This window comes from Reyranella sp. (assembly GCF_965279625.1).
In the GTDB taxonomy this organism is placed as follows: Bacteria; Pseudomonadota; Alphaproteobacteria; order Reyranellales; family Reyranellaceae; genus Reyranella.
In genome coordinates, this window is record NZ_OZ257251.1 from 2,133,161 (window position 1) to 2,187,512 (window position 54,352).

Below are 54,352 nucleotides of genomic sequence, written 5' to 3' on the forward strand. Positions count from 1 at the left end.
CGGTCTTGCGATCCCGCAGCCCGCGCGAGCAGCTGTCCTTGCCCTGGTTGTGGCACCAGATGCAGTAATTGGCGTGGTCGAGCGCGCGCACGAGGTCGAAGCCCTGGTCGGTCAGGGCAAAACCCTCGCGATGGCGCAGCAGCGGCCGCGGCAGCTTCATGCGCGTGACGCCGTCGACGATCTCGGTCTCGATCGGAACGAGATGCTCGAAATCGAGCTTGTGTGGCACCTTGAACAGCGGCCCGTCCTGATGCCGCTTCTTGCCCTCGGGATGGTGCAGCGCCCAGGCGGCGTAGCGCGTCAGGGCCTCGACCTCGGGCGTCGGCGTCTCGACCTTGAACTCGGCCCCGATCAGATCCCGAACCGCGAGCGCGAAAGCCAGTTCCCAGGCTTCGAGCCCGGCGTCGAACGAGACGGGAAGGTTCACCGCGGCCGTGACGGCGGCTCCGTCCAGGGCCTGCGCGGCCTCGGGCTTGAGGGTGCGGGTGACGTAGCGCTGAACGAACAGGCGCTTGCAATCGTAGAGCGGCGCGAGGCGCCTGTGGCGGGCGCGCAGTTCGCCCGCTTCGAGGGCGACCCCGAACAGCGCCGCGACGAAATCCTCGAGCGGGCGGGCCAGTTCGATCAGCAGATTGGACTCGTCCTTGGCGGCCATCGCGTCCGGCGCGGCGCGCGCCGCCATCAGGCGGGCATGGACGTCGACGTTCGCATCCTTCAGCCACTCGACGAAGGCGGCGTCCAATCCGACCAGCCCTTCGCGATCGTAGAAGTCACTGAAGCTCGACCCGAAGGTGACCGGCGGGGCCAGCGGGGACGCATGCATTGCGATGTTCCGGAACGATGGATGAAAATTGTTCGTATGCGAACCGTTAAACAAGCCGGACGGCGAGCGCAAGACACCCTGACGACGCCGTCCTTCGCGACATTTATGCCTGATGACGGCGGCCCCCGCTTCCCCCATGTTCCGGCGGCCATGCAGCAAGTTCCCGCCTCCGTGCGCCAGTGGCTGATCGTCGTCGCCGGCATGATTTTCTTCATGATCGTGATCGGCGCGCTGACGCGGCTCACCGAATCGGGCCTGTCGATGGTTGAATGGCGGCCGGTCACCGGCTGGCTGCCGCCGCTCTCCGATGCCGGTTGGCTGGCGGAGCTGCAGAAGTACCTGTCCTCGCCGCAGGGCCGCCTGGTGAACCGCGACTTCACGGTGCCCGAGTTTCGCGAGATCTTCTGGCTGGAGTACATCCACCGCCTGTGGGGCCGGCTCATCGGGCTCGTCTTCGCCCTGCCGCTGGCCTGGTTCTGGTGGCGCGGCGCCCTCACCCCGTATCTGAAGCCGCGCCTGTTCTCGCTGCTCGTGCTGGGCGGCCTGCAGGGTGCGCTGGGCTGGGCAATGGTGGCCTCGGGTCTCGTCGACCGGCCTTCGGTCAGCCACTACCGCCTCGCCGCGCACCTCCTGCTCGCGATCGTCCTCTACGCCTACACGGTCTGGCTGATCCTCGAACTCAGTCCGCGGCCGGTCCGCCGCGACGACCGCAAGACCGCGCGCAAGTCGACGGCGCTGATCGCCTTCCTGCTGATCGTGCTGGTCTGGGGCGCCTTCATGGCCGGCCTGCGCGCCGGCACCGCGCACAGCACCTTCCCCGACATGTCGGGCTACTGGATCCCGCCCGGACTGTTCGACCTCTCACCGTGGTGGATCAACTCCTTCGAGAACGGCACGACTATCCAGTTCGTCCACCGTTGGCTGGCGAAGCTGCTGGTGCTGGGCGTGCTGGTCATGGCCTGGCGGGCGCCGCGCTCCGAGACGCTGGCGGCGGCAGGCATGGCCTTCGTGCAGCTCGGCCTCGGGATCGCCACCATCCTGAGCGGCGTCAGCATCCCCATCGCGACGATGCATCAGGCCGGCGCCGTGCTTCTCCTGACGACGCTGCTCGTCGTGCGCCACCGCGCCCGGGCGTAGCTCAGGCCAGGCGGCCGACGTGCCGCCACCAGGCAGCGGGAAGCAGCGAAGCCGCGCGCTGAGCCTCCTCGTCGGATCCGTACAGGGCAAAGCAGGTGGCCCCGCTCCCGCTCATCGCGACATGGGCCGCGCCGTCGCTGTGCCGCAGCCGATCCAGGACGGCGGCCACCTCCGGCCGCAGCGAAATCGCCGCGTCCGTCAGGTCGTTGCCGCGCCGCGCGAGTTCCTGAGCGAAGTCCGAAAGATTGCGCCACCCATCGTCGATCGGCCTCGGCGGGGAGAAACCTCCCTGTCTGGCACGGAAGACGGCGGGCGTGGGCAGTGCGACGCCGGGATTGACCAGCAGGATGGCGCAGGCCGGCAAGGCAGGCACGCGGGCGAGGCGCTCGCCAATGCCCGTGGCCAGGGCCGGCCGTCCGGCAAGGCACATCAGCACGTCGGCACCGAGCGTGGCGGCCAGGTCGAAAAGCTCCTCCGGGGGCATGGCCACGCGCCACAGGTCGACCAGTGCGAGGAGGGTCGCGGCGGCATCGGCCGAGCCGCCCCCCAGTCCGGCCGCCACGGGAATGCGCTTGGTGAGACGCAGCGCAGCGCGCGGCGCCAGTCCGGCGCGTCCCGCCAGCAGGCGCGCCGCCTTCAGCACGAGATTGTCCGAATCCCCGTCGAGCGCGGACGCTTCAGGCCCCACCACCTCCAGCGACAAATCCGACGCGGGCGTGACTTCGATATCGTCGGCGAGATCGGTGAAGGCCACCAGCGAATCGAGCAGGTGAAAGCCGTCGGCGCGGCGTCCGACGACGTTCAGCCAGAGATTGACCTTGGCCCGCGCGAGCGACACCCCGCGATCAGCCGCCCTGCTTGCTGTCGGCCGCCTTCTCGTAGACGGTCGGCTTGTCGTTCGACGAGTTCAGGCCGTTGGCGATCTTGTCCTGGATGATCGGCAGACGGTCCTTGTCGGGCTTCTGATGCAGCGCGCGCTCCCACTGGAAGCGTGCCTCGCGACGGCGGCCGACATGCCAGTAGGCGTCGGCCAGATGATCGGTGATCGTCGAGTCGTCGCCCTTCTGCTCGGTCGCACGCTCCAGCCATTCCACGGCCTTCTCGAACTGGCCGAGCCGGTAATAGGCCCAGCCCACACTGTCGGTGATGGAGCCGTCGTCCGGCCGCAGCTCGGTCGCGCGCTCCAGCATCTTCATGCCTTCCTGCAGGTGCAGGCCTTGGTCGATCCAGCTGTAGCCGAGATAGTTCAGCACGTAGGGCTGCTCGGGCGACAGTTCGAGCGCCTTCTTCATGTCGGCTTCGGCCTTGGGCCAGTTCTTGACGCGCTCAAGGACGATGCCGCGGCCGAAATAGACCTGCCAGTGGCGTTCGTCGGGCTTGCCGAGGCGGGAGATCGCTGTGTCGTAGGCGGCCACCGCCTCGGGAAAGCGATCCTTGCCGCGCAGCAGGTCGGCCAGGGTCAGAGCCGCGTCGATACGGTCGGGCTTCTCGGCCACCAGCGTCCTGAGACGCGCGACGGCCTGGTCGAACTTGTCTTCCTGGGCATCGAGTGCCGCCGTCCGCAGCCTTGCCTGCCAGTAGAGCGGCGAGTTCGCGCCGATCTTGCCGAGGGCGGCGATCGCCTTGGGGACCTGCCCGAACTGCTCGTAGACGCCGGCGATCATCAGCCAGGCGAAATCCTGCTCGGGCTTCAGCGCAGTGGCGAGCTGATAGAAGATCAGAGCAAGGTCGGTGCGCTGATTGCGCGGGTCGGCCGCGAGGATGCCGCCGATGTCGAACAGGATGTCGGCGATCCCCGAGGCCGGCGACGGCGGCTTGGGCATCGGGGCGTTGGGGCCCATCAGGCCATCCATGACGACGGAGTCGCTATAACGCGCGCCGTAAGTCTTCAGGATCTCGCGCGCTTCGTCGCCCTTGCCAAGCCGCCGCAGTCCTTCGGCCACCGCGATCGTGGTGCGCAGACCGTTGCGGTCGAGCGATATGGCGCGCCGATACTTCGCCTCGGCGGCTTCCTTGTCGCCCGCCATCTCGTCGATCTGGGCCTCGATCACCAGCGCCGGCGCTTCGGCGCGCTCGCCTGCCGCGGGCTTCAGGCGCGACAGGAACGAACGAGCCGCCGCGAAGTCCTTGTCGCCGGCCTTCAGCCACGCCATCACATATTCGCGCAGCGCCCCCAGCTGGTTCTCGGCGCCGATCTGCGTGAGCTGGCGCTCCGCCGCCTTGTAGTCCGCCTTCTTGACCGACTCGATCGCCATCACGAGGTTGGCGAAACCGTCCCCTGGGCGGGTTGCCAGCACCGCGGGCGCAAGCTCGGCGGCGGAATCGATGCGGCCCGCATACATGCGCAGGCGGAACACGGCATAGATCAGTTCCGGATCGAGCGGCGTCAGCGCCAGGGCCTGATCCATCTGCTCGGCCGCTGCTTCATAATCGTGATCCTGCTCGCCCACACGGGCAGCGAGGTAGCGACCCTGCAGCGAGATCGGAGCCAGGCGCTGCCCCGGCTGGACGGCCGGCGGCCGGGTCGTCGGCGCGCGGGCGCCGCCTTGCGGGGCCGAGCCCTGCTGGGCCTGGCCGGGGAGAGGAAGAGCGAACAGCAGCGCTGCCGAAAGCAGCGCAAAGGGGGTGCGGTTCATACGGCTCACATGTTGGGGTAATTCGGACCGCCGCCACCTTCGGGCACGGTCCAATCGATGTTCTGCGCGGGATCCTTGATGTCGCACGTCTTGCAGTGCACGCAGTTCTGCGCGTTGATCTGGAAGCGCGGCTGGCCGTTGTCGGCGGTCACGACCTCGTAGACTCCGGCCGGGCAGTAGCGCTGCGCGGGCTCGGCATAGAGCGGCAGGTTCACGGCGATCGGGATCGACGGATCGCGCAGCTTCAGATGAACCGGCTGGTCCTCCTCATGGTTGGTGTTCGACAGGAACACCGAGGACAGCTTGTCGAACGAGATCACGCCGTCGGGCTTGGGATACTGGATCGGCTGGAACTCGCTGGCCGGCCGCAGCGTCTCATGGTCGGCCTTGTGGTGGCGCAAGGTCCACGGCACGCGCAGCCCGAGATCGTGCAGCCACATGTCCATGCCGCCATAGAGGGTGCCGAGCGTGGTGCCCCACTTCAGCGCGGGCTTCACGTTGCGCACCTTGTCGAGGTCCTTCCAGACCCATGACGCCTTCAGCTTCACCGGATAGGCGATCAGCTCGTCGCCGCCGGTCTTGCCGCCGGCCAGCGCCTCGAAGGCCGCTTCGGCGGCGAGCATGCCGCTCTTGACCGCATTATGGCTGCCCTTGATGCGCGGCACGTTGACGAAGCCGGCCGAGCAGCCGATCAGCGCACCGCCCGGGAAGGTGAGCTTCGGAATCGACTGCAGCCCGCCTTCGTTGATGGCGCGCGAGCCGTAGACCAGCCGCTTGCCGCCCTTGAGATACTTGGCGACGTCGGGATGGGTCTTGAAGCGCTGGAACTCGTCGAACGGCGAGAGATACGGGTTCTCGTAGCTGAGATGCACCACGAGGCCGATGGCGACCAGATTGTCGCCGAAATGGTACATGAACGAACCGCCCGAGCTGTTCGTCTCCGACAGCGGCCAGCCCTGCGAGTGGACCACGAGGCCCTTGCGGAAATTGGCGGGATCGACCTGCCACAGTTCCTTGATGCCGATGCCGAACTTCTGCGGATCGACGCCGTCGCGCAGGTCGAACTTCGCCATCAGCTGCTTGGCGAGCGAGCCGCGGACGCCTTCGCCGATCAGCGTGTACTTGGCGTGCAGCTCCATGCCGGGCGTGTAGCTGTCCTTGTGCTTGCCGTCCTTGCCGACGCCCATGTCGCCGGTCGCGACACCCTTCACCGAACCGTCCTCGTGGTAGAGCACCTCGGCGGCGGCGAAGCCCGGATAGATCTCGACGCCCAGCTCCTCGGCCTGCTGGCCGAGCCAGCGGCAGACCTCGCCCAGGCTGACGATGTAGTTGCCGTGGTTGTTCATCAGCCGCGGCAGCAGGAAATTGGGGAAGCGGTAGGAGCCGCTCTTGGTCAGGAACAGGAACTGGTCGTCGGTGACCTGGGTCTCGAGCGGTGCGCCCTTTTCCTTCCAGTCGGGAATGAGCTCGTTGAGGCCGATCGGGTCGACCACGGCGCCCGACAGGATGTGGGCGCCCAGCTCGGAGCCCTTTTCCAGCACGCAGACGGAGACTTCGTGATTGCGCTGGGCGGCGAGCTGCTTCAGGCGAATCGCCGCCGACAGTCCGGCCGGACCGCCGCCCACGATCACCACGTCGTATTCCATCGCCTCGCGCGTCATGCTGTATCGCCCTGCAATTCCATTTTCCCGGTGGACGCGCGCCTGTCGGACGGCAATCCTTTGATTTAGATAGCGTGTCGGGGGCAGGATCGCCACCCGCTGAAAAGGGGAATTCCTGTGCCTGAGTTGATCGAAATCGAGAGCAAGACCTTCTCTGCACGCGATTTCAGGCTGGAAAGTGGCAAGACGCTACCCGTCCTCGAACTTGCCTACGAAACCTATGGCACGCTGTCGCCGGCCAAGGACAACGCCATCCTGGTCGTGCACGGCTATACCTCGTCCCATCACGCTGCAGGCAAGAATGCCTCCGGCAAACACGGCCGCGGCGTGACGGAAGGGGCGGCCGGCTGGTTCGACGGGCTGATCGGGCCGGGCAAGGCCATCGACACCGACCGCCACTTCGTCGTTTCGGTGAACGCGCTGGGCTCGGCGCACGGCAGCTCCGGTCCCAACTCGATCGATCCCGGCACCGGCAAGCCCTACGGCCCGACCTTCCCGGAAATCACCCTGCGCGACATGGTCGCCAGCCAGAAGTTGCTGGTCGATTCTCTCGGACTGAAGAGCCTCGTGGCCGTGGTCGGTCCGTCGATGGGCGGCTTCCAGTCGTTCCAGTGGGCCGCATCCTACCCGGGCTTCATGAAGGGCATCGCCGCCTCGGTCACCTCGCCGCGCGCGCCCGGCCGCCTGGGCGGGCTGGAGGCGCTTCAGAAGCGCCTCGCCAGCGACCCGAACTGGAACGGCGGCTGGTACTACGAGAACGGCGGCATCCCGGCCGCGCTGGAGCAGATCCGCTACGAGACGCTCTTGAACTACGGGCAGGGCGAAGCCGAGGCCAAGGTCGCCGCCAAGAGCTGGGCGCAGATCTACGACGGCCATTCGCTGGTCACCCTGCGCCGCGCGATCGACGGGTTCGACATCACCAAGCAGTACGACCAGCTCAAGCAGACCAAGGTCCTCTACGTCATCTCCAAGACCGACAAGCTGTTCGACCTCACCGACTGCGCCGCCCATGCGCTCGACATGCGCAAGGCCGGCGTCGATCTCACCTATGTCGAGATGCCGTCGGACAAGGGTCATATGGCGAGCCATGCCGACGCCGCGATGTGGGCCCCGATCCTCGGCGCCTTCATCAAGAGCCTGGCATGACCGAGGCGGCGTTCGCTCCGCAGGACGCCGCCGCGCTGCTGCGCTGGTACGTCGATCACGGGATCGACGAGACGATCGGCGAGGAAGCGATCGACCGCTTCGCGCTTCCGCCGCCGGCCGCCGTTGCCGCGGCCCCTGCGGCCACCGCGGGACCGGCCGCGTCGACACCTGTCGCTTCGTCACCGACCGCGCCGACACCGATCCGCGCGCCGGCCGCACCGGCGGTCGTGCGCGCGCCCGTGCCGCTGGAATCGCCGCAGCTCGCCGAAGACGCGCGCGAGGTCTCGCGCCGCGCGACCACCATCGCCGAACTCGAGGAAGCCGTGCGCGCCTTCGAGGGCTGCGCCCTGAAGCGCACGGCCAAGAACACGGTGTTCGCCGACGGCGTGGCCGGCGCGCCGGTGATGATCGTCGGCGAAGCGCCGGGCGCCGACGAGGATCGGCTCGGCAAGCCGTTCGTCGGCGTCAGCGGCCAGCTCATGGACCGCATGTTTGCCGCCATCGGCATGAGCCGCGAGCGCGACGTCTACATCACCAACATTCTGTTCTGGCGGCCGCCGGGCAACCGCACGCCGACTTTGTCCGAGCAGGCGATCTGCCTCGCCTTCACCCGCCGCCACATCGAGCTCGCCAAGCCCAAGATCGTGGTGCTGGCCGGTGGCACGGCGGTGAAGGCCGTGCTGAACACGGCCGAGGGCATCACGCGGCTGCGCGGCAAATGGACGACGCTCACGCTCGACGACGGCAGCGAAGTCCCGGCGCTGCCCACCTTCCATCCCGCCTATCTGCTGCGCACCCCCGCCAGCAAACGCCAGAGCTGGGCCGACCTGCTGTCGCTCGACAAGAGGTTGAAGGAGCTGGGCGTTCGCTGACGCGGCAGAGATCATCAAGCTGCACAAATGAATTCCGTCGTCTCGACCCGAGCGCCGCAGGCGCGTACCGGAGAGACCTCGCTTCAACAAAAAGCCGGCAAATCGTAGAGGGAAGGTCTCTCCGCCCCGCCTCGCTCCGCGAGGCTCCGGTCGAGACGATGGGATTATTTACATCCCCTTGGCTCAACCTACTTCCGCTCGCCTAACAGGCCGTTGAAACAGGTCTTTCAGAAGCACTCGCGAGCAACATTGTTGCGCCAAGGGGCACCCCGACACGGGATACAGGGGGTGCGACATCGGCTTCGTTTGTTTCGTTTATTTCGTTTGTTTCGTTTATGCGCCGGAATTCCGACATTCCCGCAGCCCGCTAGAGGCTCTTCTTCAGGAAGAACTTCTTATGGCCCGGCGGAAAGTCGTCGAGGGTGGCGAAGACTTCGTAGCCGCGCTTCTCGTAGAACGGGCGGGCCTGCCAGGTGTGGGTGTCGAGGTGCGCCGAGTGGCAGCCGCGCTGGCGGGCATAGTCTTCGGCGGCGTCCATGAGACGCGTGGCGTGGCCTTGGCCGCGCAGCGCCTCGTCGACCCAGAGGATCGACACGAACAGCCAGTCCGACCAGACGTAGCCGAGAAGGCCGCCCAGGGTTTCGCCCTTCTCGCCCTTCAGGAAAATCTTGCAGGGGTAGTAGTCGGACCTGCCGGTGCGGCTCGCATTGAACGTCGAAAGACGTTCGCCCACATAGCCCGCGGCGCGCGCGTTGTCGGGGTCGAAGACGAGCTCGACCTTCTCCATATCAGCGCCCCATCACCTCAGCGCATCGCGGCGCGCTGGCGGACCAGCGCCAGCACGCTGCGGCCGATCGGCATGTCGACACCGACCCATTCCGACATCTCGACGACGGCGCCCAGCAGCGCCTCGATCTCGAGCGGACGGCCGCGTTCGAGGTCCTGCAGCATCGAGGTCTTGTGGGACCCCACTTCGGCACCGCCGGCAATCCGCTTGTCGACGTTGATGGCGAACTTCACGCCGAGCTTCTCGGCGACGGCCTGGCCCTCGACCATCAAGGCGCGGCAGACGGCATGCGTGCCGGCATCGCCGATCACCTTGTCGAGGGTCGCACCGGTCAGCGCGCTGATCGGGTTGAAGGCCATGTTGCCCCAGAGCTTGACCCACAGCTCGTCGCGGATGCGCGGGCGCACCGGTGCCTTGAGACCGGCCTTGATCAGCAGCTCCGACAGCTTCGCTGCACGTTCGCTGCGGCTGCCGTCCGGCTCGCCGAGCGTGAAGCGGTCGCCGTAGGTGTGGTGGATCACGCCGGGCTCGACCACGTCGGCGGCCGGATAGACGATGCTGCCCAGCACCTGGGACGGCGGCAGCGCGGCCGTGAGTGCCCCGTCGGGATCGACCGACTCGATGCGCTTGCCTTCGAACTCGCCGCCCAGTTTGTAGCTGTACCACCAGGGCACACCGTTGATCGCCGCGACGATCGTGGTGTTCGGCCCGATCAGCGGCTGGAGCTGCGCCATCGCCGGCAGCAGCGAATGCGCCTTCAGGGTCAGCACGAGATAGTCCTGCGGCCCGATCTCCTTCGGATCGGTGGCGACGCGGGGTTCCGTCACCGTCTCCTTGCCTTCGCTCAGCAGGACGAGGCCCCGGGTGCGCAGCGCCTCGCCATGAGGGCCGCGCGCCACCACGGTGACGGGCGTGCCGGCCATTTCGAGCTTGGCCGCCATCAGGCCGCCGATCGCACCGGCGCCGAAAACGCAGATCGAGGTCACGGTGCGATCCTCAGGCCTTTGCCTCGCCCAGGCCGAGCTTGGCGGCCAGGCCGATGCGCTGCAGCTTGCCCGTGGCGCCCTTGGGGATCTCGCTCACGAACACGACCTTGCGCGGCACCTTGAAGTCGGCGGCGTGCTTGGCCACGAAGTCGCGCAGCTCACGCTCCGTCGCTTCCTGGCCCGAGCGCAGCACGACGACCGCGCCGACATCCTCGCCCAGCATGGGATGGGGAATCGCGAAGGTCACGACCTGCTCGACCGCCGGGTGATCCATCAGGATGGTGTCGACCTCGATCGGGCTGATCTTCTCGCCACCGCGATTGATGATCTCCTTCAGGCGGCCCGTCAGGAACAGGTAGCCATCCTCGTCGAAGCGGCCCTGGTCGCCGGTGCGGAACCAGCCGTCGGCGAAGGCCTTCAGGTTGGCGTCGGGATTGTTGTCGTAGCCCGCGGTGACGTTCGGCCCCTGGATCACGACCTCGCCGATCGTGCCCTGCGGCAGGAAGTGGCCGGCCTCGTCCATGATGGCGATCTTCGGACCCGCCGGCAGGCCGACGGCGCCCGGCTTGCGCTTGCCGGGCGGCAGCGCGTTGGACGCCATCTGGTGGCTGGCCTCGGTCATGCCGTAGGCCTCGATCACCGGGCAGTCGAACGCCGCCTCGAGTTCGAGCATGACCTGCGGCGGCAGCGAAGCCGACGAGGAGCGGATGAACCGCAGCTTGGCGGCCTTCGCGGCGTCGGCATGGCTGCGCAGGCGCGTCAGGATCGCCTGGTGCATGGTCGGCACCGCCGTGTACCAGGTGGGCTTCACCTCTTCGAGCTGGGCGAAGAAACGCAGCGCGTTGAAGCCCGGCGTGCAGGAAACCGCCGCGCCGGCGCCCAGCGACGACAGTGTCGCGGCGATCAGCCCGTGGATGTGGAACAGCGGCATGATGTTCATGCAGCGGTCGGCCGGCGTCAGCGCCAGCGAGGCCGCGATGTGACGCGCCGAGGCCGCGAGGTTGGCCGTCGACAGCGGCACGATCTTGGGCCGCGCGGTCGTGCCCGACGTGTGCAGCACCAGCGCGATCTCGCCGTCGACCGAGGTGCCGGGCTTGTCGGCCTTCGCCGGCTTCAGCGCAGACACGTCGAGCGTGAAGCTGCCGGCCGGACCGTCGGCGGTCGGGATCAGCTCGATGATCGGCACGCCGACCTTCTCGGCCATGCCGCGCACCGGGCTGTCCATGCCCTGCTGCACGATCACCGCCTTGGGCTTCAGATCGTCGAGATAGAACTCGAACTCGTCGGCGCGATAGGCCGGGTTGAGCGGCGCCGAGCTGGTGCCCGACGCGACGGCGATGAACGAGGACGCCATCTCGGGCCCGTTCGGCGCCACCATGGCGACGCGGTCGCCACGGCCGATGCCGACGGCGTTGAGCGTGGCCAGCGTATCGTCGGTCAGCTTCTTCAGGTCGCCATAGGTGAGCCACGGCCGGCCCGGCGCGCCGATCGCGGGCGCACCGGGCTTGCCCGCGGAGGCGACGTCATAAACGGTCTTGATCATCGTCTGTCCTTCAGGCCGCCGCCTTCTCGTCGGCCATGATGCGATCGTAGGCCGGCAGGGTCAGGAACTCGTAGAACTGCGGCTGCTCGACCAGGTCGATCATCAGCTGGGCGGCGTCCTCGTAGCGACCCTTGGCATAGGCCTCCTCGCCGATCTGCGCCTTTACCTTGTCGTTCTCCTCGCGCACGATCTCGCCGACGAGTTCCTTGGTGATGGTGCGGCCGTCGTCGAGCTTCTGGTTGTGGCGCACCCACTGCCAGACCTGCGCGCGGCTGATCTCGGCGGTGGCGGCGTCTTCCATCAGGTTGAACAGCGGCACGCAGCCGATGCCACGCAGCCAGGCCTCGACATAGCCGATCCCCACCGCCACGTTCTGGCGCAGGCCTGCCTCGGTCTTCGGACCCGTCGGGATCTGGATCAGGTCGGCGGCCGTGACGTGCACGTCCTGACGCTTGCGCGCGATCTGGTTGGCTTCCTTCATGACCGCGTCGAACTCGGCCTTGGCGATCGGCACCAGGCCGGGATGCGCGACCCAGGTGCCGTCATGGCCGTCGCCGGCCTCGCGCTTCTTGTCGGCATGGACGCGGCCCATCGCCTCGTCGTTGGCCTTCGGATCGTTCTTGATCGGAATCTGCGCCGCCATGCCGCCCATCGCATGCACTTCGCGGCGGTGGCAGGTCTTGATCACGAGCTGGCTGTAGGAGCGCAGGAAGTGCGAGGTCATGCCGACCGTGCCGCGATCGGGCAGCACCGCCCACTCCTGCTCGCGGAACTTCTTGATGAAGGAGAAGATGTAATCCCAGCGGCCGCAGTTGAGGCCAGCAGAGTGATCCTTCAGTTCCCACAGGATCTCGTCCATCTCGAACGTGGCGACGATCGTCTCGATCAGCACCGTGGCCTTGATCGACTTCTGCGGCACGCCGAGCGCGTCCTGGGCGGCAACGAACACGTCGTTCCACAGCCGCGCCTCGAGATGGCTCTCGAGCTTGGGCAGGTAGAAATACGGCCCGGTGCCGCGCGACAGCGCTTCCTTGGCATTGTGGAAGAAGTAGAAGCCGAAATCGAACAGCGAGCCCGACATCGGCTTCCCGTCGACCGTCATGTGCTTCTCGAGCAGGTGCCAGCCGCGCGGCCGCACGAACAGCACGGCCGTCTGGTCGTTCAGCTTGTAGGACTTGCCGCTGTTGGGATCGACATAGTCGATCTGGCGGCGGACGGCGTCGGCCAGATTGTACTGGCCCTCGACCATGTTGGCCCAGGTCGGGGTCGAGGCATCCTCGAAGTCGGCCATGAAGACGTTGGCGCCGCAGTTCAGCGCGTTGATGATCATCTTGCGGTCGACCGGCCCGGTGATCTCGACCCGGCGGTCCAGGATGTCCTTGGGCAGGGGCGCGACCGTCCAGTCGCTCTCGCGGATCTTGGCGGTCTCGGGCAGGAAGTCCGGCTTCTCACCGGCATCGAGACGCTTCTGGCGCTCGACGCGGAGCGCCAGCAGCTCTTCGCGCCGGGCATTGAACTTGCGCTGCAGGTCGGCGACGAAGGCGACGGCCTCCTTGGTGAGCACCTTTTCGAAGCCGGGCTTCATTGCGCCGTCGATGACCACGCCCGCTGGAAGGTCCAGAGCCGCCATTTTGTTTCCCCTCGATACCCAGGTTGAACGGGCGATTTAGCGCCGGAACCGTCGCCAGACCAGCCCGAATTCGATCGCGCCGGGCGAAATCCCCTATTGGCACGGGGGTTGCTCCCTGCACTGCAACGACACACGTCACTCGGGGGAGAAGACAGATGGTCGAGACCGCCGTCCATCCAGTGGACGAAAAGCTGCCGCTCGTGAAACTGCTGCCGCTCGGGCTGCAGCATGTCCTGGTGATGTATGCCGGTGCCGTCGCCGTCCCGCTGATCCTGGGTGGCGCGCTTAAGCTGCCGAAGGATCAGATTGCGATCCTCATCAACGCCGACCTGTTCGCCTGTGGCATCGTCACCCTGATCCAGTCGATCGGCTTCCGATGGTTCGGCATCCGCCTGCCTGTGATGATGGGCGTGACCTTCGCCGCCGTCGGCCCGATGCTGGCCATGGCCACCGATCCGCGCATCGGCCTGCTCGGCATCTACGGGGCGGTGATCGCGGCCGGCATCTTCGGCATCGTGATCGCGCCTTTCATCAGCCGCCTCCTGCCGCTGTTCCCGCCGGTCGTCACCGGCACGATCATCGCGGTCATCGGCATCTCGCTGATGCGCGTGGGCATCAACTGGGCAGCCGGCGGCATCGGCAACCCGCGTTTTGGCGATCCGCTCTACATCTCGGTCGCCTTCCTCGTCCTGCTGGTCATTCTCGGGATCACGAAATACCTCAAGGGGTTCTTCGCCAACATCGCCGTGCTGCTGGGCCTGGTCGCGGGCTTCGTCGTCGCGATGCTGCTGGGCCAGGTGAGTTTCGCGGGCGTCGCCGAAGCCGGATGGATCGAGCCGGTCTATCCGTTCCAGTTCGGTCTGCCGACGTTCGATGCGCTGGCGATCCTCACCATGTGTCTCGTCATGATCGTGGTGATGATCGAATCGACGGGCATGTTCCTCGCCCTGGGCGAACTCACCGACCGGAAGATCGACAAGGAGGATCTGACGCGCGGGCTGCGGGTCGACGGGTTGGGCACGCTGATCGGCGGCATCTTCAACACCTTCCCCTACACGTCCTTCTCCCAGAATGTCGGGCTGGTGGGAATCACCGGCGTTCGCAGCCGTTGGGTCACTGCGACGGGCGGCGTCATCATGCTGGCGCTCGGCCTGTTCCCGAAGATCGCCACCGTCGTGGCCTCCGTGCCGCAGTTCGTGCTGGGTGGGGCGGGAATCGTCATGTTCGGCATGGTCTGCGCAACCGGCATCAGGATTCTCTCGCGCGTCGATTTCCGCGGCAATCCCAACAACGCCTACATTGTGGCGATCAGCATCGGTCTGGGTATGATCCCCCTTGTCTCGGAGCGCTTCTTCGGCCAGATGCCGAAGGCGCTGGGACCGCTGCTTCACAGCGGCATCCTGCTGGCCTCGATTTCCGCGGTCCTGCTCAACGCCTATTTCAACGGTATGAAGGGCAGCGCGGATGCCGCCGCCGAGGCGGCGGCGGCCGGGCGGGAGAACGACGCGGCGCACTGAGCCCGGCGGGAGGGGGGAGACGGAATGGACGCTGCTTTCGTTGTCGACTGGCTGAACCTGCTGCTGCGCTGGGCTCACATGATCGTGGGCATCGCCTGGATCGGCGCCTCCTTTTATTTCATCTGGCTGGACAACCATCTGCACAAGCCGCTCGACCCGGCCGACGAGGCCAGGGGGATCGGCGGCGAGGTCTGGGCAGTCCATGGTGGCGGCTTCTACACGGCCAAGAAGTTCAAGGTGGCGCCCGAGCGGCTGCCGCCGGAACTGCATTGGTTCAAGTGGGAAGCCTACACCACGCTCGTCACCGGCTTCTTCCTGCTCTGCCTCGTCTATTACTACGGGGCCGAGGTCGCGCTGATCGACCCGTCGGTCCTGCCGCTGACGAGACCGCAGGCGATCGCCATCGGGCTCGGCTTCCTCGTGCTGGGCTGGCTGGTCTACGACTTTCTCTGCCGGTCGATCCTGGGCCAGGACGAGGTCGTGCTGGGCGGCCTCGTCTTCCTCTACTGCGTCGCCGCCGCCTGGGCGCTCTGCCACATCTTCTCCGGCCGCGGCGCCTACATCCATTTCGGCGCGATGCTCGGCACCATCATGGTGCTGAACGTCTACTTCGTGATCATCCCCGGCCAGCGCGAGCTGGTGAAGGCCAAGGAAGAAGGCCGCATCCCCGATCCGATCCACGGGCTGCGCGGCCGCCAGCGCTCGGTCCACAACACCTATTTCACACTGCCCGTGCTGTTCACGATGATCAGCAACCATTACGCCGGCCTCTACGGCCACGAATGGAACTGGGTGCTGCTGCTGACGATCTCGATTGCCGGCGCCCTGATCCGGGTGTGGTTCGTCCAGCGCCACAAGGGCAACGCCAACCCGCTGGTGCTGGCCGCGGGCTTCGTCTTCATCGCCTTCACCGCCCTGCTCGCCCTGCCGCGTCCCAGCGCCGACGGCGGCGGCCCGGTCGCCTTCGCCGAGGTCCAGCCCATCATCCAGGCGCGCTGCACACCCTGCCATGCCGCCAAACCCACCCAGGAAGGCTTCCTGGCACCGCCCAAGGGACTGATGCTCGAGACGCCCGCGCAAATTCACGCCATGGCCGCGGCGATCAACCAGCAGGCGGCCGCCTCGCGCGTCATGCCGCCCGGTAACATGACGAACATTACCGATGCCGAGCGCCGCATGATTGCGCGCTGGTTCAAAGGCGGCGCACAATAGAGGCATGAACCTCCGCTCCCGCGGCGTGCCGTGGCGCCGTCTCCTGACGGCGGCGCTGGCGGCGGTCGCGATCTTCCTCTTCTGGACCCAGACTTCAGAACGCGGCCATCGCGAGGCCGCGCGCGGACCTGCGATCTCCGCCGAGGCGCGCGAGGCGGGCCAGGGCTGGGGCGCGAGCGTAGGCTTCGCCGACCAGCGCCGCCTCGACGATCACTACCAGAAGCATGGCAGCGAGTTCGGTCGCATCACCAAGCAGGACTATCTTCGACAGGCGCAGCTCCTGCGCGACGCCAAGGTCGGCGGACCGATCCTCGAGACGGTGCGGCGCGATGGTGTCGTGACGCGTTTCGACCGTGACACCGGCGCCTTCATCGCCTTCAATGCCAACGGCGTCATCCGCACCTTCTTCAAACCCAACGACGGCGAGCGCTACTACCGCCGACAATCCGAAAGAGGGAACGATTGAACCCGACGTCACCACCGCCCGGCCCGCCCAACGTGGCCGACCTTCAGGAACTGATCGACCAGTGGGCGACTTTCGCCCGCGGCCTCGAGCGGGAAGACTACACGTTCGATCTCGACAACTGGCTGAACGACGTCGACGTGCGCGAGCTGATTCTCGAGGCCCTGCCGATGTTCGGCCGCGAGGAGATGGGCGACCACGCGCTGAAGCTCGACGAGGCCGATCGGGCCTTCATGGCCGCGACGCGTGATTTCAAGCGCTGCGTCTGGGGCGGCGGCACCGCCCGCAAGGAACATTGGACCGCCCAGAAGAACTGGTGGTACTTCCGCACACCGGCCCGCTCCAACTCCCAGCTTGAAGACGAGCTCGCCACGGTTCGCTAAGACGATGGCATGAGCACGCCGAAAATCGTGGTCGAGGCCCAGGGGCCAGTGACCACCATCATCATCAACCGGCCGCAGGCCCGGAACGCCCTCGACAACGAGGCCGCGCATGGCCTCGCCGATGCCCTGCGCGCCTTCGAGGCCGATGCCGAGGCGCGCGTCGCCGTGCTGACCGGCGCGGGCGGCGCCTTCTGTGCCGGCGCCGATCTCAAGGAGCTGGGCTCGGGTACCGACTATTTTCCCTGGGCCGGCAGCGACCGGGGGCCGCTGCGCGCGCCCCTGTCCAAGCCGGTGATCGGCGCCATCGAGGGCCATGCCTGCGCCGGCGGGCTGGGGGTCGCGCTGTTCTGCGACATCCGCATCGTCGACGACACCGCGACCTTTGGTGTGTTTTCACGCCGCTGGGGCGTGCCGATGAGCGACGGCACGACCGTTCGCCTGCCGCGCATCGTCGGCCAAGGCCGCGCCATGGACATGCTGCTGACCGGCCGCGCCGTCGGCGCCGACGAGGCGATCGCGATCGGGCTGGCCACACGAAAGGTGGCGCGCGGCACGACGCGCGCGGAGGCCGAGACCCTGGCCCGCCAGATCGCGGGCTTCCCGCCGATCGCCATGACGTCGGATCGGCAGTCCGCCTACGAGAGTTTCGACCGCGACGAGGCGTCGGCGATCCGTCGCGAGATGGAACTGTCGCTGGACGCAAGGCGACAGGAATCGCAGGGCGGCGCGGCGCGCTTCGCCCAGGGCGAAGGCCGGCACGGCCAGTTCAAGAAGTAATCAAAGAGGTAGGGATATGCGGGCGCTTGTTTGTCATGCCTATGGTCCGATCGACAGCCTGAAGGTCGAGGACATTCCCCAGCCCGCGCCAAAGGCGGGCGAGGTTCTGGTTCGGGTCCGCGCCGCCGGCGTGAGCTTCGCTGCGATGCTGGGCGTACAGGGCAAGCACCAGAACAAGCCCGCCCTGCCCTACGTCCCCGGCAACGAACTGGCCGGCCATGTCGTGGCGCTGGGCGACGGGGTGACCAATGTCGCCGTCGGCGACCGCATCGCGACGGGCGTCAGCCAGGGCGCTTTCGCGGAGTACGCGACGGCCGCAGCCGCGAACCTGGTGCAGATTCCCGAGATCATGCCCTACGCCGAGGCGACCAATTTCCCGACGCTCTATCCCACCGCCTATGGCGCCCTGAAGTGGAAGGCCAACCTGCAGCCCGGCGAAGTGCTGCTGGTGCATGGCGCGGGCGGCGGCTCGGGCCTCACCGCCATCGAGGTCGGCAAGGCCATGGGCGCGGTGGTGATCGCCAGCGCCGGCGGCGCCGACAAGTTGAAGGCGGCCGGCGAGGCCGGCGCCGATCACCTGATCGACTATCGCTCCGAGGACCTGCGCACCAAGGTGCTCGACCTGACCGGCGGGCGCGGCGCCGACGTGATCTACGATCCGGTCGGCGGATCGGCCTTCGAAGCGTCGCTGCGGTGCGTGGCGCCCGAGGGCCGGATCATTCCGATGGGCTTCGCCAGCGGCACCGTCCCGCAGATTCCGGCCAACATCCTGCTGGTCAAGAACGTGACGGTGATCGGCTTCTACTACGGCTACTGGAATGGCTGGGGCGGCAAGGGTGTTCCCTCGCCGAAGGAAGCGGAGGCGCTCGTGAAGCGTCGTGCGCTGGTGGCGGAGGCCCAAAAAGACCTCACGCGTTGGTTCACCGAAGGAAAGCTCAAGGCAACGGTCGCCGCGACCTGCGACCTTGCAGATTGGGTGAAGGCTTTTCGCCTGATCGAGGAGCGCACCGTCGTCGGCAAGGCCGTGCTGGTTCCGTAAGACGCGGGCGCTTGTCGGTCGTGCGTTCGTTCCGGCATAGTGGGTTCAATGCCGGTCCAGTGGACGATCTCCAAGCCGCACCGCCTCGTGATCGCCGTCGCGCGCGATGAGCTGCGGCTCAAGGATGTCGAAAACTATCTCGACGGCGTGGCCATCGCCGACGTGCTGTCCTACCGCAAGATCTTCGACATGACCCACGCCACGGTGATGTTGAACGACGCCGACATGATGGTGATCGGTGCCCGCATCCGAGCCTACATGCAGGTCAGCACGTTGGGGCCCCTCGCCATCGTCGCAGTCACGGAAGAGGCCTACCAGCAGGCAAGCCTGTTCGAGGTGCTGGCCCAGGGCGACCGCCCGGTGAAGATCTTCCGCGAACTGCACCATGCCCGCGAGTGGCTGGACGCCTTCGACTCGGGCTCCTAGGAGCGCGCCTTTCCGGCTGTGCTCCCTCGACTAGGCCGGCCACACTTTCGGAAAAGTCTCGCATTCGAGCCGGTCGCCCGGCTTCAGCCCATGGCCCTGGATGGGCGGCGAGATCTGGCCGGCGCGGGCGCCGTAGCGGGCATCGTCGCCGCACCAGCGCGTCGCCCAGGCACGACGGCGACGGGCGCTCGAACGGTTGCCCGAGGCGCCATGCAGGGTGAGCGCGTGGAAGGCGATGACGTCGCCCGGCTCCATGTCCCAGGCGAGGAACTCGTGGCTGCCGCGCTCGGCATCGAGATCGGGCAACGGCTCGAAGCGGCTGTCCTGGACCTGCAGGTCGACGCCGCCCTGCTTGAAGAATTTGGGCTGGAACCAGCGGCCCCAGCGATGCGAGCCCCTCACGTATTCGACGCAGGTCTCGCGGTCGACTGGGTCGAGCGGCGTCCACAGCGAGATGACCTGCTCGCCGTCGATCGGATAGTAGGGCTGGTCGTGATGCCAGGGCGTGCGCTCCTGCGTGCCCGGCTCCTTCACCAGCAGATGGTCGTGATAGTAGACGACTTCCTTCGAGCCCATGAGGCTCGCCACGATCTCGCGTGCGGGCGATTCATAGACGAAGGCGCGAGCCGCGGGGTGGCGCTGCCAGAGCTGGAAGTCGACGAAGAACAGGCCGGGCGCGCCCTGCGGCGTGTTGATCCGCACCATCGGCCCCGGAGTCTTCATGTCGTCGTCCACCGCCGCGCGCATCCGCTCGATCCACTCCAGCGGAATGGCGTTGCGCAGGCAGACCGCGCCATCCTCGCGGTAGCGGGCGATTTCGGCATCGGTCGGCATCGGCATCGGACGTCAGCTTCCCTGAAGCATGCGCAGCGGCGTGTAGATCAGGACCGTCTCGCCCTTCTGGTTCTTCACCAGGTTGGTGGTCCGCACCAGCGCGCGCATCGGGTCCTTGGAGGTCGGCTTGATCTCGGTGATCTCGATCTCGACGTGGATCGTGTCGTTGACGTAGGTCGGACCCTTGATATCGAAACCCATCGACAGGAAGGCGAGGCCCGTTCCCTGCAAAGTCGTCGGGATCACCAGACCTTCGGCCATGGAATAGACCAGGGCCCCCGGCACGGGATGGCCGCCGCGCATCGGCGCATGCTCGCGAATGTACTCCCGGTTCGTGAACAGCTCCTCGGAAAAGCCGCAAAGGGTCACGAAATTCAGCAGGTCGGCCTCGAAGATCGTTCGGCCATAGGTGACGAACTTGTCGCCGACCTTGAGGTCGCGCCAGTTCCAGCCTTCACCGAGCTGTTTCATGGGGTCGATCCCTCAGTGAGCGTGGGCGGGATGTGCGCCTTCGCGCAGCTTGTAGAGCCTGCTGCAGTAGGGACACTCGACGTGTCCTTCCGGGCCCAGGTTGAGGTACACTTTGGGATGGCCCAACGCGCCGCCACCGCCATCGCAGGCGACGCGGTCAGTATCGACAGTGATGACTTCAAACGGCTCCGTCACGATCCCACTCCTGTTACGCCGGCGGATGATAGCGGCCTCCGCGGCCGCGGTCATGCTCTCAGCCTGCGCCCCGACGGTCGTTCCGGCGGGCGGCGCGGTGCAGACGCCGCGGCTGACCGAGGACCGTTATGTCGCGGCGGACGGAACTTCGCTACCGCTGTCGGTCTGGCCTGCGGCAAACGGCGCCCCAAAGGCGGTCATCCTGGCCCTGCACGGCTTCGGCGACTACCGCATGGCCTGGGAGGAGCCGGCCGGAAGCTGGGAGGGCGCCGATATCACCACCTACGCCTACGATCAGCGCGGCTTCGGTGACAGCCCAACCCGCGGCCGCTGGCCGGGCACGGACACCCTGGTCGACGATGCCAAGACGGTCGCCGCCCTGGTGCGGGCCCGTCATCCCGGCGTGCCCTTCTATCTGGCCGGCGAGAGCATGGGCGGGGCCGTGGTGCTGGTGGCCGCCGATCGCGGGACCGAATCCGACGGGCTGATCCTGTCGGCGGCGGCCGTCCGCTCGCGCGATACGTTCGGACCCTTGGCCAGCGCCGGTCTGTGGTTCTTCGCCCATACCATCCCCTGGATGCCCGCCGGCCCGACCTCGATCGACTACAAGCCGACCGACAATCCCAAGACCATCGACAAGCTGCGCAACGACCCGATGATGCTGCGCCAGCCCCGCCTCGACATGGCCTACGGGCTGGTCGACCTCATGGATGACGCACGCGCATCAGCTGCCCGGGTCAAGGAGCCCTATCTCATGATGTACGGGCTGGGCGATCGCATCGTGCCGCAGGAACCGGTCAAGGCGGCCATCGCAATCATGCCGCCGCGGCCCGATTCGAAGCTCGCCTTCTACAAGAACGGCTACCACCTGCTGATGCGCGACAAGGCGGGACCGGCCGTCACGGAAGATGTCGCGGCGTGGATTTCAAATCACGAGGCCCAGCTCCCGTCGGGGGCGGACGCCTCGAAATCCCTGCCCGAGATGGCGAGCCTCTGGGGATCGAAGCGCAGCGGTCAGGCCAGCGTTAGGCCCCGCAGCGAATGATGACCGAAGCGGCGCCGCGCAGCTCCGCCATGTCGCCGCGCGTCGGCATGTTTTCCATCTTCAGCGTCTTGTAATCGCCGCCCGTGCTGCCGCACATCGCGACCGCGCGGGTCTGACAACCGCCGGGTTCCTTGCAGCTGATCGCGATGGCGGGCTTGCCGTCGGTCCAGGTCACCGTAGTCGCATTCGTTTCCGTCCGGGGATCCTCGCCGGGCGTGCTCTTCGCCATGCCGCAGGCCGCGACCAGACCCGCGATGCCCATCACGAACATCCACTGCATCGTCGATCGCGTCGTCATTCTCTCTCCCCTTGGCCCCTTCGAGGGACCCTCGACAGTACCTCGCGCCGCCGGACAGGTGCAAGGTCGCGCGATTCATGACCTACTGCGGGACATGAAAGCCTGCCTCGGTATCCTGGTTTCGTGCGCCATCGCCGCCGCCGTGCTGGCCCCCGCTTCGGCGCGCGCCCAGCAGACCGACCCGCAACTGGCGGCACGCTGCGCCCAGCTCGGGTCGCTCTACGACCGTTACAACACGCAACGGGGCGAAGGCTCCGGCGGCCCCAACCTGGCGCGTCTCGGGGCCGGCGTCGATTGTCAGAAGGGCCGCTACCAGCAAGGCATCAAGGCGCTGGAGGAGCTCCTCCAGCGCAACCGGATTCCCTATCCGCCAGCAAGCTGAGGGCTACTTGCCCTTCAGCTTGAACTCGCGCCACAGCACGATGCCGGTGGCATTGTCGAGCGCCATCCCGTCGAGCTGTTTCTTGAGCTCGTAGGCCGTGGGACGCCAGATGAGCGTGCTCTCCCCGCTCGCGCCCTCGAAGCGGCCCGTGCCGCCGGTCAGTTTGAACGTGCCGCGACAGCCGACGAGTTCGTAGCCGGCACACTCCCATTCGCCCCAGCCGGTGGCGCCATCGTAGGCCGTGAAGGTGCAGGCACCCGAAGCGCTGGTCTTGCGGCTTTCCTGGTCGATCTTCGACGACAGCGCGCAGCCCACGCGGCCGGCCTGCTGCGGCCCCTCGTCGGTCTCGATGAACATGGGACCGGCCAGATTGCCCGCCACGACGAGCTGCTTTTCCGCGGCCCGCACAACCGAGCCGTTGGCAAGCACCACCGCGAAGGCATTGAAGGTCTGTGTTTCGTCCTGCGCGAAGGCGGGCGCGGCGGCCAGGAAAACGAGGGCGCCCGCGAGGGCGCGGCTGAACATCGTCATGGCCGCCTCACTTGAAGTCGATGATGACGGCGTCGGCGCCGAGCGACACGGCCAGCCCCTGGCGGCGCGTCTTCAGGTCGATCATCACGCCGTTGGTGTTTTCCAGCCACATCTCGCCCTTGCCCTTGTCGCCGTAGGCCGCGCCGTAGCGCGCCTGGCCGTAGGCGCCGGGAAACTGGCGCAGTTCCTTCAGATTGTAGACGTCGCCATAGGCTTCCATCTTCGAGACGCCGAACCCGCCGACGCCCAGGCCGCCGACCGAGAAGCGATAGTAGCGACCCTCGTAGTGCAACGTACCACTGCCGACATTGCCGCTGCCGAAGAAGGCCACCTGGACCTGCTCGATGGTGACGGTTCCGGACTTGACCCGCTGCTGGGCGATCGCCGGCGCCGCCAGCATGCTACCCACGGCCCCCACGGACCCGATCAGCGCCTGCCGGCGCCCCAGCAACCCTGCTCTCTTAACGCTCATCCAACTCTCTCCCCGATCAGCCGTCGCCCCTCATCACGCATCGACGACGGCCGTAGCCTCAATTTCGACCAGCAGCCCCGGCACGGCAAGGGCGCTCACGGCCACCAGCGTCGATGTGACCACCGCCCCCTTCAGCGACTTGGACAAGGCCGTCGTCACGGCCCCCATGTCGCGAATATCGGTCACGTAGATCGTCGTCCGCACGAGATCGCCCAGTTTCGCCCCGGCAGACTTCAGTCCGGCCTCGATCTTGCGCATGGTGATCGCCGTCTGCTGGGCCGCATCCTTGCCCTGAACCTGCCCCTTGGGATTGAGCGAGGTCGTGCCCGACACGAAGACGAATGGACCGCTCTTGATGGTGCGCACGTAGAAGCCCGCCACCTCGGTGCCGTCGGGAAAGACTTTCTTGGCCATGCCTTGCTCCAGCTTCGATGCGCTATGGTGGCATTTTAGGCGGCCGTTCGGGCCGGGCAAAGGAGGAAGCCGTGTCTCTCGATCGCTATCGTACCGCCATCGTCACCGGGGCGAGCCGCGGCATCGGCGCGGCCGTCGTCCGCGAGCTCACGATCGGTGGGCTCGACGTCTATGCCGTCGCCCGCTCCGCCGACGATCTGACGGACCTGGCGCGGGAAACCGGCTGCCGGCCGATGGCCCTCGACATCTCCCATCGCGACGCGGTGCTGAGCGCCCTGGGCTCGCTCGATGCCGACATCCTGGTCAACAACGCCTCCGCCCCGGTGCGGGGCGGCCTGTCGTGGGAGACCGCGCCCGACGACATCGCCACGCTGATGGACGTGAACCTGCGCGGCACCCTCAACTGCCTGGCCGCCGTCGTGCCCGGCATGCGGGGGCGCGGGCTCGGCCACATCGTCAACCTCGGCTCGACGTCGGGCACCTGGGCGCTGCCCGGCATGCCGGTCTATGCCATGACCAAGGCCGCCATCCACAATCTCAGCCAGACGCTGCGCCTCGACCTGCACGGGTCGGGCGTGCGGGTGACCGAGATCTCGCCGGGCCGGGTCGAGACCGGCGCCCATCTCGGCCTGATGGAGGATCGCGAGGAGGGACGGCGCCGCTTCTACGAGGGCTTCGAGACTCTGCAGCCGACCGACATCGCCGAAGCGGTCATGTTCGTGCTGGGCGCACCGCAGCGCATGGACGTGAGCTTCATGGAGATCGTGCCGACCGACCAGTCGTATGGCGGCTCGCAATTCCATCGCCGGGGCTGAGACCCGGCACGTCGCTTGCAGAGCCATCGTCCGTCGATCAATCAGGAAATCATGAGCCCCCAGAATCTCGCTGCCATCCTCGACCCGCAGGCGCCCGCCGACCGGCCCTTCATCATCGAGGTCTCGCCCGAGGGCGACGAACAGCTTCGCCTGAGCTACGGCGAAGCGCGCACCCGTATCGCCGCCCTGGCGCGCGGCCTGCTGAAGCGTGGGCTCGGGCGCGGCGAGGCCGTGGCCATCGTCGCGGCCAACAGCGCCGACTATCTGGTGCTCTACATGGCCACCATGGCGGCCGGGCTCGTGTCGGTCTGCGTCAATCACAAGCTGCCGCGCGAGACCGTGGCGCATATCATGACGGACTCGGCCATCAAGCTCGCGATCGCCGACGCCGAGCGCGCGCCGCTGGTCGGTTCGCTGGTGCCGACCGTCGCCATCGAGGAGATCGACGGTTTGCTGGACGCAGGGTCGTTCGAGCCGTTCGACATGGCGCCGGAAGAAGTCGCCATGATCCTCTACACGTCGGGCTCGACCGGCCTGCCCAAGGGCGTGCCGCTCACGCATGGCGGCTACCTCTGGGCGACCGGCGCGACGCCGGAGCAGCGGCCCGGCATCGAGGGCCAGAAGATCATCATCGCCGCGCCGCTGTTCCACATGAACGGCCTGTTCAGCGCCAAGATGGCGATGATCAACGGCGGCACGATCGTGCTGATGACCAATTTTACGGCCCGCGGCTTCATCCGCGCGATCGATCGCCAGCGCGTCGCGATGATCACCTCGGTGCCGACCATGCTCGCGCTGGTGATGCGCGAGACGGAGGAACTGGCGAAGGCCGACCTCGGCTGCGTCACGACGGCGGTCACCGGCTCGGCGCCCTCGACGGCGGAATTCTTCGAGCAGATGCACCGGATGTTCCCCAATGCCGAGACGGCCAACAGCTGGGGCACCACGGAATCCGGACCGCTGGGCTTCGGACCGCATCCCGACGGCGTCGCCAAGCCCATGGGCTCGCTCGGCTATCCTCGCGCCAACATCGAGGTGAAGTTCGTCGGCGGCACCGAGACCGGCGCGACGCAGGGCGTGCTGCACATCCGCACGCCGGCGCTGATGAGCGGCTATCTCAACCGCGAGGCCGACACCAAGAAGCGCCTGATCGACGGCTGGTACGACACCGGCGACGTGATGCGCCGCGACGAGAACGGCTTCGTCTTCTTCGTCGGCCGCGCCGACGACATGTTCCAGTGCGGCGGCGAGAACGTCTATCCCGGTGAGGTCGAGAAGCTGCTCGGCCGGCATCCCGACGTGGCCCAGGCCTGCGTCGTGCCGGTGCCGGACGAGATCAAGTACCAGCTCCCGGTCGCGTTCGTCGTCCGCAAGCCCGGCACGTCACCGACGGAGGAAGCGCTGCGCCGCTTCGCCCTCGACAATGGCCCCGCCTACGCCCATCCCCGCGCGGTGTGGTTCGTCGACGAGTTGCCGCTCGCGGGAACGAACAAGATCGACCGCAAGACCCTGGTCGACCGCGCCGTCGCGACCTACGCGCGCGACGACGCGAAGCGGGTTTGACCTCAAAGGAGCGCGCCACTCCAGTGGCGCCTCACGATCATGAGCGCCACTGGAGTGGCGCGCTCCGCTGATTGGCCGCGTCAAGAATCCGCGGTAAACCCGATCTTCTTCACGATCGGGCCCCAGCGGTCGTAGCTCTCCTTCAACAGGGCGCCGAGTTCCTGCGGCGTCGAGGATTTCACCTCGAGGCCCATCACGGCGAGGCCGTCGATCACGTCCTTCTGCGCGAGCGCGGCGCGAAGCGCTTCGTTGGCGCGCATCACGACCGGCGCCGAGGTGCCGCCCGGGGCGAAGAAGCCGAACCATTCGGAGAAGACGAGGTCCTTGTAGCCCTGCTCGGCGAAGGTCGGGACGTCAGGTGCGAAGCGGCTGCGGGTGGCGCCCGAGACGCCAAGGAAGCGCGCCTTGCCGGCGGCGACCTGCTGCGTGAACTCGCCGACCGGGCCGGACACGGCCTGGATCTGGCCGCCGACCATGTCCTGCACGGCAGGCTGTGTGCCACGATAGGCGACATGCTTCAGCTCGACGCCGCCCGCCTGACCCAGCAGCACGCCGATGAAGTGCGGCACCGAACCGGCAGCCGGCGAGCCGTAGTTGGCCTTGTCCGGATTGGCTTTGCACCAGGCCAGGAACTCCGGGATGTTCTTCACGCTGTCGGGCACGGCCGGGCCGACGCAGAAGCCGAAATCGAAGGTGCAGGCGAGCGTCACCGGGGTCACGTCGGTGAAGGCATCGTAGCTGAGCTTCTTGTAGATGTGCGGATAGATCATCAGCATCGAGGCCGGCGTCTGCAGGATGACGCTGCCGTCGGTCGCCGCGCCCTTCATCGACTGGATGGCGATCTGGCCGCCGGCGCCGGCCTTGTTCTCGACGAGGGCCACCTTGGTATAGGCGGTGTTCTTCAGCCCCTCGGCGACGCGACGGCACAGCGTGTCGGAGGTGCCGCCCGGCGGAAAGCCGGTGATGATGCGCACGGTCTCGAGCGGCGGGGTGCCCTGCGCGCCGGCACGGCCGGCAAGGCCCATGGCGGCGAGTGCGGCAGCAGCGCCCGAAGCGCGGACGAAGCCGCGGCGGTTCTGGTCGGTCATGTCGTTTCTTCCTCCCGGTTTATGCGCGGACTGTCGCCCAAACCGGCCGCCGCGCCAAGCCCGCCAGGCCGTCAGCGTGGCTATTTACGCTTCACGGCGTCGAGTTCCGGGACCGGGAAGTCCTTCCAGCCCGGCACTTCCGAGACCTCCGGGAATTCCTCGCCGAACGGCCTGGTGGCATCGATGCCGACCGAGGAGGAGTAACCGCCGTTGGTGTAGGGATCGAGCGGCGCGGCGGCGGTGCGGTCGACGACGAAGACGTCCTGGCTCGGCTTGACCCGGAACGACTGCGCCCATTCGACCTCGGCGGCGTTGCGGATGTCGATGTCGGGATCGACGACGATGACCCATTTCGGATGAAGGTTGCCGGCCATCGCCGCAAGGATCGCCTGGCGCGCCTCCCCTTCGTAGCGTGGCTTCATGGCGATCACGACATAGGTCTGCACGCCGCCCGAGCTGTTGATGGAGACGTCGCTGATCGTCGGGAACTGCGCCTGGAGCTGGCGCAGGATCGAGGTCTCGAACGGGATCTGCTTCAGGACGTGGTTCTCGGTGATCGGCTTGCCGGTCAGCAGCCCCTGGAAGATCGCGCCCTTGCGATGGGTGATCGCGGTGATCTGTGCGACCGGCTTCAGCGAGGCCGGCGTGTAGTAGCCGGTATATTCGCCGAGCGGGCCTTCGACCTTCTGGATGTTGGTGTCGACGGTGAACTCGATCACGATCTCGGCCCAGGCCGGCACCTTCATGTCGTTGGTGACCGCCTTGGCGAGCTCGACGGGAGCACCCCGCAAGCCACCCGACACGAACCAGTCGTTGGTCGAATCGCTCGACTGTATCTGGCAGGAATACATGGTCAGCGGATCGACGCCGATCACCAGCGCGCCGCGCAGTTGCTTCCCCATCTGGGTGGCATGGGCGATGTTCTTGCCGAAGCGATGGTTGGACGCCGAGAAGACGCCAAGCTCCCTCGGCCCGTGGACCTGCATCCGGTAGTTTCCGATGTCGGGAACGCCGGTCTCGAGATTCTCGGACACGACGATGCCGGCAGTGATGTAGGGGCCGCCGTCCTTCGGGCTGTAGATCGGCACCGGCAGCTTGGTGACATCGATCGCATCGCCCGTCAGCACGACCTCCTGGCACGGCGGCGTGCCCTCGAAGTCGACGGGCGCGATCGGGGTGTTGATGCCCTTGAGGACCTTCTCATGGATCGTCTGCTCGGTCGCCTCGAAGGCCATCAGCGCCAGCCGGCGGTTGCCGTAGACGCCCGCGACCAGGGGAAACCCGGTCCCGGTCTGCTTGAACATCAGGGCGGGGCCCTGCATCGCGCTTGCCCTGGCGAGGGCCTTTGCGACATCGTATTTCACGGCGACCGGCCGATCGATCTCGACGAGTTCGCCCGCGTTCTTCAAGGCCGTCAGGAAGGCACGCATATCTTGGTAGGGCATGGTCAATCCGTCCTTGCGGTTCGCGAGTACAAAGCGTGATGCGTAAGTTGCTGGCCGATATCCATCGCCACGACATCGAGGCAGCCATTCGCGTCGCCGTGGCGGTGGGCCTGCCGCTGCTGGCGCTCGAGGTCATCGGCCGTCTCGATCTCGCCGTCTATGCCGCGTTCGGCGGGCTGGCGATGCTCTACGGCCACAACGAACCCTCGAGAAAGCGTGTCGAGAGCCAGGTCATCGCCGGCACGGGTCTGGTCGTTACCATGGCGGTCGCCATGGCCTGGTCCGCTTCGCACGCCCCTCTCGCGGTGCTGGGCGTCCTGCTTGCCCTCACCGTGATCGCCGGCGTCACGCTGGGATCTGCGATGCGCTGGATACCGCGCGGGGAGATGTTCTTCGTGCTGGTGCTGCTGATCATCGCGGCCATTCCCACGAAATGGGAAAGCCTGCCGCTTAGCCTCGCGGTCGGTGCGGGCGGCGCGTCCTTCTCGGTGCTGCTCGCCGTACTGAACCGTATCGGCGCGCCACCGGGCGAACCCGACCCCGATGGATGGCGCCGCCGCCTCGCTGCGGGCTACGCCGATCTCGACCGGCGGCAGCATCTCGTCCTGCTGGCAGCTGCCATGCTCGGCATCCTGGCCGCCTGGGTTTTGGCGCTCGCCTTGGGCATGGGCCATCCGTTCTGGGCGGCGGTCACCGTCGCGGCCCTGATGCCGGCACTGGCCGCCAAGGATGTCTGGCACCGCGCCATCCATCTCATGCTGGGTACCCTGGGCGGCGTGACCATTGCCGCCTTGCTGTTCTCCTTCGAACCCGGCCCTCTCGCGCTTATCGGAATCATCGTCGTCTGCCAGGCCGTCGCAGAGGTCGCGGTGTCGCGCAACTACGGCGTGGCCCTGCTCTTCTTCTGCCCGCTGGCCATCGGCATGAGCAACCTCAGCCGCGGCGCTCCGTGGCCGCCCATCCTGGTCGACCGGGTGGCCGAAGCTGCGCTGGGCGTGGCGGTCGCTTTCCTCACGATCTTCGCAGGCCGCAGGATCCTCAAGGTGACTTGAGCGGACGGGCGGCACGCCGTGCCTACTGGTCGGAGACCTGGAAGGGGATGTCGCCCTCTTTGGCCTTCGTTCCCTGCACCGTGATCACCGCCCAGTGCAGCACGTAATTGCCGGGCGGCAGAGTCGGCGCAGCAGCGAACAGCACTTCCGGGGCCGATTCCAGACGCGGGTGCAGGCGCTCGACCACCTTGTCGCCCTGCTTGATGACCAGGGTCGACTTGATGTGATCGACCGGCCGGTCGAAGCGCACGAAGAAGGCGCTGCTCTTGAGGCCGATCCGGGCATGGGCCGCCGGTGTCGACTCGACCACGTGGACGTCGTCCGACGGCTGCTGGGCATACCCTGCAGAAACCGAGCCCATCCCCAGCAGCAGGGCAGCGATCGTCAGGCGTCGCAACATCATTTGCCACTCCTGCGTTTGGCGATGGTCGGCTTCTCCACGCCCGAGGGACCGCTCCATCGCGGGAAGGTCTTGGTGTCGAGACCGAACAGGTCGAGCACGCGCGCGACGGAATGCGTCACGATCTCGTCGACGGTTTTGGGCCGCGTGTAGAAGGCCGGCGACGGCACCGCGACGATGGCGCCCATCTCGGTGACGGCCAGCATGCTCTTGATGTGGCCGGCATGCAGTGGCGTCTCGCGGAACATCAGCACGACCCGCCGCCGCTCTTTCAGGCAGACGTCGGCGGCGCGGGAGACGAGGCCCGAGGTCACCCCCGTCGCGATCTCGCTCAGGGTGCGCACCGAGCAGGGTGCCACGATCATGCCCATCGTCTGGAACGAGCCGCTCGAGATCGAAGCCGCGATATCACCGGGCGCATAGACCTTGTCGGCCAGCGCCCGCAGTTCCGCGGCCGAGACGTCGGTTTCGAGCGAGCGCGTCTGGTCGCCCGCCTTGGAGATCACGAGATGGCTCTCGATCTTCAGCGCCCGCAGCGCCTCGAGCACGCGGATGCCATAGACCGTTCCCGACGCGCCGGTAATGCCGACCACCATGCGCCGCACGGGTTCGCTCGCTGCCATTTGAGGTGCCTCAGCCGCTGGTCTTGATGTGGCGCGGGTCCGAGTGGTTCAGCGGCGCAGGCTTCGCCTCCCACGAGAACGGTGTGTCGGAGAGCGTGTAGCGGTACCACGGCGGATCGTTGCTGCGGCCGAGCCTGTGCCGCAGGTTGCCAAACGCCCGGTAGAGCACCGGATAGGGTTGGCCGTGATACTGCTTCAGGATGTCGTGCCAGGCACGCGGCGCGGCGCGGATGAACGCCTCCATGTCCTTGGTCAGCTCGTCTTCCGACATGATCTTCATCCCGGCCGGCGGATCGCCCAGATCGGTGACGGTGCTGCGCACGAACTCGTTGGGGTTCCATTCCGGTCCCAGCGGCACCGTGCAGTCCATGCCGATCTTGGAGGAGATGCCGAGCGTCGTGCTCTTGGGATCGACGGTCATGGTGTTGAGCCCGTCGAGCCGCACCGTGTCCTTGTCCGGCATGTAACGGTAGGCCATGGCGGCCAGCACGGCCTGGTCGTCCCAGATGTCGACGTCGGTGTCGAACACCATGGCGATCTTCGGCAGGCCCTGCTTGGAACAGGTCAGCATGATACCCAGCGCCTGCTTGGAATCGCCGGCGCCCAGTGGATGGATCTTGGCATAGGCGATGTTGGACAGGCCGCCCAGCGGACAGCGCACCTCGCGCACGTCGATGCCCCCCTGCTTCAGCCCGTTGAACAGGTCGGCCTCGATCGCCGGCAGCTGCAACATGTTGTCGGTGTACCAGGGATGCAGCCCGCCGATCGTGCAATGCTGGAAGATGCCGCCCTTGCGGTAGGTCATCGCCTTCACCTTGAGGCGATAATTGTGCTTGATGCCGCCGCCGTACATGCCGGTGAACTCGCCGTACGGGCCCTCGTCGTAGACAAGGCCTTCGAGCGCCATCAGCTCGCATTCGAGCACGATCTCGGCATTGGCCGGGACCATCACGTCGATCGTCTCGCATTTGATCATCTTGGCCGGCTCGCCATAGAAGGCGCCCAGCACCTCGAAATCGTCGGTGTCGGTGGTGACGCCGACCAGCGCCGAGATCTTGTCGATGGTCGGACCGCCCAGGACGATCGCGACCTCGAGGTTCTGCCCCTTCGCGGCCGCCGCCATCGCGTGGATGCGCTGGCGGTGCGAAGTGCAGGTCATGTCGACCGACTTCTCGTTCTTCGTCCGGAACATCGAGCGGTAGATGCCCCAGTCGTAGACACCGGTATCGGGATGCTTGCTGATGAAGAGATTGTCGTTGGTGTAGGCGTGGCCGTCGCGATCGTGATGCAGGAACAGCGGCAGGCGGGTCAGGTCCACATCGTCGCCCTTCAGGATCACTTCCTTGCAGGGCGCCGTCGTCACCGTCTCCCACTTCACGCGGCCCTTGGAGCGCGCCACCATCTCGAGGCCGGTCCGCGTCTTGTCGCAGCCCATGGCCCAGGCGAACATCTCCTGGTTGGAATAGGCGTTGGCCAGAACCGAGAATTCGGTGTCCTTGATCTTCTCGATCAGCACAGCCTTGGTCGGGTTGGCTTCCATGAGCTTGGGAACCTGGTCGACGCGCACCTCGTCGGTGATGCGCACGAGGAAGCCCGCTTTGTCCATCGCGTCGACAAAGTCGGAAAGGGATTGCTGCATTGTCTGACCCGAATGAAGAGGAAATCAGGAATAGGCCGGTGCGGTCTGTCCGTGCTCGGCGAAGGCCCTGAGGTGATGCAGCATCATACCCCAGAGGGCGTTGCACTTCTCGAAGTTGCCCTTCTGATGCGGCCATCCGGAATGGGCGAAGGCGAGATGGACCCGTCCGTGCGGCGTCTGGCCGAGATGGAACGAGACGCTGGTGCCGGCGGCATCGCCCGGCCCGTCGACGCATTTCCAGACGACCGTGTCGGCGCCCTCCGACGCCACTTCCCAGACGAAGGTCGGCCCATCGGCATATTTCAGGGTCCACTGGCTCCCCACGCCCGCGCCGCCTGAGACCTCGGCCATGGTCCAGCCCTTGAGCCCCTCCAAAGTCGTGAGGGCGGCGTGGACCTTGGCGGCATCCGCCTTGATGTTGACGGCGTGACGAAGAGCGTGATCGGACACGGTTGGACCTCCCGAAAACCTTATCTGCAACGCGGGAATAGCGTAGGCAGCCTTTGTGAAGGCGACCTTAACAGTGGGGATGAAGCGTTCAACCTTGAGCCGCCGGCATGTCGACTACCGACTTTCGGTCCTTCGAGGCCTCGCATTGCGCCGCGGTGGTCCCTCCGGTATGTTCCGCCGCGCCGGACCCGTAGCTCAGCTGGATAGAGCGCTGCCCTCCGAAGGCAGAGGTCGTGAGTTCGAATCTCGCCGGGTCCGCCATCGCTTTATGGGCGTTGAGGCCACTGGAAACAGGGGTCGGTCACACTGGTGTCACAGTGGGACTGGATCGATGGCGACCCTTCGTAAACGTAAAGGCAAGTGGCAGATACAGGTCCGACGGCAAGGACAGCCTGCCCTTTCTAGAACATTTATTCTGCGGGCCGATGCCCTCGCATGGGCGCGCACTGTTGAAGCAGGAATGGACCGGGGTGACGCGGTGGTCGACACCCGCCCCTTGCGCACCCTCACGGTAGACAATCTTTTAGAACGGTATTTGGGGACTGTGACGGTCCTCAAACGCGGGGCCACATACGAAACGGCCCGCATCAAGTGCCTCCGCAGGACAAGCTTGGCGCGGCTGTCGCTGGTCGCAGCCACGCCAGACAAGTTCGCCGCCTATCGTGACCAGCGACTGACCGAGGTCGCATCCGCGACGGTACGAAAGGAAATGGCGCTATTCAGGCATATGTTTCGGCTAGCTCGCCAAGAATGGGCTCTCCCGATCCCCTCAAATCCGGTGGCTGAACTCAAGCCGCCCGCACACGGCAAGCCTCGCAATCGACGCCTGAGCACTGCGGAGACTGGGCGAGTGGACGCTGCTCTAGAGAAGCTCCGCAGCCCGATGATGCGAGCATTGATCCGTTTCGCCCTCCAAACGGGCATGCGGCGTGGCGAGTTGGTCAAGTGCGAGTGGCATCACCTCAACGAGGCTAGCCGAACCTTGCTGATCCCCGAAACCAAGACCGACACGCCAAGGACCATACCGCTATCAGGGGACGCGCTGGCGACGCTCAGCAGCTTGGGCACCAACCGACAGGGGGCGATTTTCCCCGTTACTGCTAATGCTGTGATGCTTGCATGGGAACGGGTCCGAGCGTGGGCAGGAATGCCTGACTTCCGCTTTCATGACCTGAGACACGAAGCCATCAGTCGTTTCTTCGAGAGGGGGCTGAGCGTGCCTGAGGTGGCGCTGATCAGCGGGCACAAGGATGTGCGCATGCTGATGCGCTACACCCACCTCAGAGCAGAAACGGTCGCGGCACGCCTGTAAGTCGCGACTGAGCGTCACGACCGAATGTTCGCAGGGGGTCCGAAATCTATTTGTCCTGCGCTCCCCCGAAGTTTGCCGTCCAAATCACCCCGTTGACAGTACACCGGATGGTACCGGTTCCGCATAAGCACGAACCGTATCCCATTGGTTCTCGAACGGCTCTAGCGCTTTAAGATTTAACGACGTGTGATTTTTCCACGACTCTGGACCCTTGGCATATGCTGCGACTTGCCCGCCCTTGGCCATGAAGTATCGAATCGGTTTATGCGCCCTTTGATCGCCGACCAAGACGTAAATGGTGAGTATGTCCCCGTTAACTCCTGAGATGCTCGCCCGGCTCAAGAGCCAGGGCGAGGCCATGACGCTCTTGACCTGAATCGGCTTAAAGTTGCGACTCCCGCGCTGGCCAACCAAAATGTCGTAGTGCTGCGTATTACGGTCGGCTAGTTGGGCGTCGAATCCACGCCGAAGCAGTTCGCCCATTACGAAGTATTCACCGGCATTCCCAGTCGGAATACCGGGCTTTTTCTCCTTCTTCGGCTCGTCGGTCATTTGGCCCTCCCATTGAGAGCATAGCCAGAAGTTCTAGCGCTCAGCTAGCCCCGGCCTTCCTTGATCCCGATGACTTCGCCGTGTTTGCGACTACTGGGAAAATCAGGGCGTGTAACAGACGATAATCTTCACCTATGGAGAGTTACACGAATTTGGCCGGATGATTGTCTTCGAGGCCGCAGGTTGGTACCCCGCCATCTGAACGCGAAACTGGTAGTCGGTACAGCGCACATCCTATTGGCACGAGGCCGTTGTAGAGCCATAGTGCGCGGGTAGCAGAACCGCGCGATAGTTCTCTTCTTGCAGACTGGTAGAAATTCGAATGTTCAAATTTGGTGTGCGCAATTTCCGCCGTCTCAAGGCGGTGCCGCCAATTGGGATTGTTCCCATAACCATCCTTGTTGGTAGAAATAGCAGCGGCAAGAGTTCTTTTCTTCGTGCTCTTCCGTTGCTTCGTCAATCAGTGCAAACCCGCACAAGCTCGCCGGTTCTATGGTTCGGCGATCTTGTTGACTTTGGGTCGTATCGGGGGGCGGTCTCTGACAATGACCTGCGTGAACCAATAAGTTTTCTCTTTCACCTGGACGTCGTTGAAGTAGAGCGCCGCAATAGATTTTTTCGCTACACCAATGCGATGTCGGGAGATCACCTCAAGCTAGAGAACGTTGATGTCGAAGTATCGATTGCTTGGGATGACGACGAGAGTGACGTCCGTCTTCAGAAGGTCAGCGTCGCCTCGGAAATGGGGGCGTTTACGCTGGAATTGACTAAGGCCGGCGAAGTCTCTGCGCTTAAGTGGAATGGCGCTAACATTTTAGAGTTATTCCAGAACATTAGGTTGTTTGTGCCACGTGGGTCGATATTCCCCGATGTTATTGCCGCAGATAAGAAAACGAAGACAGTGTCGAGTACATTTATCGAAATGTACTACCCACCAGACGTGAGGGAGCTTGCTTCGCGGCTCTCGGCAGCCGTCGCTCCGCTGGTGGATAAGAGGCTTAGTAAGACGAACGCGCTCCCCGAACTGTGCGGTGAGTTTCTTAGCCTCCCTCTTCTTAGCAAGGAGGTCCTGACTACATACTTAAAGAGCGTGAGTGTTAGATCGTGGAAGAAGCTGATATCCAAACTTCTCGAAAAGGACCCTAAAAACTCGCTCGCCGAAATACGAAAAATTCATACGGCCGCTCAATTCTTGCCGATGTTGCGAGCTGTGAATGCGTCGTTGAGAAGACTTATTGGGCAAGTCCTTTACATAGGACCCGCGCGAGCCAGGAGCGAACGGTACTACCGCTACCAGGAATTGGCGGTCTCCGAGATTGATCCCGATGGCAAGAACTTCGCGATGTTTCTCAACTCTCTTCGAGGAAGCCAGCTGGACGAATTGTCCAACTGGATTGAAGGTCTATTTGGTTACAGGATCGACCTCTCTCGTACTGAAGGGCATATCAGTATCAATCTAGTAGAGGGTAAAAGTACCACGAACATCGTTGACACTGGTTATGGTGTCTCGCAGATCTTGCCCGTCCTGGGGCAAATCTGGTGGGCAGCAAATCGGGACCGTGACATTCGAACACGATCTGAGCGTGCAGCTATCTCAATTCTGGCAATCGAACAGCCGGAATTGCATCTGCATCCAGCGCATCAGGTTTTTCTAGCTGACGCACTTGTGGCGGCCCCTGAGGGCAGACGGCAACGGACACATTTTTTGATTGAGACACATAGCGAGACTTTAGTTAATCGCTTAGGGCAGTTGGTCAGCGAAGAAAAACTATCTCCTGAAGACGTTCAGATAGTTCTATTTGAGCCCGATGAGACTGACCCCCGACGGACCAATACTCGCATTGCTACCTTTGGGGAAAACGGCGCGCTAATTGACTGGCCCTATGGCTTCTTTCAGCCAGGTTAGTGATGCTTTTTCATTTGGATATCAGTCCGCTTCAACTGGCGGCATCTAATCGTGATGAGCTGACGATTGCTGTCCAGGAGCTCTTGCGCGCGCATCGTTATGGTCACCACCTAATTGTCATAGGTCGGAAGGAGACAGAGTGGCTTGCGGCCGAATTGAAATTTCATCCGCCAGAGAGAGCTATGCTCGCCGAAATCGCACTGGAATATACACAAACCGCCGGGCTGCTTCAGCGAGCGTCGCGCTACGTTGCGATAGTGCCGCAGCCAGCTGCTTCGAACGGACCACGCATAGAAATCTCTCTCGGTGACCTAAAGCCATACTTGCTCGAAAGAACTGCGTTATTGGTTGAAGACGTTGATACCGATGGGAGGTTTTACGCCCTGGTGTTTCAGGCTCTGCGCAAGGCGCTTCGACATGGACCTCTCAGTTGGGAATTAGTTCACGGGGGAGGTGATCGGCTTCCGATAGTATTTCAATCCAAGGTCACTGATCGTCGAGTTGTCTGCGCCATTATCGACAGCGACCTCAGTGCGCCAAGATCAGAGCAGAATGCAAAAATCAAACGCCTGACAAAGATCGCAACTGAATTGGGATGGCCGCACTTCCATGTGGCAATCCTGCCTTGCCGAGAGGCAGAAAATCTCATCCCGCTCGATATTTTGGCGAAGCTTGGTAGTGCCGCGCAACGAACTCCCTCCATTGGAATTCTTCGTTCTATTGCTGAGGCGGAAGCCAAGAAGAATATTGATAAGCTAACGGAATTTTGGATGTACTTTGACATTAAGAAGGGACTTAGCGAGCCGACGCTGGCAGCTCTAAAGAAGAAGGAAAGAGACTGGGTCCAGCAACGAGCAAAATTGATCAATCTAGACGTGGGGCTGACGCCGATTGAAGGGTTTGGCGACAAGGTGCTTCATCAGCTTTTGCAATCAAATCTGGCTTGTTCTGAGCTTGTTAAGGTTATCGCAACGAAAAATTGGCGAGACTGCTTCGCTGGTCTCTTTTCGGAGCTGTTGTGGCTCTGCTTAGCTCGAACACCCAAACTAACATAGCTAGCACGTGTCTCAACGGCGCAGACGTTGAACTGCAAAAGAGGACCAATCACAAGTCCTCTTCCTCCAGGTATTAATTCTCCAGGATGCAGGAGGGTCTAGTGACTGCGGATTTCAACCGTCAGACTGTCGAGATAATTGCAAAGAGAGCCGGAAGCCATTGCTCAAATCCGGATTGTTTCGCCGTCACCGCCGGTCCATCAGAGGAGGAAGCAAGGGCGGTAAATGTCGGGGAAGCGGCGCACATATACGGCGCACGACCGGGGGCAGCCCGCTACTCTGCGGTAATGTCAGTTGCTGAGCGTTCCGACATAACCAATGCCATTTGGCTCTGCCGAAACTGTCATAAGATCGCAGATGCTGACCCTATTCGATTTCCGGCTGAACTACTCTTTGAGTGGCGTCGGGCTCACGAACAAATAATTTCCGAGAGCTTGGGTAAGGCTGGCGCAGTAATGCGTCAGAAAATTCTGCAGCGAATGTTGGCCGGTTTCGAAAACTGTAGCTATCTCGCTCAGCAAATCATCATCGATAAGCCGGACTACTGGGAATACAAGCTGACCGCTGAACTTTTGCGAACGACGCTCGTCCCCATCGTGCGCAGGTGGGAGGCGCTTGAAAAAGGTCTGTATGTTCTACCGCCGCAAGTGGTTCGGTCGGACGACTATCTCGCCTGGTCTAACGCTCAAATGGAGGCGATGCAGCAGCAGACGACCGCACTTACGCGTTTGGTTTCCGAAGAACTAGCTGCCGCCTGGGGTCCGCCAGGCCAACCAGGTTCAGCGAGTGAAATCCATCGAGTATGTTCATTGATTGCAGAAGCCTGTCAGGGAATCCTCAGTTGGGAAGAAGCGATGCGCTTCGCGGCGGTTCCGAGTGACTTTCAGGAACTGCAGAAGTTGTTCGCTAGTCTGCCTGGTAGAAACATGCAGAAAATATTGGAAATTCCCAATTGGCTTTCCGGGGTGTTGACCACCGAAGCCCCAGAGGGCCTGCATTCCATGACTGTTGTATTTGACCTCCCACCAAATTGGTCAAACGATCTCCAGCGCGCGACTGAGAGAGTGCTAGGAAGGCTTCAGGAGAGGAATTAGCCGAATCTCAGTTAGCCTGCTAATCACTCGTAGGTCGCGACTGAGCGTCGCGAGGGTAGTGTGCACGCACCACAGTTGCTAATGGGCATTAGTCAGCTGGTATCTGAGGGCCTTCAGCCATCTTTCTCAACTTGCTGATCTCCACAAGCGCCAGGAAGAGCACCTTTTCAATAGCACCCTTCTGCTTTTTCAGGCGAGGGTTGGTTGGCGTCAGCTTGTGCATGACCTCAACCCGCGCCAGATCCGTGCGCAGCTTCGCGATGATGGTCTCCAGCGCCTTGATGCGCTGTAGTTCGCTCATTTTGTTATCGTTTGCCTTCATCGTCGCCTCGATAGTTGAGCCATTCTCACGATTCTGTCGCTACTACCGGGGAAGCCGGAAAGTAATTAAGCAACTTGTCCGCGACCGGCCGCCCCGGGAAGACGCTGTGCCACTAGAGCTCCTCAAGAAACCGCCCCCAGCATCAACCCCATCGGCGTCGCTGCAGTCATAGCCATCGTCGGGTGGCCCGCTGATCGGGCGAATGGCAGGTCGTCGAGCTTCGATTAATTTCAGTCACATGCGAATGTGTCTCGCGATGAGCATTGACAAGGCGTCGGCGCCAGAGAAAAATGCGGATGCCATTTACGCGTGTGTACGTTCCTGATTGAGCGTATGTCTGGCGCTTCGCCGGACTTCAATCGATTGTAGACTCTTATCGGTGCGGAAGAGTGCGCTGTCTCATCGCCTCTTCGAGGGCGCTACGCTCGATAAGACATCACCCTCTTCCTCACCTTCATAGGTAAGTGGCTTCATTTCACCCGACTGATCTAATCAAGAACATGAACCGGGATGGTTTTCGTGTTCATGCTCCTACTACGGTTGTGTTTCTTTGTGGCGGATTCATCGACGCCAGCTCGCCCGTCCCTGTCACCTTACGCGACGCCTTTTCCCGAACTATTCGTGCGAGTGCTCTCAAGTACAAGGTGATTCTGGCCGAGGAGGCGCAGCCTCTTACAGCGGACGCAGGCTACAAAGATCTATTTAGCTTTGAATCCGACATAGCCCAAATTGTCGGCCTCATTCTTTTGTTTGCGGAAAGTCCCGGTAGCCTAGCCGAGTTGGGCGCGTTTGCTGCGCTACACACTGTTGCGCCTAGCCTGCTGGCGGTGCTGGACGATTTCTATTACAGCGCTTCATCATTCATTAGAAATGGTCCCGTTCGTTTCTTAGAAAACGAATACGGAGAAGAGTGGATCCTGGTACTGGATCGCGCGGAGCTTGGCATATCTGCAACTGGAACAAATGAGACGCTAGACGTTACGGCTTTTGCCAGTGCGATTCTCCCGGCCGTTCAGAAGCGCCTGGTAGCGAAACCTACTTGGTCAAAATTCGACCCGACCAATAGCGGTCACGCCATTCTATTTATGACGGGTCTCTGTCAGGAATTTGGCGCACTAACCATCGGGGAAATTCGGACCTACCTGAGTTCATTTGGCATTCCGACTGATCGACTTGCAAATTATGCCTACTGCGCGGAGCTATTGGGATGGATAAAAAAGGTTCGAAGGGGAAACAACAACTTCTATGTAGCAACGCCAGGTGAGGCGGCTCTTGATTACAAATTCGAAACAGGTCCCCAGGATAAGCTCCGTTGGCGCGCGGAGATACGTCAATACTGGCAAAGGAACGATACCACTCGGTTCAAAGCGATAGGCTCCGTGCTTGTCCCGCCGGGGGTGTCATGAGCGAGCTCCTACGCTTTTTATCCGCTGACACAGGGCTGCCCGTGTCCGACTTGCTTCGGATAATCAACACGGCACCCCGCCGTTACAAGATTTTCTTTATCCCTAAACGCTCTGGTGGAATGCGTGAAATCGCGCAGCCAGCACGGGAACTCAAGCTTTTGCAAAGAGCCGTGGTAACGCGCTTGATTAGCCAGTTGCCAGTTCACGCAGCCGCTCGCGCATATCGTTCTGGCTTATCTATCAAAGATAATGCACTTCCTCATGCTGGAGGAGGGCCAATCCTAAAAATGGATTTTCGCGACTTCTTCCCATCAATTAAAAGCGATGACTGGGAGCGCTACTGTAAAAAAAACAATCTCCTTTCGATCGATGATCTCAATATCTCGTCGTTGATTTTGTTTCGAAGAGTAAAGGGCAAGAAAGCTCTCAGACTGTCGATTGGCGCGCCATCTTCTCCGGCTCTTTCCAACGTGTTGATGTTTGATTTCGACACCCGCGTTAGCGCAGAAGCAGAGAGACGTAAGATAAATTACACGCGATACGCAGACGACTTGACGTTCTCAGGTCAGCGCGCAGGCATGCTGCGTGACATGGTATCTGAAGTGGCAAAAGCGGTACGCCAGATCGAATTTCCGAGACTACAAGTGAACGATGACAAGACGACGTTTATAACACCCAGCCGGCGAAGGACAGTCACGGGGGTTACACTCACAAACGACGGAAACCTCAGTCTAGGCCGGGATCGCAAGCGTCTCATATCATCGAAGGTGCACCATGCCAGCTTAGGCAAGTTGAGCACAGAAGAGTTGCGGGAAGCTGCCGGCCAGTTGGCCTTTGCAAATGTAGTCGAGCCTGAATTCGTTGCCCGTCTGGAGCGGCGTTACGGAGAAATAGTTAGTCAAATTAGAAAAGTCAGTAGAAGCTCCGGGAGCAGCTAGTCCAGCAAGGTAAAGTTCCCGGCGCGGCTCCGAGGGTCGCGATGATGCAGTGCCGCTACACTCCCTGCCGCTGCCAAGAGGGGCGGTTAGCAGGACTTCGATTTTCAATCGAATTGAGTCTACCCGTGCCTCGCGCGGCGGTGGGAGAAAATGAGAATCTTGCTCTGTCTCTGGATGTCACGACCGAGTGTCACGACGGGACGTTGGTCGCCGCCCTCATCTCTTCCTAAGTAATTTTCTAGGAGTTCAAACCTGCAATTCTAGAAATGACTTTTGGTCAGCTGCTGAATTTCTATGATATTATGGGACATAAAGAATTTATGAGAGAGAGCGACATGTCGACAGTATGGATAAGAGAGAACGAAAGCAGAGAATTCTAAGAGAGATTTCTAGACTCATTGATGGTCGTTTAATTCTAAGATTGAATAAGCATGAGATTAATACACTTGTTGGAATCAAGAATTCTCTAAATGGAAATCTGAGATGTTCTGATTCTCATGAAGAATCAGTAGAGAGAATAAAGTTAAAACACCTCTCTGAACCTTTTGAAATTTCCGAGTTAGATAGACTCAGATTTAAGCACATCATTTTTCCTAGGATGGGAGACTTCATTTTGGGCTGGGACTCTGCCTCTAGAGAGGTGTCCTATGATGCAGCCTTAGACCTGTTTGAAGCTGATCTAGAATATCTCCGTAGCGATGATCTCAGCCATCACCTACCGGCCTCCTGCGCCGCAGCCCGCGCTGCAGTTGAGGCAAACATCGGCACAATCCGGCTTCATCCTCGATTTGGAAATGGATCGAAGGTTGCCTTCTGGCAGTACGAGAAACTCGTACTAGCTACCGCTGGCGGATGGGCGAGTCATCTCAAAGAGCTAGGTGTGACCGTAAGAAATTAGAGAGTGATGGCGCTGCCATCAAGAGAGCGAACCTCCAGAGGAGGCGCTAGCGGCAACGGCCGCAGAAGTGACCAAACGATGAGTAACCAAGAACTAGAAACACCCCAGCTAAATCCGGGTGTGAGAGAGGCTGTTGACGCCTACCTGAAATTCCTAAACCGGAAGAAGCTGATGCCCAGCGTTGACACGGCAGTCTGGGCGGCCAAGACCGAGTACGAAACCAGCGGCTATATAAGGCCTACACAAGTAGCGCTTCTGCAGCGATGTTTCTATCGCGCGCGGGTAGATCGATACCAAACAGATCCTTTGCCGATTAACATTCTAGACCAAGCCATCGCCCAGGAACTCGATGGGCAGCCCTGCCGTATGCTGCAGGGCGATGAAATCGCCTTGGCTATAGAATTGCTAGCCATGCCCGGAACACACACGCCGGAGGAAGAGGAGTGGCACGGCCATGTTCAGGAGCAGCTACTCTTGACCGGGTGGCTATCGCAAGATCAGTTGGTAGAGCTGAAGAACCTGTATCTGGAGTCGACCCGACGGTGGATGACTTCACCGGCCCCGCTATGAACGACGATGCGAAATCTGAGAAGAAAATCCCTAGAGCGTTAAGTGATCGTGTCAGACAGAGCATCGATCACTACCTAGCCAACATACGCAAGCCTGGACTTCAGCGTGATGTCCGCTCCGTGATCGACAGTATCGAGAAGCAGTATCGGGCCGTGGGCTGGTTGTCGTTCAGACAAATCGATGTTTTGCGCAGATGTTGCATGGCCAGCAACGCAAGCAATCCGATGGGCGGGTTTAGCAACGGCCCCCGCTACGGTCGGAACGCACCCGCAGGGCGGGGCAGAGGTCCAGTTGGATAAGGATGACTAGCAGCATTTCTATATTTTTCCTCTGCTAGCCTATCCGCCTCTGGCGCTCTGCGAGCCGCAATTACTTATTCCTCGTCGACGCCCACTCGTAAGTTAAAAGACGTAAGTGCTCCGAGGGATCAACGCCGATCACAGAGCAAATTTCTAAGTACTCCACAACGTCCAATCGCCTCTCCCCAGTTTCATAGCGAGACACGAATGACTGATGCTCATGGAGTTTCTTCGCCACGTCCTGCTGCGTAAGACCGCCATCCTTGCGGGCGCGCTTCAAGCTTGCACAGAACAGCTTGTGACGTGCCGTATGAACTGACTTGAGCATCTACGCGCCCCGAGAAAGTGGAGCCGTGCGCTAATGCTGATTTCGGATTATGCCAAAAGTAGATAATTTGTGATAAGTTGCTTGGAGTATTTGCTTGGGGAGATTCGAGAATGAAGAAGGTCAGCGTGGTCGTAGCCGCCGCAACCATTATCAGCGGTTGTGCTGCTGGCGGCGGTAGTTTCGAATGGAGAGAGTCCACATGGAGTGGCGTAGGCTCGCTGGCACAGACATCTTATGGATGCCGGCTTAATATGGCCGTTATTAACACCACGACATCAAGTCGCAGCTACAACTTTGCAGCGACAGCGCTTGATAGAGACGGCAACACAGTAGCCGCTGGCAGCGGTGCGACGCCGGATATCGATCCTGGAAAGCGAGGGACAACGTGGATGACGTTCTCTGCAAGCTGCCTCCGGATCGAAAGGTTACGACTCACGTTCCGCTGAGCTTGCGCGAACAGAAGCGCAGCACCTAGATTTGGTCTGGTCTACGTTAGTCGCGACTGGCCATCTGGCTGCGTGAACCCTCGGATTTGTTGTCGCAACAGTCACGACTGAGCGTCGCGAGCCAACGTTGATCGCGAGCCAAAAATAAACGCCAGCCCTTTCAGGCTGGCGTTTTCGTGTCGGATTGTTTGCTTGGTGGCGCTGCAGCCGATTGAATTCTAGTGAAGCGCCAGCTGTCGGTGCTGTTCCACTCTTTCAGGAGGTGGCCGCATGAGCAGTTGAATGAATCGTCGTCCCTGGCGAAGTATTGGACAGGGTGGCCTAACCACGCCTGTCCGCAGTTCCCGCAAGTTAGACGGATCTCCTCCCGATGGCTCATTCCGGCGCACCGTGTGAAGCCAGAGAGCTGTCGTGAAACCCACAAACATTTCTCTTCTTGATCATAAGGTCAGCGTGTTCCTGGCGTTGAATGCGAAGTGCTTCAAGCGCTTCGTCAAACTTTCCCGATTCCGCTTCGGCATAGATCTGATCCAGAACTTCCATCGCTTCGCCCTTGGTTCGGCAACGAGCGACCGCTCCACGTCCGATGAGATCGTTTTCGAACCACCAGTTCCGTCGGCCATACCCCATAGTCACTTCATAGTGCCCTGACCTAGGATTTATGCGCACGTTTTTGGTGTTGCCCAGGTTGCCGTTGGCTAGGCAACTTCTCGCATTCTCAATCTGATTGAGGTATTCGCGAGGGTAGGAGCCCTCTTCGAGCCTTACGTAGCTGTTCTTCTTGTGTGTTTTGAATACGAAGTTTGTCATTGTTAAATAGTGCTCCTTTACACGTTAAGGTTGTATACATAGCCGAAGAGACGTCGCCTCCTTGGCGCTCAAAGCCAATGGGATGTTAGTTCCATATGACCACAATAAAGGGCCGCCGATACAGTACGTGGCCCTTGCCTAAAGCTGCGGTTTCACCGTCAGCTCGCAAAAATGGCCAGGGGCGCTAACCCTTGGCCTAATTGCCATCAGCCACACATCACGCTGACCTTGTTACAGTATCAAACTTTAGCCTTGGCGTCAAGCCCCCCCCCCCCCCGCTTTCCTCTTAAGTATCCCGAGCCTAGACGCACTACCTTCCCTCACTAGGAGAGATAATCATTCAATCAGATGATGCGGCCCGGTCGGGGCGCGAACGTCGCGACTGAGGGACGCGACCGAGCGTCGTGGGTGCAACTTCGGTTGCATTGCGAAGATCAGAGTTTGTCACAATCGGTCACAGTGAGCGTTGACAGCGCGCCCTCGTGAACCTCAAAATCCCTTTGTGATCGGCACTTGAGCCTCAATGAAATGAGGTTTGATGGCCCTCCGAAGGCAGAGGTCGTGAGTTCGAATCTCGCCGGGTCCGCCAATCCTTTCAATGACTTAGTAGTTGCACACCGCTTCGGTCGAGGGCCCGGGGACACGCGGGGGACACACGCGGCAGGATTTCGCGGCGACGGACGTGCCCAAGCTACCGTTGCGAGTCCCTATTGGCGTCGTTCTTGTGCCCGCCACTCCCATGCCGGCATGCAGCCGTGTGCATGAACACCTAAGCCGTCAGCCTTGGCTCTCTCCTCTTCCTGCGCGTAGTCGTGACTGTAGCGGAGGAACGCCCACGCCATGCCCTCGCGAACCATGATGGCACCTAGATCCTGGCACCGGCTCGGCAAATGGCGACCGTGCGGCCATAGCGGTCGCGGTCCTTCTCCTGACACACGACGGGCTTGCCCTGAATCAACGTCAGCAGCTTCGTAGTCGCCAGTCGCCAGTCGCCCGGCCGCCCAGCCATCGGGGCACTCCTGCTTAGTCTCTGGCGCGTCGATACCCCATAACCGCGCTGCAAGGACGAGGGGGCGCAGCAATGCGCCCCGTTCGGTCGAACACGGCCATCAAAAAGTATAGCCAAAGGCTGCAATCAACGGGGCATGCGCTTGCGCCACAAGCTCACGGGTTTCGTCGTCGTAGAACGGCCGGTAGTCCCTTTCTTCAGTCGAGCGGAATCCCATTTTGGCGCGTGCCAGCGGCACCGACTTCTTATAACCCAACTCAGTCAGTAGCTTCGCGAAGTCATCCTCAAGCGATTCGTAGCGGCCGACGAAATCAAGAGCCAGGGTGCCGTCGATACTGATGATGGACCAATCATCGTCGATCTGCTTTCTCATGATGAACTTGCGGAATCCGTCTGGCGAATGCTCAGCCCGACCTTTGGTCCGCCAAAAAAAGCGCGACACTTCACGATCCCAAGGGTTACGCACGAAGGCCACCTTACGATAGCGCCTCCATAGGCGGCGGCCAATATACTTGCGCACCAGGGCCGCCGGCATATGGTTATAGTAGTCTTTTGCTAACTCAGGCTCGGGCAACCCATCTGGTCGCAACCTGCTGGCATGACCGCGAATGTAATTCTGCGGCGGGCGACCCAGCCGCAGGGTCGCCTCCTCCTCCCACCAAGTCGGCGTAATGATATCGAGTGGCCCGCACAGCGCGGACAGGGAAAGCTCGACGCTGGTGCCGGCCGTCTTGCGAGTCTTGAGATGGATAAAGCGCCAGTCGTGCGAGAGTATCATGACTGTGTATACCTACCTGAGTGCGGCCGCTCAAGGCGTAGGCAGGCCTCTCGCTGGCCTCTTATCGGCGATTTTGAAGAAAATGTGCCGCGTCACCATTGCTGATGACGCGGCACTTTCGTCGCAAAGGCCCTTGGGCTTTATTGGTCGGAGCGAGAGGATTGGAACCTCCGGCCCCCTACGGAATCAACCGGCGAAGGAGGGCACGCGATTCCCGCTGAAGGCCGGAGAGGCGGCGGTTCAAGGCCAACGCCGCCTGCGTGTACAGCCCGTGGCGAAACATGCCATTGCGCTTCCCGCTCGGTGCACCGCCCCGCGCGCCATGGAAGCGGCAGACCGTCCAGCCCGTGACGGCCGGGGCCTGACAAGGCTGCCGCGTCCGCTTCGATGTGGCCGTGCAGCGCGGGCTTTTCTGGAACGAATAAACCGCGTTCATGAGGTTGCCTCCGTCTTTTGTGGCGAGCCCCTCCCCCCGGTGGTGACGTTACCGACGATGGCCTGCCCTCCATCATTGACTGTCACATGCTCCACCCGGACAGTCTGCTCGCCCGCGCTCCGGTATCGCTTCAGGGCCTCGACCTGCGCCGTGAAGGTCCGCGCCAGCTTGTTGAACGCCCGCTCCGCGCTGTCCTGCTGGGGGATGTTGTCTACATTGTTGAGACGGCGCGCGAAGGTCATGGTCGCATTGTGAACCGCCGCCATCTGCGCCGCCAACATCGCCTCGATTTGGTCGCGTGGCTCGACGCCCTTGACCATCGAAAGCATGAAATTGACCGCACCCGCATCAACCGTCTGCCCCTTGGAGACGACGTTGGCGAGTTGGACGAGAATGCCGCCCAGGAAGTCGAGATCATGGGTCCCGACCGCCCCAGACAACAGGCAGGCGGCCACGGCCTTGTCGGGATGGTCGAAGTCGAGCGTGCCGAGATCCTTCCCTTCTCCGACCGTGATGGCCGGGACGGCAGCTTTGCCCCTGACTCTGGCCCGGTAGGCATCCACTACCTCGCGCTCCTGCGGAGACGGCTCGTAAGGCTTCGCTGGCACCGACTTGGCGGACTCATCGGCATTTCGTCCCGACCGGGGCGGCTCCGCCGCATGACGCTTAGTCGGTGGCTGCCCAGCCTCGCGAGCGCGCTTGCGCTTGGGCTCGTTGCCGGCCCCGCGCCGCGCTCTCGCTCCCGTCCCTCTGTTCTGATTCTTCGCCGGCAATCGCACCTCCCTTGGTAAATCTATCTGTGTCCCCCGGAGCGGGACCGTTGAACGTCCGGAATCTGCAAAACCGTCCCCTTCACGGGGACAGTTGAGCGCGATTCGAAGGGCACTGTCCCTGTCAGGGGGACCGGCTGTCCCTCTGAGAGGGACCGCGAAATGTTTTCATCCTATGCCGCCATTCCCGGCCGCCAGCGCATGAAGTCTTTCGAGCCCGTGGCCGCATTGCCTACGGGATACTCTGTGAGAATCCAGCTCGTCGCCTTCCCACGTCCGGACGCGGCCTTCATGTTGAACGCCCCTACTTCGTTCGGACGGATAAAGCCGCGCTCCTCCAGCTCGCTGAAAAGCCTAGCCGCGAGGTTCTTGCCGCAGCCGAGACGGCGCGCCGCTTCCCGCACCGAAAGGAACAGCTCCCCGTTGTTGCGGCCGTTGTAGAGCGCCTTCAACTCGACCAGGAGCGCGCGGCTGCCCATGGACAGGGAGCAATAGGCTGGCGATTTCAATTCCCAGCGGTAGAGACGGGCATGATGCCCGTCCCCCCCGATGCTGCGGCCTGTCGCGTTGACGCGGCGGCCGGGTTTTCGGTGGCGCTTCGTCACGCCGATTCCGGGTCTTCTTCGGGGTCGGCCACGAATCGTAGTGTCACAGACGTTTCGAGAACATGGCGACCATGCCATCCGCCAGGGTGTTTCTCGCGCTCGGTGCGAATCGCGAGCCCGTAGCGGGTTCGAAGGTCATGGCAGTAGGCCGCGAACCGGTAGGCCCATGTCGTCACTTCAAGTGCCGTGACGCCACGGTCGCCGCTGTTCACGAGAGCAATAAGCGCCTTGGCAGTTTGCCCTCGCACGACGAATAGCCGGTCGCCTTCAGGCGCGAGAGCAACGGCCTCGACGTAAGGGCGAACTCTCATTTGTCACCTCCCAGGTTGGCGAGTTCGGCAATGAGCCGTGCGGCGCTAGGCGACGTGAGCCCGCAACGTCGGCTTACCCATCGGGCGGCCATTGGGGCATCGTCCCAACGGCGGCGCTCTATTAGGTCCAGAAGTGGAAGGGGTTTCGGTTGGTCATTGCGGCAGCGTTTCGGTAGCTTGGGCATGGTCGTTTGGGGCGGGAATGCCTGATTTCCGCTTTCACGACCTGAGGCACGAAGCCATCAGTCGCTTCTTTGAGAAGGGCTTGAGCGTCCCTGAGGTGGCGCTGATCAGTGACCACGGGGATATACGCATGCTGATGCGCTACACCCACCTCAGAGCCGAGACGGTCGCGGCACGGCTCTAAGTCGCGACTGAGCGTCACGACTGTACGTTAGTCAGAGTCCCCCCCCCCAAAGAGTCGGTCTCCCTTTCCTGCTGGTGGCCTCCGGTAACGGCGATGTATGGTGACGACGCCGAGAAGCAAGAAGCGGATTAACAACCGTATGGGGAACGGCTGGTTACCCGCCGCGGTGTAGCGATTGAAATCGGCTGCATCGCCAATTTACGGCCAGCAATATCAAACAACGTGTTTCCGAGCGGTGCAAAAAACACTGTCGGCCACTTGCGCCAGCGACGGCACCATTCGGCTGAGCTGACGTAGAGCCTCGGATGCGAGGAGGACCGGCTTATGGCGCGCCTGCATGTACTTCATGTCAACCCACTGCCAACCGAGCCCAAAGAAGCAATCAACGCTCACAATTGTTGGACCAATCGCAGTCTCGAAAGCGTCCCGCAGTTCGGTAATCGGCCAGTATCTGACTTCGAACATGATCGGCTCGCGAAAGCCTCGCTTCGCCTGATGCTGCAGACTTCGTACGCCGATTCGATTAGCCATTTGAATCCTCGCGAGCCCATTCGATGTCAGGACTCGGCTCGTCTCAGACAACGCCAGACGGGCATCTTTCTTCGAGAAATGCTGAAGCACGCTGTAGGAATGGACCACATTAAAGCTCTCGCGTGCGAAAGGTAGCCAACGGCCATCCCCAACCACATAGTGGATGTCATAACCAAGCTCTCGGGCCACGCGCCGGGCCGCCATTGCCGCACCAAGAGAGGGGTCAATACCGGTGACCTTGTAACCGGCCCGGGTCGCCGCCATACACCATCGTCCCCAGTTACAACCGATGTCGAGTAAAGTCCGTCCCTCTCCAGGCGGGAGACCGATGCGGGGGATTGGATGCTCAGTTAACTCCTCGCTGCCCCTCAGATGGGCTTACGCATTCCCCGAGGTGCCACTCACTAACATTGAAACCGCCGGGTCGATGTGACCACTACGGCGCCGCACGAGTTCGACGAGTCGTGGCTTCTCCTCGTCGCTGATGCCCAGCGTCTCCAAGTAGAAATCTGGTGCGCGGCTATCCACCACATCGGGGTTTCCGTTGGCGCGCTCGATTGACGCCCCGGCAATCCTCATAGTCTGCTCTTTGTCCGGAAGCAGCATAACCGGCAGACCTTCAACCACTGGATAAGAGCGGCCAGCCGGGGTGGTCAGGGCGCTTCTATTCCAAGACAGCACCGAGCCATCGACTGGACAGCGAAGATGTTCAAGATACCAAGAGTTGATCGTCATAGAATCGACACTCCACCCACCCGGTAAGTGCATAACCTATCACCACCCATGCAATCAACTGGTGGAAAAACGCCCGCCGGCCACGAAGGCCAGCGGGCGCAAGTCTAGGGAGGAAACGCCCAAGACGGGCATGTCGGCTCCGGATCGCTCCTCACCGCGACCCTTTGCGCGCCTCAGCGCATCTTCAAATAGATCGACTTGGCGAGCTTGTAGATTCGGGTGTCCTGGGCGGCGAAACGCATGATGAAGTCGCGCGATTTATCCTCGAGCGCACTCACAATATAATCGAAGCCCGCCCGCCGACGGTACTCCGCCAAGTAGACCTGCAGCTCGGCATCGGTCTCGGCCAGGCCATTGTCGCCATACTTCGCCACATAATAGTTAAAGCCGCCATCCTGCAGCGAGCGCACGCCGCCATGAAGGGTGGTCTTCATGTAATTGCCGATCAGCAAGTCATCGAAGATGCGATAGTTGATGCAGGTCATCAGGCTTCCGCGAGGTACGGCAAATGTGATGCCGCGCTCTTTTGGTCCGCGCATCTTGATCGTATGGTCACGCTCGCCCACGCGGAAATTGACGAAGCCGAAATAGTCTTGCACAGGGTCCTTGCGTGCGAAGTAGGCCTCGATGATCTTCTGGTCTGCCACCTCAAGCACATCCGACCAGTTGTCGCCGAACTCCTCCGGCACCTTCGGAACGACGTTGAATTCCTCTGGCGAGTAGATCGTGTAGGAACCATCGCGGCAGTCGACAGTCGAGAAGGCCGGAATGAAACCGACGTCTGGCGAAAGGCCTTTTTCGAACGCATCCATCGGCGTGGTAAATGCCTCGGCCCACACCGAGTCAGTGCGCTGATACTGGTGAAAGGCCGAAAATGGAATCACCGTTTTGGCACCGGCCGCTTTGGCAAGATTGGTGAGCTGTCCACCGACCGACGGCTTGCGCGCGGCGCGCGGGGTCAGGAAATTCCCCTGCTCGTCATAGAAGTTAATCATGTCGGCGTCGCCGTAGCCCGACAGCGCCAGCAGGTAAGAGCGCTCGTAGCTCGAAGCGATCTTGCGGATGTAGCGCGTGCAGTCGCGCGTGCCCGCGTCGTTGGTGTTGATGAAGAGGCTGCCGCACGAATCGATCAGCAGGATCGCGTCCTGGATGCGGGTAGTGATGCACTGGACCTTCACATTTGCCGTGAGCTGCACCCACTTTCGATCAGGCAGGACGGTTAGATCGTACCCACTTGGCTCCAGGTCCTTCAGGATGCGCCCATTCAGATGATCGGGCAGCAAGATCTTCTGCCCCTTGAAACGTTCAACCGTGACCGGGTTCAGATGATCCGGATGGCCATGCGAATACCAAATGTACTGGCATTTTCGAATGTCGTCCTTGACCGACCTGGGAATGCGGTGGCTTAGCACCCAGCTGCCGAAATAAGCAGGATCCTCATCACCGAACCATGGGTCGGTAGCAAGCAAAGGCTTCCCATCGTAGACGATGAGCGTAGCGTTGCCGGCGGTTGTAACACAATTCATATGCAACCATAGGACTCATGCAAGTTCCGTACAAGTACACGGGAACACCAGGTGCTTGGCGAGAGTCAAGAAGGCGACGGCGCCGCCATGGTCATTCGAACCAATCCACCAGCGCGCTCGTCCGCGCCGCGCACTCCTCGCCCTTCGCGGCGATGTCGATCATGACCTCGCCGTTGTAGGCCACGCCCCTCGCCGGATCCGGCTGCACCTTCAAGAACTGGGGCTCCAGCTCCCAAAGAATTCATCAGGGCATTCGGTCGGCTGACTAGTTAGGCGACATGTATCGGCTGCACATCGGAGAGCGCCTTGTTCATCGTGTTAGCGTCTGTGGACGCATCTCGTCCGGTGTATAGTTGCACTGAAGCCCGGTTGAAGATGGGTTTTTGTTTACCCCGTCCTCAACCGTGACGAGTTTCAGCCGTCCTGTCTTGATGTTTACCTCACTCCAAGTCTCCGATACGTATTTAGTCATGCCTCTATAGTTCTCTTCTCGCTTCCTGCTGTAAATTACCACGTCACCCGCCTTGGTCGCTTGATATGCGTGTGGATCCGTAAGAGTAGCCCGTCTAGTAGGGGTCTCTCCGATAAAGATTCTCTCGACGACATAATAAGAATCATCAGAAGGACTTCGGACAACGCGCAATATTCTTGCGGTGTCGTTCGCAGGACATCTTAAGGCAGTAACTGGCTGAGTCAGTACCGTTGAATTTCCCCCGACACACGCGCCAAGTCCAAAAAGACTCAAGGACGCAACTAGTCTGATGATGGTTCCTCTACGGCGGAACAAAGGAGCTTTATGCAATCCAAATTGAACAGCCTTGCGCGGATTCCTTAGCGCCATCTCTACTACCCCCCAGTATTGTTGGAGCGATGTTGCTTACTTGCGCGTCCAACGCAATAGCATTTGCAACCTAGGGAGGATGTTGTGGCTTTCCAGTTGTCGCCGGGAAAGTGGGAGGGGCATCCAGATTAGGCGTTTTGATTGTCCTCGCGGGTTTAATGCTCACGAGGCACCGTATAAAAGCAAAATTGGGTTCTCTATGAGCAAGCTCTAGGAATCTAGAGAATAATGGCGACTGCCATCAAGAGAGCGAACCTCCAGAGGAGGCGCTTGCGGCATCGTCCGCAGAAGAGACCAAATAATGAATAACCAAGAACTAGAGACACCCCAGCTGAATTCGGGTGAGAGAGAGGCTGTTGACGCCTATCTGAAATTCCTAGACCGGAAGAAGCTGATGCCCAGAGTCGACATGGCGATCCGGGCAGCCAAGATCGAGTACGAAAGCAGCGGCTACATAAGACCTACGCAGGTAGCCTTGTTGCAGCGATGTTTCCATCGCGCTCGTGCGGGTCGATATGAAATGGACCCGTTACCGATCAACGTCCTAGACATAGCCATTGCCCAGGAACTCGATGGGCAGCCCCTCCGCATGCTGCGGGGTGATGAAATCGCCGTGGCTATAGAATTGCTAGCCATGCCCGGCACACACACGCCGGAGGAAGAGGAGTGGCACGGCCATATTCAGGAGCAGCTACTCTTGACCGGGTGGCTATCGCAAGAGCAGCTGGCAGAGCTTAAGAATCTGTATCTGGAGTCGACCCGTCGGTGGATGACTTCAAAAGGCCCCGCAATGACCGACAATGCGGAGTCTAAGAAGGACATTCCTAGAGCGTTAAGTGATCGTGTCAGACAGAGCATCGATCACTACTTAGCCAACATCCGCAAGCCAGGACTTCAGCGTGATGTCCGCTCTGTGATCGACAGTATCGAAAAGCAATATCGAACCGTTGGCTGGCTGTCCTTCAGGCAGGTCGATCTTCTGCGGCGTTGTTGCCTTCGCAGCAATATCGGTAATCCAATGGGTGAGTTTAGCAATGGCCCTTGCTACGGCAGGAACGCTCCCGCAGGGCGGGGGCGAGGCCCGCTGGGCTAACGGAGGGACTAGCAGGATTTCATGTTTTCCTCTGCTAGTCTGATCCAAATCGGTTCACCTGACGCGCGGGAACGCGAGCGGTGTGCCCGCGATCACTGCCTGAGGCCTCATGCTCTCAATTTGAAGTCGTGAATCCGTGCGCAAGGCACATTTATGAAGGCAACAACTGTGCTTCCAACTTTGTCCGGGCTTGTTTGAGGCAAAGAGCCAATAGTTTCCTTGAAGGAATTCCCTTGGCTATCTAATGCCGTAACCCGTATCAGCCCGCCCTTAGTCGTCTTTCCGCCGTTGTGCCAGCCGACGTAGACCTCACATCCCCACAACGTCGATCCAATATACTTCGTCTGAACAATGCTCACCTTATAAATGTTGCCCGTCTTGTCAGTGAAGTTTGCTTCTGCCTTGGGTGGCTCGGGCGCACGTGCCGAAGCATAATTTGTAGGGGTACTTGGCGGTGGTTGTGTGCAAGCCACCAAGCTTGCCAGCAAAATCGCGTGAATCACCCCTTTGGTAACCCACTCCAAGAACGCCTCCCCCGAGTCGTTATTCACAAGATAGAATGTATCGTGCCGATTACAGTTGCTAGTAGAACAAGACAATCGGCGGGAAAAGACCATTCCAGCTTGCTCACCAACTCAATGTCGCTTGTGACGGAGCGC

Annotated in this window: 60 protein-coding genes and 1 tRNA gene (1 of these 61 only partly in view); 27 read left to right on the forward strand and 34 right to left on the reverse strand. The window is 62.3% G+C overall.

Features of this window, described 5'->3' with window-relative positions; all coding sequences use genetic code 11:
• On the reverse strand, positions 1 to 823 hold the start of the coding sequence (locus ACQY78_RS10385) for an FAD-dependent oxidoreductase (protein WP_428685287.1). 2,681 nt of this gene lie to the left of the window's left edge; only the first 823 of its 3,504 coding nucleotides appear in the window; its start codon is at positions 821 to 823; the stop codon falls past the left edge of the window.
• Positions 824 to 973: 150 nt separating this feature from the next.
• Here ACQY78_RS10385 and ACQY78_RS10390 point away from each other — a divergent pair, with 150 nt between their 5' ends.
• Positions 974 to 1,960, forward strand: coding sequence for a COX15/CtaA family protein (locus ACQY78_RS10390; RefSeq protein ID WP_428685289.1), 987 nt, complete (start codon positions 974 to 976; stop codon positions 1,958 to 1,960).
• Between the two features lies 1 nt (position 1,961).
• On the opposite strand, the gene ACQY78_RS10395 is transcribed toward ACQY78_RS10390, so the two are convergent.
• The 3 genes from ACQY78_RS10395 to ACQY78_RS10405 are packed head-to-tail and all read right to left on the reverse strand — an operon-like array spanning position 1,962 to position 6,257.
• On the reverse strand, positions 1,962 to 2,798 hold the full coding sequence (locus ACQY78_RS10395; protein ID WP_428685291.1) for a 4-(cytidine 5'-diphospho)-2-C-methyl-D-erythritol kinase: 837 nt from the start codon (positions 2,796 to 2,798) through the stop codon (positions 1,962 to 1,964).
• Positions 2,799 to 2,805: 7 nt separating this feature from the next.
• The gene (locus tag ACQY78_RS10400; protein WP_428685293.1) at positions 2,806 to 4,596 is read right to left on the reverse strand and encodes a tetratricopeptide repeat protein; all 1,791 of its coding nucleotides are present in this window, start codon (positions 4,594 to 4,596) and stop codon (positions 2,806 to 2,808) included.
• Between the two features lie 5 nt (positions 4,597 to 4,601).
• A complete protein-coding gene (locus ACQY78_RS10405) occupies positions 4,602 to 6,257 on the reverse strand; it encodes an electron transfer flavoprotein-ubiquinone oxidoreductase (protein WP_428685295.1) in 1,656 nt (551 codons plus the stop codon).
• Between the two features lie 117 nt (positions 6,258 to 6,374).
• Between ACQY78_RS10405 and ACQY78_RS10410 the strand changes: the two genes are divergently transcribed.
• Positions 6,375 to 7,403 (forward strand): homoserine O-acetyltransferase family protein, encoded by a 1,029-nt coding sequence (locus ACQY78_RS10410; RefSeq protein ID WP_428685297.1) that lies wholly within the window; start codon positions 6,375 to 6,377, stop codon positions 7,401 to 7,403.
• On the forward strand, positions 7,400 to 8,275 hold the full coding sequence (locus ACQY78_RS10415; protein WP_428685299.1) for a uracil-DNA glycosylase: 876 nt from the start codon (positions 7,400 to 7,402) through the stop codon (positions 8,273 to 8,275). Before ACQY78_RS10410 ends, ACQY78_RS10415 begins: the two co-directional genes overlap by 4 nt.
• A 367-nt stretch (positions 8,276 to 8,642) precedes the next feature.
• On the opposite strand, the gene ACQY78_RS10420 is transcribed toward ACQY78_RS10415, so the two are convergent.
• Genes ACQY78_RS10420 through aceB form a run of 4 tightly spaced genes read right to left on the reverse strand, consistent with a single transcriptional unit; the run spans position 8,643 to position 13,221 of the window.
• Positions 8,643 to 9,062: a GNAT family N-acetyltransferase gene (locus ACQY78_RS10420; RefSeq protein WP_428685301.1), complete on the reverse strand. Its 420-nt coding sequence runs from the start codon at positions 9,060 to 9,062 to the stop codon at positions 8,643 to 8,645.
• A gap of 17 nt (positions 9,063 to 9,079) precedes the next feature.
• The gene (locus ACQY78_RS10425) at positions 9,080 to 10,048 is read right to left on the reverse strand and encodes a 2-dehydropantoate 2-reductase (RefSeq protein ID WP_428685303.1); all 969 of its coding nucleotides are present in this window, start codon (positions 10,046 to 10,048) and stop codon (positions 9,080 to 9,082) included.
• 10 nt (positions 10,049 to 10,058) lie between these two features.
• A complete protein-coding gene (locus ACQY78_RS10430) occupies positions 10,059 to 11,591 on the reverse strand; it encodes an acyl--CoA ligase (RefSeq protein WP_428685305.1) in 1,533 nt (510 codons plus the stop codon).
• A 10-nt stretch (positions 11,592 to 11,601) separates the two neighbouring features.
• Positions 11,602 to 13,221 (reverse strand): malate synthase A, encoded by a 1,620-nt coding sequence (aceB, locus tag ACQY78_RS10435; protein WP_428685307.1) that lies wholly within the window; start codon positions 13,219 to 13,221, stop codon positions 11,602 to 11,604.
• 155 nt (positions 13,222 to 13,376) lie between these two features.
• Here aceB and ACQY78_RS10440 point away from each other — a divergent pair, with 155 nt between their 5' ends.
• The 7 genes from ACQY78_RS10440 to ACQY78_RS10470 are packed head-to-tail and all read left to right on the forward strand — an operon-like array spanning position 13,377 to position 19,038.
• On the forward strand, positions 13,377 to 14,738 hold the full coding sequence (locus ACQY78_RS10440; RefSeq protein WP_428685309.1) for a nucleobase:cation symporter-2 family protein: 1,362 nt from the start codon (positions 13,377 to 13,379) through the stop codon (positions 14,736 to 14,738).
• A 24-nt stretch (positions 14,739 to 14,762) separates the two neighbouring features.
• Positions 14,763 to 15,950, forward strand: coding sequence for a urate hydroxylase PuuD (locus tag ACQY78_RS10445; protein ID WP_428685311.1), 1,188 nt, complete (start codon positions 14,763 to 14,765; stop codon positions 15,948 to 15,950).
• Between the two features lie 4 nt (positions 15,951 to 15,954).
• Entirely contained in the window at positions 15,955 to 16,416 is a 462-nt protein-coding gene (locus ACQY78_RS10450) for a hypothetical protein (protein ID WP_428685313.1), read from the forward strand.
• Positions 16,413 to 16,796: a hypothetical protein gene (locus ACQY78_RS10455; RefSeq protein WP_428685315.1), complete on the forward strand. Its 384-nt coding sequence runs from the start codon at positions 16,413 to 16,415 to the stop codon at positions 16,794 to 16,796. Before ACQY78_RS10450 ends, ACQY78_RS10455 begins: the two co-directional genes overlap by 4 nt.
• Positions 16,797 to 16,805: 9 nt before the next feature.
• Complete coding sequence (locus ACQY78_RS10460; RefSeq protein ID WP_428685317.1) at positions 16,806 to 17,573, forward strand: crotonase/enoyl-CoA hydratase family protein; 768 nt, start codon at positions 16,806 to 16,808, stop codon at positions 17,571 to 17,573.
• 16 nt (positions 17,574 to 17,589) lie between these two features.
• Positions 17,590 to 18,612, forward strand: coding sequence for an NADPH:quinone oxidoreductase family protein (locus tag ACQY78_RS10465; RefSeq protein ID WP_428685319.1), 1,023 nt, complete (start codon positions 17,590 to 17,592; stop codon positions 18,610 to 18,612).
• A gap of 48 nt (positions 18,613 to 18,660) precedes the next feature.
• Entirely contained in the window at positions 18,661 to 19,038 is a 378-nt protein-coding gene (locus ACQY78_RS10470; RefSeq protein WP_428685321.1) for a hypothetical protein, read from the forward strand.
• Between the two features lie 30 nt (positions 19,039 to 19,068).
• Here ACQY78_RS10470 and ACQY78_RS10475 read toward each other — a convergent pair whose 3' ends face one another.
• From ACQY78_RS10475 to ACQY78_RS10485, 3 genes are read right to left on the reverse strand one after another with little or no spacing between them, the layout of a single operon-like run.
• Entirely contained in the window at positions 19,069 to 19,878 is an 810-nt protein-coding gene (locus ACQY78_RS10475; RefSeq protein ID WP_428685323.1) for a phytanoyl-CoA dioxygenase family protein, read from the reverse strand.
• A 6-nt stretch (positions 19,879 to 19,884) separates the two neighbouring features.
• Entirely contained in the window at positions 19,885 to 20,343 is a 459-nt protein-coding gene (locus tag ACQY78_RS10480) for a MaoC family dehydratase (protein WP_298310298.1), read from the reverse strand.
• Positions 20,344 to 20,355: 12 nt separating this feature from the next.
• Positions 20,356 to 20,538 carry a zinc-finger domain-containing protein gene (locus ACQY78_RS10485; protein ID WP_425067437.1) on the reverse strand — a complete coding sequence of 61 codons (183 nt, stop codon included), beginning with the start codon at positions 20,536 to 20,538 and terminating at the stop codon, positions 20,356 to 20,358.
• Positions 20,539 to 20,590: 52 nt separating this feature from the next.
• Between ACQY78_RS10485 and ACQY78_RS10490 the strand changes: the two genes are divergently transcribed.
• Positions 20,591 to 21,583, forward strand: a complete 993-nt coding sequence (locus ACQY78_RS10490; protein ID WP_428685326.1) for an alpha/beta hydrolase — start codon at positions 20,591 to 20,593, stop codon at positions 21,581 to 21,583.
• On the opposite strand, the gene ACQY78_RS10495 is transcribed toward ACQY78_RS10490, so the two are convergent.
• Positions 21,564 to 21,881, reverse strand: coding sequence for a hypothetical protein (locus tag ACQY78_RS10495; protein WP_428685328.1), 318 nt, complete (start codon positions 21,879 to 21,881; stop codon positions 21,564 to 21,566). The genes ACQY78_RS10490 and ACQY78_RS10495 overlap by 20 nt on opposite strands.
• 94 nt (positions 21,882 to 21,975) lie before the next feature.
• Here ACQY78_RS10495 and ACQY78_RS10500 point away from each other — a divergent pair, with 94 nt between their 5' ends.
• Positions 21,976 to 22,263, forward strand: a complete 288-nt coding sequence (locus ACQY78_RS10500; RefSeq protein WP_428685330.1) for a hypothetical protein — start codon at positions 21,976 to 21,978, stop codon at positions 22,261 to 22,263.
• A gap of 3 nt (positions 22,264 to 22,266) precedes the next feature.
• On the opposite strand, the gene ACQY78_RS10505 is transcribed toward ACQY78_RS10500, so the two are convergent.
• Genes ACQY78_RS10505 through ACQY78_RS10515 form a run of 3 tightly spaced genes read right to left on the reverse strand, consistent with a single transcriptional unit; the run spans position 22,267 to position 23,680 of the window.
• Entirely contained in the window at positions 22,267 to 22,794 is a 528-nt protein-coding gene (locus ACQY78_RS10505; RefSeq protein ID WP_428685332.1) for a hypothetical protein, read from the reverse strand.
• 7 nt (positions 22,795 to 22,801) lie between these two features.
• On the reverse strand, positions 22,802 to 23,266 hold the full coding sequence (locus ACQY78_RS10510; protein ID WP_428685334.1) for a hypothetical protein: 465 nt from the start codon (positions 23,264 to 23,266) through the stop codon (positions 22,802 to 22,804).
• 33 nt (positions 23,267 to 23,299) lie between these two features.
• Positions 23,300 to 23,680, reverse strand: a complete 381-nt coding sequence (locus tag ACQY78_RS10515; RefSeq protein WP_428685336.1) for a Rid family hydrolase — start codon at positions 23,678 to 23,680, stop codon at positions 23,300 to 23,302.
• 71 nt (positions 23,681 to 23,751) lie between these two features.
• On the opposite strand from ACQY78_RS10515, the gene ACQY78_RS10520 reads away from it, so the two are divergent.
• Positions 23,752 to 24,495: an SDR family oxidoreductase gene (locus tag ACQY78_RS10520; RefSeq protein WP_428685338.1), complete on the forward strand. Its 744-nt coding sequence runs from the start codon at positions 23,752 to 23,754 to the stop codon at positions 24,493 to 24,495.
• Between the two features lie 51 nt (positions 24,496 to 24,546).
• Positions 24,547 to 26,058, forward strand: a complete 1,512-nt coding sequence (locus ACQY78_RS10525; RefSeq protein ID WP_428685340.1) for a class I adenylate-forming enzyme family protein — start codon at positions 24,547 to 24,549, stop codon at positions 26,056 to 26,058.
• Positions 26,059 to 26,138: 80 nt separating this feature from the next.
• Here the strand turns inward: ACQY78_RS10525 and ACQY78_RS10530 are convergent, their stop codons facing one another.
• Positions 26,139 to 27,146: a Bug family tripartite tricarboxylate transporter substrate binding protein gene (locus ACQY78_RS10530; protein ID WP_428685342.1), complete on the reverse strand. Its 1,008-nt coding sequence runs from the start codon at positions 27,144 to 27,146 to the stop codon at positions 26,139 to 26,141.
• 80 nt (positions 27,147 to 27,226) lie between these two features.
• The gene (locus ACQY78_RS10535; RefSeq protein WP_428685344.1) at positions 27,227 to 28,591 is read right to left on the reverse strand and encodes a UbiD family decarboxylase; all 1,365 of its coding nucleotides are present in this window, start codon (positions 28,589 to 28,591) and stop codon (positions 27,227 to 27,229) included.
• 38 nt (positions 28,592 to 28,629) lie between these two features.
• Between ACQY78_RS10535 and ACQY78_RS10540 the strand changes: the two genes are divergently transcribed.
• The gene (locus ACQY78_RS10540) at positions 28,630 to 29,643 is read left to right on the forward strand and encodes an FUSC family protein (protein WP_428685346.1); all 1,014 of its coding nucleotides are present in this window, start codon (positions 28,630 to 28,632) and stop codon (positions 29,641 to 29,643) included.
• Between the two features lie 22 nt (positions 29,644 to 29,665).
• On the opposite strand, the gene ACQY78_RS10545 is transcribed toward ACQY78_RS10540, so the two are convergent.
• From ACQY78_RS10545 to ACQY78_RS10560, 4 genes are read right to left on the reverse strand one after another with little or no spacing between them, the layout of a single operon-like run.
• The gene (locus ACQY78_RS10545; RefSeq protein WP_428685348.1) at positions 29,666 to 30,046 is read right to left on the reverse strand and encodes a copper resistance protein CopC; all 381 of its coding nucleotides are present in this window, start codon (positions 30,044 to 30,046) and stop codon (positions 29,666 to 29,668) included.
• The gene (locus ACQY78_RS10550; RefSeq protein WP_428685350.1) at positions 30,043 to 30,666 is read right to left on the reverse strand and encodes a UbiX family flavin prenyltransferase; all 624 of its coding nucleotides are present in this window, start codon (positions 30,664 to 30,666) and stop codon (positions 30,043 to 30,045) included. Before ACQY78_RS10550 ends, ACQY78_RS10545 begins: the two co-directional genes overlap by 4 nt.
• 10 nt (positions 30,667 to 30,676) lie before the next feature.
• Positions 30,677 to 32,305, reverse strand: coding sequence for a UbiD family decarboxylase domain-containing protein (locus ACQY78_RS10555; protein WP_428685352.1), 1,629 nt, complete (start codon positions 32,303 to 32,305; stop codon positions 30,677 to 30,679).
• Between the two features lie 24 nt (positions 32,306 to 32,329).
• The gene (locus tag ACQY78_RS10560) at positions 32,330 to 32,755 is read right to left on the reverse strand and encodes an SRPBCC domain-containing protein (RefSeq protein WP_428685354.1); all 426 of its coding nucleotides are present in this window, start codon (positions 32,753 to 32,755) and stop codon (positions 32,330 to 32,332) included.
• 184 nt (positions 32,756 to 32,939) lie between these two features.
• Here ACQY78_RS10560 and ACQY78_RS10565 point away from each other — a divergent pair.
• Positions 32,940 to 33,016 (forward strand) — tRNA-Arg (locus ACQY78_RS10565).
• 70 nt (positions 33,017 to 33,086) lie between these two features.
• Positions 33,087 to 34,067: a site-specific integrase gene (locus tag ACQY78_RS10570; RefSeq protein ID WP_428685356.1), complete on the forward strand. Its 981-nt coding sequence runs from the start codon at positions 33,087 to 33,089 to the stop codon at positions 34,065 to 34,067.
• An 84-nt stretch (positions 34,068 to 34,151) separates the two neighbouring features.
• Here ACQY78_RS10570 and ACQY78_RS10575 read toward each other — a convergent pair whose 3' ends face one another.
• Positions 34,152 to 34,619 (reverse strand): hypothetical protein, encoded by a 468-nt coding sequence (locus tag ACQY78_RS10575; RefSeq protein WP_428685358.1) that lies wholly within the window; start codon positions 34,617 to 34,619, stop codon positions 34,152 to 34,154.
• A 322-nt stretch (positions 34,620 to 34,941) separates the two neighbouring features.
• Between ACQY78_RS10575 and ACQY78_RS10580 the strand changes: the two genes are divergently transcribed.
• From ACQY78_RS10580 to ACQY78_RS10590, 3 genes are all read left to right on the forward strand, one after another.
• A complete protein-coding gene (locus ACQY78_RS10580) occupies positions 34,942 to 36,525 on the forward strand; it encodes an AAA family ATPase (protein WP_428685360.1) in 1,584 nt (527 codons plus the stop codon).
• A 2-nt stretch (positions 36,526 to 36,527) separates the two neighbouring features.
• The gene (locus ACQY78_RS10585) at positions 36,528 to 37,580 is read left to right on the forward strand and encodes a hypothetical protein (protein ID WP_428685362.1); all 1,053 of its coding nucleotides are present in this window, start codon (positions 36,528 to 36,530) and stop codon (positions 37,578 to 37,580) included.
• Positions 37,581 to 37,681: 101 nt separating this feature from the next.
• Positions 37,682 to 38,674 (forward strand): hypothetical protein, encoded by a 993-nt coding sequence (locus ACQY78_RS10590; protein WP_428685364.1) that lies wholly within the window; start codon positions 37,682 to 37,684, stop codon positions 38,672 to 38,674.
• A gap of 88 nt (positions 38,675 to 38,762) precedes the next feature.
• On the opposite strand, the gene ACQY78_RS10595 is transcribed toward ACQY78_RS10590, so the two are convergent.
• Positions 38,763 to 38,996, reverse strand: a complete 234-nt coding sequence (locus ACQY78_RS10595) for a hypothetical protein (RefSeq protein ID WP_428685366.1) — start codon at positions 38,994 to 38,996, stop codon at positions 38,763 to 38,765.
• A 500-nt stretch (positions 38,997 to 39,496) separates the two neighbouring features.
• On the opposite strand from ACQY78_RS10595, the gene ACQY78_RS10600 reads away from it, so the two are divergent.
• From ACQY78_RS10600 to ACQY78_RS10615, 4 genes are all read left to right on the forward strand, one after another.
• The gene (locus ACQY78_RS10600) at positions 39,497 to 40,402 is read left to right on the forward strand and encodes a retron St85 family effector protein (protein ID WP_428685368.1); all 906 of its coding nucleotides are present in this window, start codon (positions 39,497 to 39,499) and stop codon (positions 40,400 to 40,402) included.
• A complete protein-coding gene (locus ACQY78_RS10605) occupies positions 40,399 to 41,340 on the forward strand; it encodes a retron St85 family RNA-directed DNA polymerase (protein ID WP_428685370.1) in 942 nt (313 codons plus the stop codon). Before ACQY78_RS10600 ends, ACQY78_RS10605 begins: the two co-directional genes overlap by 4 nt.
• 346 nt (positions 41,341 to 41,686) lie before the next feature.
• Positions 41,687 to 42,238: a hypothetical protein gene (locus ACQY78_RS10610; RefSeq protein ID WP_428685372.1), complete on the forward strand. Its 552-nt coding sequence runs from the start codon at positions 41,687 to 41,689 to the stop codon at positions 42,236 to 42,238.
• A gap of 78 nt (positions 42,239 to 42,316) precedes the next feature.
• On the forward strand, positions 42,317 to 42,808 hold the full coding sequence (locus tag ACQY78_RS10615) for a hypothetical protein (RefSeq protein WP_428685374.1): 492 nt from the start codon (positions 42,317 to 42,319) through the stop codon (positions 42,806 to 42,808).
• A 369-nt stretch (positions 42,809 to 43,177) separates the two neighbouring features.
• On the opposite strand, the gene ACQY78_RS10620 is transcribed toward ACQY78_RS10615, so the two are convergent.
• On the reverse strand, positions 43,178 to 43,435 hold the full coding sequence (locus ACQY78_RS10620; protein ID WP_428685376.1) for a helix-turn-helix domain-containing protein: 258 nt from the start codon (positions 43,433 to 43,435) through the stop codon (positions 43,178 to 43,180).
• Positions 43,436 to 43,545: 110 nt separating this feature from the next.
• On the opposite strand from ACQY78_RS10620, the gene ACQY78_RS10625 reads away from it, so the two are divergent.
• Entirely contained in the window at positions 43,546 to 43,881 is a 336-nt protein-coding gene (locus tag ACQY78_RS10625) for a hypothetical protein (RefSeq protein WP_428685378.1), read from the forward strand.
• A gap of 375 nt (positions 43,882 to 44,256) precedes the next feature.
• Here the strand turns inward: ACQY78_RS10625 and ACQY78_RS10630 are convergent, their stop codons facing one another.
• The 5 genes from ACQY78_RS10630 to ACQY78_RS10650 form a co-directional block, all read right to left on the reverse strand.
• Positions 44,257 to 44,691, reverse strand: coding sequence for a hypothetical protein (locus ACQY78_RS10630; protein ID WP_428685380.1), 435 nt, complete (start codon positions 44,689 to 44,691; stop codon positions 44,257 to 44,259).
• Between the two features lie 1,109 nt (positions 44,692 to 45,800).
• A complete protein-coding gene (locus ACQY78_RS10635) occupies positions 45,801 to 46,478 on the reverse strand; it encodes a sulfotransferase family 2 domain-containing protein (RefSeq protein WP_428685382.1) in 678 nt (225 codons plus the stop codon).
• Between the two features lie 432 nt (positions 46,479 to 46,910).
• A complete protein-coding gene (locus ACQY78_RS10640) occupies positions 46,911 to 47,477 on the reverse strand; it encodes a hypothetical protein (protein WP_428685384.1) in 567 nt (188 codons plus the stop codon).
• Positions 47,478 to 47,857: 380 nt separating this feature from the next.
• Positions 47,858 to 48,289, reverse strand: a complete 432-nt coding sequence (locus ACQY78_RS10645; protein WP_428685386.1) for a hypothetical protein — start codon at positions 48,287 to 48,289, stop codon at positions 47,858 to 47,860.
• The gene (locus tag ACQY78_RS10650) at positions 48,286 to 48,600 is read right to left on the reverse strand and encodes a winged helix domain-containing protein (protein ID WP_428685388.1); all 315 of its coding nucleotides are present in this window, start codon (positions 48,598 to 48,600) and stop codon (positions 48,286 to 48,288) included. The genes ACQY78_RS10645 and ACQY78_RS10650 overlap by 4 nt, the downstream gene beginning before the upstream one ends.
• 202 nt (positions 48,601 to 48,802) lie before the next feature.
• On the opposite strand from ACQY78_RS10650, the gene ACQY78_RS10655 reads away from it, so the two are divergent.
• Positions 48,803 to 48,967, forward strand: coding sequence for a tyrosine-type recombinase/integrase (locus ACQY78_RS10655; protein WP_428685390.1), 165 nt, complete (start codon positions 48,803 to 48,805; stop codon positions 48,965 to 48,967).
• A 213-nt stretch (positions 48,968 to 49,180) separates the two neighbouring features.
• Here ACQY78_RS10655 and ACQY78_RS10660 read toward each other — a convergent pair whose 3' ends face one another.
• The 4 genes from ACQY78_RS10660 to ACQY78_RS10675 form a co-directional block, all read right to left on the reverse strand.
• Entirely contained in the window at positions 49,181 to 49,870 is a 690-nt protein-coding gene (locus tag ACQY78_RS10660; RefSeq protein WP_428686355.1) for a class I SAM-dependent methyltransferase, read from the reverse strand.
• Between the two features lie 6 nt (positions 49,871 to 49,876).
• Positions 49,877 to 50,233, reverse strand: a complete 357-nt coding sequence (locus ACQY78_RS10665) for a Trm112 family protein (RefSeq protein ID WP_428685392.1) — start codon at positions 50,231 to 50,233, stop codon at positions 49,877 to 49,879.
• Positions 50,234 to 50,406: 173 nt separating this feature from the next.
• Positions 50,407 to 51,702 carry a hypothetical protein gene (locus ACQY78_RS10670; RefSeq protein WP_428685394.1) on the reverse strand — a complete coding sequence of 432 codons (1,296 nt, stop codon included), beginning with the start codon at positions 51,700 to 51,702 and terminating at the stop codon, positions 50,407 to 50,409.
• A gap of 148 nt (positions 51,703 to 51,850) precedes the next feature.
• On the reverse strand, positions 51,851 to 51,973 hold the full coding sequence (locus tag ACQY78_RS10675) for a hypothetical protein (RefSeq protein WP_428685396.1): 123 nt from the start codon (positions 51,971 to 51,973) through the stop codon (positions 51,851 to 51,853).
• 928 nt (positions 51,974 to 52,901) lie between these two features.
• Here ACQY78_RS10675 and ACQY78_RS10680 point away from each other — a divergent pair.
• Positions 52,902 to 53,693 carry a hypothetical protein gene (locus tag ACQY78_RS10680; protein WP_428685398.1) on the forward strand — a complete coding sequence of 264 codons (792 nt, stop codon included), beginning with the start codon at positions 52,902 to 52,904 and terminating at the stop codon, positions 53,691 to 53,693.
• 107 nt (positions 53,694 to 53,800) lie between these two features.
• Here ACQY78_RS10680 and ACQY78_RS10685 read toward each other — a convergent pair whose 3' ends face one another.
• Entirely contained in the window at positions 53,801 to 54,217 is a 417-nt protein-coding gene (locus tag ACQY78_RS10685; RefSeq protein WP_428685400.1) for a hypothetical protein, read from the reverse strand.
• Positions 54,218 to 54,352 lie beyond the last annotated feature (135 nt).

Bases quoted from the DNA above. Each gene is read 5' to 3' on its own strand.
- ACQY78_RS10390 (WP_428685289.1), top strand. From the start codon at position 974: ATGCAGCAAGTTCCCGCCTCCGTGCGCCAGTGGCTGATCGTCGTCGCC.
- ACQY78_RS10400 (WP_428685293.1), bottom strand. From the start codon at position 4,596: ATGAACCGCACCCCCTTTGCGCTGCTTTCGGCAGCGCTGCTGTTCGCT.
- ACQY78_RS10405 (WP_428685295.1), bottom strand. From the start codon at position 6,257: ATGACGCGCGAGGCGATGGAATACGACGTGGTGATCGTGGGCGGCGGT.
- ACQY78_RS10415 (WP_428685299.1), top strand. From the start codon at position 7,400: ATGACCGAGGCGGCGTTCGCTCCGCAGGACGCCGCCGCGCTGCTGCGC.
- ACQY78_RS10420 (WP_428685301.1), bottom strand. From the start codon at position 9,062: ATGGAGAAGGTCGAGCTCGTCTTCGACCCCGACAACGCGCGCGCCGCG.
- ACQY78_RS10430 (WP_428685305.1), bottom strand. From the start codon at position 11,591: ATGATCAAGACCGTTTATGACGTCGCCTCCGCGGGCAAGCCCGGTGCG.
- aceB (WP_428685307.1), bottom strand. From the start codon at position 13,221: ATGGCGGCTCTGGACCTTCCAGCGGGCGTGGTCATCGACGGCGCAATG.
- ACQY78_RS10440 (WP_428685309.1), top strand. From the start codon at position 13,377: ATGGTCGAGACCGCCGTCCATCCAGTGGACGAAAAGCTGCCGCTCGTG.
- ACQY78_RS10445 (WP_428685311.1), top strand. From the start codon at position 14,763: ATGGACGCTGCTTTCGTTGTCGACTGGCTGAACCTGCTGCTGCGCTGG.
- ACQY78_RS10450 (WP_428685313.1), top strand. From the start codon at position 15,955: ATGAACCTCCGCTCCCGCGGCGTGCCGTGGCGCCGTCTCCTGACGGCG.
- ACQY78_RS10460 (WP_428685317.1), top strand. From the start codon at position 16,806: ATGAGCACGCCGAAAATCGTGGTCGAGGCCCAGGGGCCAGTGACCACC.
- ACQY78_RS10465 (WP_428685319.1), top strand. From the start codon at position 17,590: ATGCGGGCGCTTGTTTGTCATGCCTATGGTCCGATCGACAGCCTGAAG.
- ACQY78_RS10470 (WP_428685321.1), top strand. From the start codon at position 18,661: ATGCCGGTCCAGTGGACGATCTCCAAGCCGCACCGCCTCGTGATCGCC.
- ACQY78_RS10475 (WP_428685323.1), bottom strand. From the start codon at position 19,878: ATGCCGATGCCGACCGATGCCGAAATCGCCCGCTACCGCGAGGATGGC.
- ACQY78_RS10480 (WP_298310298.1), bottom strand. From the start codon at position 20,343: ATGAAACAGCTCGGTGAAGGCTGGAACTGGCGCGACCTCAAGGTCGGC.
- ACQY78_RS10490 (WP_428685326.1), top strand. From the start codon at position 20,591: ATGCTCTCAGCCTGCGCCCCGACGGTCGTTCCGGCGGGCGGCGCGGTG.
- ACQY78_RS10495 (WP_428685328.1), bottom strand. From the start codon at position 21,881: ATGACGACGCGATCGACGATGCAGTGGATGTTCGTGATGGGCATCGCG.
- ACQY78_RS10500 (WP_428685330.1), top strand. From the start codon at position 21,976: ATGAAAGCCTGCCTCGGTATCCTGGTTTCGTGCGCCATCGCCGCCGCC.
- ACQY78_RS10505 (WP_428685332.1), bottom strand. From the start codon at position 22,794: ATGACGATGTTCAGCCGCGCCCTCGCGGGCGCCCTCGTTTTCCTGGCC.
- ACQY78_RS10510 (WP_428685334.1), bottom strand. From the start codon at position 23,266: ATGAGCGTTAAGAGAGCAGGGTTGCTGGGGCGCCGGCAGGCGCTGATC.
- ACQY78_RS10515 (WP_428685336.1), bottom strand. From the start codon at position 23,680: ATGGCCAAGAAAGTCTTTCCCGACGGCACCGAGGTGGCGGGCTTCTAC.
- ACQY78_RS10525 (WP_428685340.1), top strand. From the start codon at position 24,547: ATGAGCCCCCAGAATCTCGCTGCCATCCTCGACCCGCAGGCGCCCGCC.
- ACQY78_RS10530 (WP_428685342.1), bottom strand. From the start codon at position 27,146: ATGACCGACCAGAACCGCCGCGGCTTCGTCCGCGCTTCGGGCGCTGCT.
- ACQY78_RS10535 (WP_428685344.1), bottom strand. From the start codon at position 28,591: ATGCCCTACCAAGATATGCGTGCCTTCCTGACGGCCTTGAAGAACGCG.
- ACQY78_RS10540 (WP_428685346.1), top strand. From the start codon at position 28,630: ATGCGTAAGTTGCTGGCCGATATCCATCGCCACGACATCGAGGCAGCC.
- ACQY78_RS10545 (WP_428685348.1), bottom strand. From the start codon at position 30,046: ATGATGTTGCGACGCCTGACGATCGCTGCCCTGCTGCTGGGGATGGGC.
- ACQY78_RS10550 (WP_428685350.1), bottom strand. From the start codon at position 30,666: ATGGCAGCGAGCGAACCCGTGCGGCGCATGGTGGTCGGCATTACCGGC.
- ACQY78_RS10555 (WP_428685352.1), bottom strand. From the start codon at position 32,305: ATGCAGCAATCCCTTTCCGACTTTGTCGACGCGATGGACAAAGCGGGC.
- ACQY78_RS10570 (WP_428685356.1), top strand. From the start codon at position 33,087: ATGGCGACCCTTCGTAAACGTAAAGGCAAGTGGCAGATACAGGTCCGA.
- ACQY78_RS10575 (WP_428685358.1), bottom strand. From the start codon at position 34,619: ATGACCGACGAGCCGAAGAAGGAGAAAAAGCCCGGTATTCCGACTGGG.
- ACQY78_RS10580 (WP_428685360.1), top strand. From the start codon at position 34,942: ATGTTCAAATTTGGTGTGCGCAATTTCCGCCGTCTCAAGGCGGTGCCG.
- ACQY78_RS10585 (WP_428685362.1), top strand. From the start codon at position 36,528: ATGCTTTTTCATTTGGATATCAGTCCGCTTCAACTGGCGGCATCTAAT.
- ACQY78_RS10595 (WP_428685366.1), bottom strand. From the start codon at position 38,996: ATGAAGGCAAACGATAACAAAATGAGCGAACTACAGCGCATCAAGGCG.
- ACQY78_RS10600 (WP_428685368.1), top strand. From the start codon at position 39,497: ATGAACCGGGATGGTTTTCGTGTTCATGCTCCTACTACGGTTGTGTTT.
- ACQY78_RS10605 (WP_428685370.1), top strand. From the start codon at position 40,399: ATGAGCGAGCTCCTACGCTTTTTATCCGCTGACACAGGGCTGCCCGTG.
- ACQY78_RS10610 (WP_428685372.1), top strand. From the start codon at position 41,687: ATGGATAAGAGAGAACGAAAGCAGAGAATTCTAAGAGAGATTTCTAGA.
- ACQY78_RS10615 (WP_428685374.1), top strand. From the start codon at position 42,317: ATGAGTAACCAAGAACTAGAAACACCCCAGCTAAATCCGGGTGTGAGA.
- ACQY78_RS10620 (WP_428685376.1), bottom strand. From the start codon at position 43,435: ATGCTCAAGTCAGTTCATACGGCACGTCACAAGCTGTTCTGTGCAAGC.
- ACQY78_RS10625 (WP_428685378.1), top strand. From the start codon at position 43,546: ATGAAGAAGGTCAGCGTGGTCGTAGCCGCCGCAACCATTATCAGCGGT.
- ACQY78_RS10630 (WP_428685380.1), bottom strand. From the start codon at position 44,691: ATGACAAACTTCGTATTCAAAACACACAAGAAGAACAGCTACGTAAGG.
- ACQY78_RS10635 (WP_428685382.1), bottom strand. From the start codon at position 46,478: ATGATACTCTCGCACGACTGGCGCTTTATCCATCTCAAGACTCGCAAG.
- ACQY78_RS10650 (WP_428685388.1), bottom strand. From the start codon at position 48,600: ATGAGAGTTCGCCCTTACGTCGAGGCCGTTGCTCTCGCGCCTGAAGGC.
- ACQY78_RS10655 (WP_428685390.1), top strand. From the start codon at position 48,803: ATGCCTGATTTCCGCTTTCACGACCTGAGGCACGAAGCCATCAGTCGC.
- ACQY78_RS10665 (WP_428685392.1), bottom strand. From the start codon at position 50,233: ATGACGATCAACTCTTGGTATCTTGAACATCTTCGCTGTCCAGTCGAT.
- ACQY78_RS10680 (WP_428685398.1), top strand. From the start codon at position 52,902: ATGAATAACCAAGAACTAGAGACACCCCAGCTGAATTCGGGTGAGAGA.